This window comes from Foliimonas ilicis, from assembly GCF_039939195.1.
GTDB lineage: Bacteria > Pseudomonadota > Alphaproteobacteria > Rhizobiales > Rhizobiaceae > Foliimonas > Foliimonas ilicis.
In genome coordinates this window covers 1-57,273 of the sequence record NZ_JBDUUH010000016.1, presented here as the reverse complement: position 1 = coordinate 57,273, position 57,273 = coordinate 1, and the positions used below count along the sequence as shown (strand labels likewise).

Here is a 57,273-nt window from a genome sequence, read left to right as displayed (position 1 = left end):
TCGCTGCAATACGAAGGCAGCCTGTAATGCCGCCAGCGCGGGTTACATTCGGTTGCACGAGATCGATCAGGCCCTCTTCAAGGAATGACCTAATTCCGAAACTGTGGAACTCGCCTTCGCCCAGAGCAACGCGCTGCCCCGTTGCTGCACGCAGCCGCCGGTATCCCGGAATATCGTCGAGAGGCAGCGGCTCTTCCAAGAAATATAAGTCGTAGCGTTCAACCTTGCGCGAAAAGGCAATTGCATCTGGAGCGGTAAAGCCCGAATTCGCGTCAGCAAAAAGCATAATGTCTGGGGCTGCCTCCCTGACTGCAGCAACTCGCGCGACATCCTGTGTGACTTTGCCGGAAATCTTGATCTTGATGGCGGAATAACCCTGCTCAACCAGACGGAAGGCTTCTTCGGCCATCATGTCAGGGGAATTGATGAGAATTGAGGATGCGTACGCCGGAAGAACCTTGTGGTTCATGCCGTGCAAAAGTCTGCCAATGGGTTGGGTCGCCCTTTGCCCCGCAATATCCCACAGAGCGATATCGACTCCACTTATGGCCTCAATCAAAAACCCTCGAGTATGTCCGCGGAAACGAAGAGTGCTGAACATGCGCTCCCAATGCGCACCAATGTCTGCCGGGTCCTGCCCCACCAATAGAGGTGCGAGAATCTCGTCAATCACGTTCATTGCGACCGACGGACCGATGCGTGAGCAACACTCGCCATAGCCAACGATACCCTCATCTGTCTCGATTCTCACCAAAACCGCTTCCAATTTTGTGATTAACGAGGTCGCAATCCGCCACGGCTGGCGGAGCTGTCGGACTAACACTTCTGCTGTGACACTGATAATCTTCATCAATCTCTCCAAAACTGATATACCAGTTATGGAGATTTTAATGTTGAGTCAACGGGATTTCACTTTTTTTCTAGACATTTTATGGAGCTTAATTTAAAATCTAGTATATCAATTAATGCAGGAAAGTTATGGTAGACGGCAACAATGGCGGGCGTGAAGAAATTTATGCACAGCTTCGCGAGGAAATCGTCACTTTAAGGCGCGCCCCCGGAAGTCCTATTTCGGATAAGCTTCTCTCACAGGAGCGATCAATCAGCAGAACCCCCGTTCGAGAGGCATTGTTGAAACTTGCCGATGAAGGGTTGGTTCAGGTCATTCCACGATCAGGAACATATGTTTCGCGCATCAATCTTGGAATGCTGCGCGACGCCCAATTCGTTCGCATAGCCTTGGAAATCGAAGCCGTTCAGGATGCGGCGCGATGCGCAAGCAAGTCAGATTTTCGGGCTCTGGAGCGAATCATCGGACAACAGACTGCAATCGCCGGGCAAATGCGAGAAATGGCCGAATTTTATCGGCTCGACGAACAGTTTCACCGGACTATTTTCGAAATAGGCAAACGCGATGGGGTGTGGCCTGTCCTCGAAAGAGCAAAGACACAACTTCAACGAATGAGATATATCAGTCTTGGCGACACAGGGCGTCAGGCAATGGTAATCAAGGAACATCAAGCGATTATCTCTGCAATCGCCCAAGGTGATGCGACACTAGCAAGTGAAACGATGCGAGCGCATATCGATGCTGCTTTCGCCAAGACGTTTCAGAATATGGAGCTTTTGCGAACCGCGATTGATCCAACAGGTTGACACTTATCGGCTTTCTCGTCGCATTGTAACTTCTTCTTGCCCATATTGCCGCAGACATCGGTGCTCGATCAACAACCTTAGGGAATTTCATCGTTCTGCTCGGGACCACTAAAGCTTGGCGAGAGTCTCCGCCGGCCTAATTGTCCGGTCTTGCAGGCCGTCTGCTCGTCATTTGAACGCATTGCCGGACCATAGGCTTGACGCATACCAGCAGCGTCAGCGCAGATCCGGTGATCTATTCAAAACGAAGCACCGAGGAGCCTACCCATCCAGGCAACTGATCCGGTCGAGCGGGGGCGAAGAGTTCATAGTAAACGCAGCCTTCTGGCCCACAACCGACCGCAGCGTGGCGGGACCCTGCGGGAAAGAAGACCAGGTCTCCCGGAAGAGCATCAAAGACCTTGCCGTCGACGGTCAAGGTAACCTGGCCTGATACCATGACCAGGAGCTGCTCGTTGTCATGCCAATGGGTTTTGCCGTCGAACTCTGCGTCAGGCGTCGTTTCCACCCGTACGGCGGACACCTTGTCGCCGCAGATTCCCCGGCGCGCGGAGCCGGCCCGCATGCCAGGAACGGGAGGATAGATGTTCCAGTCGATGATCATGGCTGCGGCCTTTCCGCTTCAGATATTGGGAACCAGGCCGCCATCAACGCGGATGACCGACCCGGTTACGTAGGAGGCCTTCGTGCTGGCGAGGAATGCGACAACGTCCGCATATTCCTTCGGGTCACCGTAACGGCCGATCGGGATAGAGGCCGTGCTTCGTCGGGCGATCTCCAAAACATCGACGCCTTCGCGCTTGGCTTTCTGCTCGTCGAGATAGGTGATCCGTCCGGTCGCGATGCGCCCCGGCAGTACGATGTTGGATGTCACGCCATCGCGTCCGACCTCGCCAGCGAGCGTCTTCGACCACCCTACTAGTGAAAGCCGAAGTGAGTTGGAGATGCCGAGATTAGGGATCGGAGCGACGATACCTGATGAAGTGGAGGTAATGATTCGGCCCCACCTACGCTCGCGCATTCCGGGGAGAATAGCATCGGTGATGGCAATGACAGACAGCACCATCGAACGGAAATAGATACCCCAAACTTCGGGGCTCTGGCCACCCGCCGTCGTCGACGGAGGCCCGCCAGTCAGCGCGACGAGCACGTCTACGTCGCCGACCTCGGCGATCTTGCCCGGAATGGCGTCAATATCGCCGAGGTCCCACCGGACTCCGGTGGCGCGTCCGCCGGCGGCGGTGATCGCCTCGACCGCCTCGCGTACTGCCTCCGCGCTGATGTCGGCTATGGCTACCCTTGCGCCTTCGGCGGCCAGCGTCGCGGAGATCGCGCTGCCTAGTCCGCCTCCGCCACCGAGGACGAGTGCGCGTTTGTCGTTCAGTCCCAGGTTCATTTCACATCCTTTCGAACGTTGTCGGCGTCTGTAGCGTCAGCGGGATGGTCAAGTGTCGACTTCCCTTCCATTTGCACGAGTCTCCTGGGTCTCATCAGGAGCGGAACAACGATGAGCGCGACGGTCATCAAAAGGAGGATGATCGAGATCGGGCTGTGGACGAACTCGGTCATGTCGCCCTGCGCCGAGACGAGGGTGCGACGGATCCCGCGTTCAAGAAGCGGGCCGAGGATCATGCCGAGCACCAAGGGCACCAGCGGATATTCGAGCTTGGCCAGAATATAGCCAACCATCCCGAAAGCGATGGTAAGCGCGACGTCGAACATCGAATAATTGATCGAGTAGACGCCAAACACGACTACGCCGACGACGACTGGATAGAGATAACCAGGTTTGAGAAAGGCGCAGGCGGCTAGGAGAGGGATCATCGCGATCGTAATCGCCACGAGAGCGAGGTTGCCGATGTAGAAGCTGCCGAAGATCGTCCAGACAAACTCCGGCTGCGTGGCGAACAGCATCGGTCCTGGCTGGAGGCCGATCATTAACAAACCACCCATCAGCACGGCGGTCGTCCCCGATCCGGGGATTCCCAGCGCGAACATAGGGATCATGTTGCCGTAGGATGCCGCGTTGTTGGCAGCCTCAGGGGATGCCACACCTTCGAGCGAGCCCTTACCATAAACCTCGGAAGTCTTGGAGGTGCGCTTTGCAAAGGCGTAGGCGATCATCGTTGAGGCTGTGGCGCCGGCTCCCGGCAGGATCCCGACGAAAAAGCCGATGAGCGAGCCGGACGTCAAAGGGGACCAGCATTTCGCCACGTCACGGAAATTAGGCATCAACTCCCGCAAGCGGAAACGGGCGATCTGACCCTTGTCCTCCGCCGCCGCGCTGGGCGAGGCGAACATCTCCGCAAGGCCAAAGAGGCCGACCGCCATGATTGAGAAGTCGATCCCGTCGAACAGCCGCACGTCGCCGAAAGTGAACCGGGGAACGGCCATGATCGGATCGAGCCCGATCGTGCCGACAAAAACTCCCAGGAACAGCGCGGTGAAGCTCTTCACCGGGTCGATGCCACCCAGCACACTCACGAGTGCCAGTGAGAAGATCATTAGGGCGGTCATCTCGGACGGGCCAAACGCGAGGGCGGCACGGGCGATCGTGGTGGCGAAGATAGTGAGCAAGACCAACCCGATCAGCCCGCCGATGAAGGAGGCGGCGACGCTCATGCTAAGCGCCGCGCCAGCTTTACCTTTCTTGGCTAGTTGGTAGCCGTCGATCGCCGTCATGGTGGCAGAAGCATCGCCGGGAATCCCGAGCAGAATGGCGGTCACCGCTCCCCCGTACTGAGCACCGTAGTAAACTGCCCCCAGGGCCGCGATGGCCGCCGTCCCATCGAAGCTGACTGCGACAGGCAGAAGGATGGCGACGCCCGCAGTTGGGCCGAGGCCCGGAAGTGCCCCAATGAACAATCCGATCAGCGAACCGAACAGGACCGCCATCAGGATGGTCGGAGTCGAAGCCGCCATTATGCCGTTTAGAAGGAGATTCCATGTATCGAGCATTCCGTCCTCCTGGATTGGTCAGAGCGCCGGAACGCCGAGCAACACGTTGAAAACTAGATAGATCATGCCGGTCATCATCAAGCAGAGGATGACGAGTATCGAATAGAAGCGACGATCCCGCGGGCCGAATAGGGCACCGATCGCAAGCATCAGGGCTAGGATTGCTGGCAGCATTCCCGTGACATAGGCAGAGGGAACGAAGACTGCGGTGGCGGCCGACGCCATAACCACATACGCAGCTTCGCGCCTGAGAATGTCGGGGAGGCGATGGCGGTTCCTTGCTGCGCGCACTATGTTCCAGAGCGCCAGCGCCACCAGCCCTATGCCGACCAGTGCCGGGAAGAATCCGGGGCCAGGCGTGCCCTGATGGATGTACCCGAGTTGCACGCCGGTGAGCGCAATGTATCCGCCGAGCAGAATAATGAGCGCAGAGAAGATTTTGTCGGTGACGTGAGATGAGAACATGAAACACTCGATCGCGATGTGCGAGATCTCTGCGCGACTAAGATGCGCGGGGCTCGTGGATGGATAATAATCCTGCCGCCCGGCATGGCCGGAACGGCAGACGCCCGAGGCTTACTGAATTATTTTCAGTTCGCGCATCATCCTGTCATAGAGCGTGTTCGTCTTCTCCATTTCGGCTGCGAAGGCCTCGGAGCCGACAAAGTCGGGCACCTCGCTGAAACGGTCGACATATTGCGTCCTCCAGGCATCGCTTTCGGCGACCCGGCGCAGGACATCCTCCCAATATCGAATGACTTCCGGGTCCTGGTCGGGTGGCATTATGACGCCGCGAAGCTGGCTGTGGACGATCTCGACGCCGAGCTCCTGGAAGGTCGGCACGTCCTGAAGTGCGGGGATGCGCTCCTTGGAGGTGACGGCGATCGGGGTGAGAGCCCGCGCCTTTACTTGTTCGATGATTTCGTTCGGATTGCCGAAAACGAGATCTATATGACCTCCCAGCATGGCAGTCAGCACTTCCCCCTCGCCATCGAACGGCACAACCCTCAGCTCGGCACCCGTCTGTTGCGACAGCATGTTGGCAAGAAGCGTCGGATCGGACACCGCAGCGGCGGTGCCGACGCGCAGTCCCGCGTGAGCCTTGATGTAGTCAATCGAATCGATCGGCGAACCGGTTCTGACCGCAAGGATGTAGGGCGAGCGCGCGATCCCTGCGAGCGGGGTGAAGCTCTTGTAGTTGATAGCTGAATTGCCGAGCAGCGGTGTGGTAAAGAAGCTGACGCCGACCCCTCCGAGTATGTAGGGATTACCGCTTTGCTGGGCGATGTAATTGTAGGCGATCGCCCCGGCACCGCCCGGCCGGTTCTCAACCAGGACCCGGGCAGATGTTAAATTCTCCTCCCTCAGGACCTTCGCGAGGGTACGTGCCAAAATATCGCTGCCTCCGCCGACGCCGGACTGCACGATGTACTGGATGTCCCTTTCAGGATAATCCTGCGCCGCCGCCGGCCGCACGAATGCCGCGACCGCTGCCACGGAGGCGATCAAAGTTGCCGCAGTGATGCTTCTCCAAATGCACTTTTTCATTGTTTCCTCCCCAGGAATTAAGGCTATCGAATGAGGTAACCGTGTGCGTCCCGCCCCTCCAACGAGACCTCCGACGGATCGCGCACAAGCGCGTCCCTCAGTTGGTCGTAGTCGGGCTCGTAGCCGAGACCCGGAACGTCGGAGAGCTGCATGCGGCCGTCCTTCGGGTCGGGGGTTCCCTTGAAGAATCGCTTGCCCGTCTGCCACATGCCGTAATGAAACTCGACCGGCCCGCCGTTGGCCACACCGCACAGAAGATGGGCGTTGAAGATCGGCCATCCGCCGCCATTCGACATGGTTAGGTTGAAGGCTTGCGCCATGTGGGCGACCTTCAGGGCTTCCGTGAAGCCGCCGCAGTAAAGGACGTTTGGCTGAATCACGTCCACTGCCTGGTGGGTAATCAGATCGCGGTGACTGAATCGGTGACCGTTGTTCTGACCTGACGAGATCGGCACCCGCACCTGCGAACGGAGGTCGGCGAGGCTGCGAGGGTCGTTGTGCTTCACCGGCTCTTCGAACCAATGAAGATTGCAGTCCTCGACCGCCTGGGCGAGCATTCGAGCCTCGTGCGGACCGTACCAGCAGTTGGCGTCGATCATCAGGGCAATTTCGGGGCCGATCGCTTCGCGTGCGAATTGCACGCGTCGAACATCGTCGCGCCATGTGCGCTTTGGCTCTGCACCGACAACCATCTTCAGCATCCTGTGCCCATCAGCGACGAATTTCTTTCCATAATCGGCTATCTGATGCTCGTCGAAGAACGGATAGCCAAAGGTGGCGTAGGTCGGCGCAGCGTCGGAATATCCCCCCACCAGTTCGGCGACAGTGCGCCCCTCCGCTTTGCCGCGAAGATCCCATAGAGCAATGTCAACAGCCGACAGCGCGTGGGAGATGACGCCAGTGTAGGCGCGGTTGTTGATACGACTCCAGATGAGATCGTGAATCTTCTCCGTGTGAATGGGATCGAGGCCCTTGATGAGGGGGGCGATCTGCTGGGTGATACATGGGATGATGGCCCACGGCAGAAACTGGCCGGTGACGCCCATACCCTTCAGGCCCGTGTCCGTCTCCACCTCGACGAACACGAACATACGCGTCTCGACGGAGTCTGGAATGTCCGGCAGCACAATGTCATGGCGATGAAGCGATGCGGTGATATTGGCGATCCGCAATTTCTTTCCTCCGTATAATAGCTACCCCTTCAACTCAGCGAGGGTTGTTCGAACAGTAAGACGCCTTCTTTGGAAGGACAAACTTGAAAAACCTGCCGATTGGACGTTTAATCGACCAATGAGGGGAGAAGGTGGAATGAGTGTTGAGGCCATCGCAAGCGTGAACTTAAAGTTGTTGCAGGCGTTTCTCACCGTGGCGGATCATGGTAGCTTCCGGGTCGCTGCAACACACCTGAACCGGTCCCACTCAGCTATCAGCTCGCAAGTGGCGACTTTGGAAGCGCAACTCGGCGTGGTGCTATTTCACCGCACTACGCGCACGGTCAAGTTGTCAGATGAAGGCCGAGAGTTGCTTGAGTGCGCAAAATTTGCGCTGAACGAACTGGGTTTGGGTATACGCAGGCTTCGCGAAGCAGCCGATATTCGCAACAGCCGTGTTTCTCTGGCCTGTTCCTCCAGTATTGCGTCTGAGCACCTCCCGAGCATCCTTGAGGGCTATGTTCGTGACTATCCGGAGATCTCGGTCAATGTCAGGGAATTGACATCACGCGACCTTCTGCATGCTCTGGACGGCGGAGAAGTCGATTTCGCACTCGGACCTCTATCGAACGAAAAGCGCTTCGACTATGAAATAATACTGGAGGAATCGCTTTACGCCGTCGTTCCCATCGCGCTCACGGATGGCCGGAGGCGGATTTCCTTTCGGGACCTCGTCGAATTACCTCTGTTGCTCTCGACGTCGGCGACTGCGATGCGCCGCCTGATCGAAACCGCTGCAGCAGAATGCGGCGTCGAGCTCAACAGCCGCTATCAGTTCATTCAAGTGACGACCATCATCGCAATGGCGGAAGCCGGTCTCGGTGCCGCCATCCTGCCGCGAACGTCGCTGCAGGAAATCCGCCAGCGGGAAAAGGTACGCGTTCTCGAGATTGTTGAGCCGAGTATGCGGCGGAAGATGGCTATCATCACAAAACCGGGCTACCGACCAAGTACCGCCAGCAGCCGATTGATCGAACGCGTGCGAGAAGCCATGCTATCCTGGCATTGACAACGAGATAGCGGCGCCTACTCTTTCGAGTCCCATTCTGTCGCAGGCAATGTTCACGGCGGGTCACGACAGTAGCTAGCGAATCCTTGCCGCATGGGTCGAGAAGCGGCGACTTTAATGGCGCGGCGATTTCTCGCCGCAGACGTTTGCCTAACAGTTCATTAATCTTCCCGTCACCGGCCCACAGTTGCAGGCCATCGTCACGCTAGCGATAGAAGTATTTCGCACTATCGAGAACGGCGGCAAAAGCGCCATGCGCCGCCCGAAGAGCCCATATACAAAAGCGCATCAGCACTTCGCGCAGCTCCGTATTGCTCGGATGCCTAAATGCCACTCGGTGACGGCATCAAGGACCCGAACAATGTTAACTCCCATCCATCAGGTCGCTTGCATAGCGCGGGCAGCTCCGTTCATAGTGCAGCCGAGCGGTTTCGGTCCAGGGCATCATCTCCGTCGAATCCCAGTAATCCGAGTGAATCACAATCCGCTGAAATTACTCACTGCTTTTTGAAAAGCACACTCGGCACTCCGCGATTTCCGCCGATCTCATTCAAGGGGTTCTTGCATTCTTGAGTCAAGTACGGCTTTCGAGCGGACGCGAAGTGGATGCCTTTTTGCCAAGAGCGGGTTGTAAGCACCGGCTCACAAGTCGCCGGTGCCTCGATAAGCCTGAAACTCACTGACCGATCTCGCTGAGTTTTGGCAGCTTCGGCAGAGGCTGCTTCAGCCATTTTTCGTAGATCATTGGCAGAGTATTGTTGTCCATATTGGTGGCAACCCAGGCGTTCAGCCAAGCCAGAAGTTCCGGATTACCCAGACGAAGGCCGACACCAAGGTAGTATTGGTCAACTTCGTACTTGATCTCAAAACGCCCAGGAAAACGCTCTTCCAACGTAAGGAAGCGGTTGTCAGCCGTGCCGAGCGCATCGATCTGACCCGAGGCGAGCGCAGCAATCGTCGTTGCATCGTCGTCATAGCGGACGATTTCGGCGCCGCTTGGCAGAAGCTTGCCCAGTTGCTGATCCGGCGTCGTACCACGCGCAACGCCGGTCTTCTTGCCAACCAGATCCTCGAGGCTGGCGATGGGTAAATCTTTCTCGGCGAATATCACCGAGCGGGTGAAGGAATAGGGATCGGAGAAAGCAACAGTCTTCGCTCGTTCGGGGGTGTAGCTGAATGTTGCGATCACGACATCGGCTTTCTTGCTCAAAAGCGCCGGGATCCGACCCTGCCCATTTGTCGGCACGATTTCCAGCTCTACGCCCATGTCCTTCGCCAGCAATTGTGCGGCTTCGATGTCCGAGCCCTGCGGCTGCTGTTCGGCGTTTGTGAACGCATACGGTGGCGAGCCGAGGTCCATGGCGACGAGAATTTTACCCCTCGCCTTGATCTCTTCAACTGACTGAGCGCCGGCAGTTACCGCTAGTCCAATGATCAATGCTGCGGTGACGCAAAGTGTTTTCATTGCTTTCTCGATAGACATTGTATTCCTCCTCCTGAATTTGTCTTAGGCTTGATGCGGTTCGGTTGTTGCTTCACTAGGTTCTGCTGCACATGCCTTCAGATCACTCTGCTCGAGATGAACTGACGCAATTCCGGCGTCCGCGGATTTTTGAAGAGCTCGGCGGCATCTCCTTCCTCATGGATGCGCCCGCCCTGCATGAAGATCAGCTTGTCGGCGACATGCCGGGCGAAGTTCATTTCGTGCGTCACCATCAGCATGGTCATACCCTGCTCCGCGAGACTTTCGACGACTTTGAGAACTTCTTCCTTCAATTCCGGATCGAGCGCCGATGTCACTTCGTCGAACAACATCACCTTTGGCGACATGGCCAGCGAACGGGCAATGGCGACACGCTGCTGTTGTCCGCCGGAAAGCTGTTCCGGGTAGGAACCGATCTTGTCGATAAGGCCGACTTGATGCAGCACCCGCTCGGCGATTTCGCGGCAAGCATCGCCGGGTATGCTCTTCACCACCTTTAGCGCGAGCGTGATGTTCTTCTCGACCGTCAGATGCGGGAAGAGATTGTAATGCTGGAAGACGATGCCAACGTCCTGCCGCAACAGCCGCAGGTTCGTGCCGGTCTCGCTGAGCGTGTGACCGGCGATCTTAATTTCGCCGGCGCTGAAGGTCTCCAGGCCATTCATACAGCGAAGTATCGTACTCTTGCCCGAACCGCTGCGGCCGATGAGCACTACAACACTGCCACGTGACACGTCGAAAGAGACGTCGTGGAGAACCTCGACCGCGCCGTAACTCTTAGAAACTTTTGACACTTGAACGATCGACATGGACTTTCCTCTCGAAATAGCGACTGAGCATGGACAGCGGAAAACAGATGACAAAATAAATCGCCGCCGCCGTTCCGAAGATTGTGATCGGGTCGATGAGAACGTTGTTGATGAACTGGGCGACACGCGTGACTTCTGTCAGCCCGATGATTGCCGCCAGCGACGTATTTTTAACTATCTGCACTGCAAAGCCGACGGTCGGCGGCAGAGCGATCCGGATCGCTTGTGGCGCGATAACGTAGCGGATTTGCTCCAGGCGGTTCAGACCCAGCGATGCGGATCCTTCCCATTGCGGTTTGGGTATGGACTCGACTGCACCACGCCAAATCTCGCCGAAAAAAGCGCTGGCATAAGCGGTTAGCGCAATGCCGGCGGAGATGATCGGCGGCAGATCGATGCCCAGAAGGGCCATGCCGAAATAGGCCAGAAAGATTTGCATAAGCAGCGGCGTTCCCTGCAGCACCAGGATATAGAGCTGGGCGAATCGCCGAACGACAGCGATGCGGGAAATCCGCATCAGCGTGATGAACACCCCGACAAAGCCGCCGCCCACGAACGCAATGACGGTGAGGATCAAAGTCCACTGCGCAGCCTGGACCATCTGCCAAAGATCGATGAGAGCAAATTCACGCATCTTATGCCACCTGCTGTGAGGCTACGCCGACGGCACGCCGGCGGGGGAAGAGCAGCACGGACACGAAGGACAAAAGCATCCGGAAACCGAGCGTCAAAATGAGATACATTCCCGTAGCGATCAGATAGACTTCGAAGCTTCGGAAGTTCAGAGACTGCACCGAATTGGCCGCGGCCGTTAATTCACTGGCACCTATCACCGAGATGATGCTGGTCCCCAGCATAAGCAGCGTGAACTGGCTGCCGAGAGAGGGATAGACACGCTCCAGTGCCGGCAGGATCACTACATAACGATAGATCTCCCACCGCGACAGGCCGAGCGACTGCGCCGCCTCGATTTGGCCGCGCGGTATAGCTTCGATGCCGGCACGAACGATTTCGGTCGCATAGGCCCCGAAGTTGAAGATCAGTGCAATCATCGCGGCCGTATCGGCCGACAGGCGAATACCCAGCGTCGGCAGCCCGAAATAAACGATGAAGAGCTGCACAAGGATTGGCGTATTACGGATGAATTCGACATACACGCCGGCGACCGACCTCAGAACCACATTGCCGCTGACCCGCCAGATCGCACAGAGAATGCCGATTGCGAGCCCGACGATCATGCCACCAACCGAAAAAACGATCGTCCGCCATGCTCCGTTGAGCAAGAGAAACCAGTCTTCTGCGGTCAGGTCGAACTGAAGCGTGTAGTCCATGGTCAGCGCACTCCCGCACGCTTGACGGCATCGTGGATGAAGGCAAGGCTCTCGCTCAGAACCTGGCTGACAGGACGGTCGTCATCGGAAAACCAATGGCTTTCGTGTTCCACCGACACATGGCCGTCGAAGTCTTTTGCCGCGAGCGTTCCAAACATCCCGACGAAATCGATGTCGCCGGTCCCGAGCTTGACGAAGGCCCATTCATCGGGATGTCCAGTCGCATCCTTGATATGTACATGGCAAGCATGCGCGCCGAGCCGGGAGATGGCATTGGGAATATCATGCTCCATCACTTGGAGATGAGAGGGATCGAAATTGATCTTCAGGCCCGGAACACGCTGGATCGCGGCAAGTGCACCGTCAGTCGTGCCGATTCGCTGGCCGACGATCGGTTCCAACGCCAGCGTCACGCGAATCTTCTCAGCGGCTTCCGCCGCGGCAGACAAGGAGGCGTAGAGGCTTTCGAGATCGGCATCGTTGCCGGGAATGACGTGGACAATGTCGACGCCATAGTCAGGTGCCTGCTCGATAAGCTTCAAGGTCCAGTCGACCGCAGCCTCGCGTCGGGACACATCCGTCAGCCCGAAGTCGGAATTGTGGGCGCTGATCGCCGAGAAGGGGCCGAGACGAGCCAGCTCCGCGCGAGTATTTGCCGACGTATCCGGGCCGATATGCCCTCTTGCCCACGGCAATGTCTCGGCATTGAGTTCGGCGGCATCGTATCCGTGATCGCGGATCATGCGGACTGCCTCGGTGGCGGTACAATCCGTCAGGAACCCCGAGTGAAAAGATGTTCGAAACATTGCGACTCCTCCTTCGCAGATAATGCCGGCCGGTGCGGCGGTGTCGTTCGCACCGGCGTTAGGGTTAGATACCGTCTAGGATCGCCAGAGCAGCCGTTCCGATATCCGTATCGCCAGTCCAGTGACCGCCGCTGACGCCGATAGCACCGACGCAAAGGCCATCGTGCAGGATCGGCTGACCACCGCCGAAGACGATCAGGCGCTCAACACCGATGGCAGCACCGGCTCGCAGTGGCGCATCGTTCTCGATGATGTCGAACCATTTATGGGTCGCAATCCGCGTGGTTGCCGCCGTGAAGGCCTTGTCGATTGCGATCTTGACGCTCGACGGATTGGCAGCGTTCATACGGGTGAAGGCGATAAGATATCCGCCGTCATCGACCACTGCGATGGAGACGTTCTTTTCGAGTTCCGCCGCCCGCTCCAGAGCCCGATCGATCATTTTCTGCGCATATTCGCGGGAAATAGCCGCCTTGCGCACCACTACGCCTGTCATTTTCCTAACCTTTCAAAAACAAATTTCAGATGCTCAGCCTTTTCCTCAAACGGGACGGGCGAGACGTTCCTTGGCGAGCGGCGCCAGCACTTGGCTGCCAACTGCGGTGGCCGGCAGAAGCACACCTATCTCTCGGCCGAGCGCCACGGCGTTGAACAGATCCTTGTCGAACAGGCGGAACAGATCCTCGCTGCCATTCAGACGATGCTCACGCAGGAGCCGGTCGTAGTTGCCCCAGGTCTGGGCAACCCAGGAATCGGCAGTCGTCGCTATGGCAAAGTCGGCAAGCTTCTTCTCGTCGAGACCGAGCGCACCGGCGAGCTTCATCGATTCCATCGCGGCGACCCAGTTGCCGAAAGTCATCATCTGAATGGCGATCTTGGTCGCGGCGCCCGCGCCTAGCTCTCCCATGTGCTCCGACCGGCGTGCCATCGGCTCGAGGTAGACCTTGGCTCGCTCGAACTCGTCAGCCGTCCCGCCTACCATAAAGGCGAGATCGCCTTTGCGGGCCCGAAGGTCGCCGCCGCTGAGCTGCGCATCGACGAGCTGAACGTCCTTCTTTGCAGCTTCCGCGCCCATTTCCTTGACCGTCGCAGGTAGGATCGTCGAATGGAGCACCAACATCTGGCCGGGCTTCATAGCAGCAAGCAAGCCGTCCTCGCCAAGCAACAAGGAACGGGTCTGCGCGTCGTTGACGACGGCCACGCCGATCAGATCGCAGGAATCGGCCAATTCTTGGTTGGTCGCAGCAAATGTGGCGCCGGCACCCAGGACCTCCTTGGCAGCCTCGCGACGAAGATCGCGCACAACTACCTCGAAGCCGCCGCGCAGGAGCGACAGAACCATCGGGGTACCGATGTTGCCGATGCCAACGAAACCGGCTTTTCTGGTTTGGGATGTCATTTCATAGTCCTCCTTGAAGCTTAGAAATCAAACGTTCGCCGTTTTGCCCGACACATCGCGTTGTTCATTGTCCTGCGGCAGTTGCTGCATGAAATCGAAGTCGCAGCCGGCATCGGCGCCGGTCACATGCTCGGCGTAGAGCTTGTCGTAACCGCGTCGCCTTGGGCTCACTTTTGCCGGCATTTCGGCGCGGCGGCGGTCAAGTTCCTGATCGCTGACGAGAAGCTCTATGGACCGACCCTCCACCGAAATCCTGATGCGATCGCCGTTTTGCACAAGCGCCAGCGGCCCGCCGGACGCGGCATCGGGTGTCACATGAAGAACGATGGTTCCGAAAGCCGTACCGCTCATGCGCGCGTCCGAGATGCGCACCATATCCTTGACGCCTTGGGCTGCCAGCTTCTTGGGAATGGGCAGGTAACCCGCTTCCGGCATACCGGATTGACTGTGCGGACCAGCATTTTGCAACAACAGGAAATCATCGGCCGTGACGTCGAGGTCCGGATCGTCGATTCTATTGGCGAGATCCTCCAGCGAGGAGAAGACAACCACGCGCCCCTCCTTCTCGAACAATCGGCTATCGGCGGCCGAGCGTTTCAGGATCGCACCGCCAGGTGCGAGATTGCCGAAGAGAGCAACGAGGCCACCTTTCGGTTCGAACGGCTTTTCGAGTGGTGCGATGACGTCCCGGCCGACCCAGTTGTCCTCCCCTTCGAGCCGCTGTCTTAGCGTCTCACCAGTGACAGTAAGGCAGTCGAGGTGCAGAAGGGGCTTCAGTTCGCGAAGGACGGCGCCCATGCCGCCTGCGGCATGGAAATCTTCCATATAGTGTGTGCCACCGGGCTTGAGATTGACGAGAACCGGTGTGGTCTCGGACAGTTCGTTCAAACGGTCGAGCGTTAGCTCGATACCGGCCCGACCGGCGATCGCCGTCAGGTGAATAATGGCATTGGTGGAGCCGCCGAGCGCCAGGAGTATGCGCATGGCGTTCTCCATCGACTCTTTCGTGATGATCTTGCTGGGCGTCCTGCCAGAGCCGATCAAGGCTACGGCGAGACGGCCGGTTTCCTCGGCCGCCCGGAGCCTATCGGCGTGCACGGCGGGAATGGCGGCACTGCCCGGCACCATCATGCCGAGCGCTTCGGCAAGGCAGGCCATCGTCGATGCCGTTCCCATAACCGCACAGGTGCCGGAAGTAATAGCGAGATTGCTTTCGACCGCATCGATGTCCGTCTTACCGATATCGCCCGCGCGGAATCGGCCCCAGAAACGGCGGCAATCGGTGCAAGCGCCGAGGCGCTCGCCTTGATATCGTCCCGTCATCATCGGCCCGCCCACAAGCTGGATCGCGGGAAGATCGGCCGAAAGCGCACCCATTAGCTGGGCAGGTACTGTCTTGTCACAACCGCCCATCAGCACGACGGCGTCCATCGGCTGGGCGCGGATCATCTCTTCGGTATCCATGGCCATCAGGTTGCGAAAACGCAGACTCGTCGGCGTCAGGAAACCTTCGCCGAGCGAAACCGTCGGAAAATCGAGCGGAAGTGCGCCGGCAGCCAGGACACCACGCTTAACGGCCTCCAGAAGCTCGGGAAAATGACGGTGACAGTTGTTGAAGCCGCTAGGCGTATAGGCAATGCCCACGACCGGCTTTTGCAACAGTGAGCGTGACATACCCATGGACAGCGCAAACGACCGCCGCAGATAGAGCGAGAAGTCGCGATCGCCGTAATTTGTGAGGCCGTTTTTCAAGCCGAGCAGTTCATCGGTCATAGCAGGGTTTCCGGCATAGGGGATGCATGGCGGCTCACAGCCGCGTCTTGATGTATTTGGCTTCGAGATAATCGCGGATTCCGAGCATGCCGCCTTCGCGGCCCATACCGCTTTCCTTGATGCCCCCAAACGGCGCCTCGGCAGTTGCAAGCAGAAGATCGTTGACCCCGACCATTCCGGTTTCGAGGTCTTCGGCTGCTTTCGTCGCCAGCCGCAGATCCCGCGAGAACACATACCCCGCCAGACCGAACGGCACGTTATTGGCTCGGGCGATCACCTCATCGTAATCGGTGAAGGTCGCAATCGGCGCGATCGGCGCAAAGGGCTCATCGCGCATGATCCGCGCGCAGTCGGGAACGCGACCGAGCACCGTCGGCTCGAAGAAGAAGCCGTGATTGAACTTCGCTGGAACACGCCCCCCGGAGAGGAGCTCGGCGCCCTGCGTAAGCGCATCGGCCACCAGATCCTTGGCCCCGCCCTGCCCCCGTTGGCTCGCCATCGGCCCCATTGTCACGCCCGTTTCGCGACCGTGCCCCAGTTGCAGCCGGCGCGCGGATTCGACGAAGCTATCGACGAACGGCTGGTAGATGCTTTCATGCACATAGAAGCGGCTTGGCGAAATGCAGACCTGGCCGGCATTGCGGAACTTGGCGGCGGCACAAGCCATCGCTGTTTCCTGCGGATTGCTGTCAGCGAAGACGATGACCGGCGCGTGCCCGCCGAGTTCCATCGACACTTTCTTCATGCCTTCAGCGGCAAGCCGCATCAGTTGCTTGCCGACGGGTACCGAGCCGGTCAATGAAATCTTGGCGACAGCAGACGATGTAATCAGGTACTTCGAGATGGCGGCGGAATCGCCGGTTACAAGATTGACAGTCCCATCCGGTATGCCTGCATCGGCGCAGGCTTTAACGATAGCCATGGCGCTGCCTGGCGCCTCACCCGCCGGCTTCAGGATGATGGAGCAGCCGGCCGCAAGCGCCGCCGCGATCTTGCGGGCGGGCAACAGAGCCGGAAAATTCCAGGCTGAGAATGCAGCGACGACACCGACAGGCTGGAAAATGACAGACAACCGCACATCCGCCTGCCGGCCCTCCAGCGTGTGGCCATAGATCCGTTTGGCCTCTTCGGCGTGCCATTCGAATTGATCGGCCGTTGCGCCCCACTCGCCAAGCGCCTCGGCGCGCGGCTTGCCGGTCTCCTCAACCATGATGGTCGCCAGATCCTCGATCCGGTCACGCAATAGGTCGGCAACAGACCGCAGCGCCTTGGCGCGGTCCCAGGGCTGAACCTTTCTCCATGTCCGGAAACCGGCTTGAGCTGAAGCGACCGCGCGGGCGAGATCAGCCTCGGTGGCATCGGGGATAGTGCCGATGACCTTCTCGTTCGCCGGATCGATGACTGGACGCGTGGCGTTGGACGCCGAAGCAGACCACCGCCCTTCGATGAACAGCCCAAAATCCCCGTAAAGGTTCATCACAATCACTCACCTTCTGGCACGGCTTTCCCGCGGGCGCCCCACGCAAGGAAGCGCGCCCTCAAAATCTCCGGCCATTTCATCGTTTAAAGTTTGGGAGCCCTGGCTCTATAAACTCTGTTTCACCCATCTGGATTGAACATCGTCAACCCAGCTTCCGACATTCCATGAGCCCCAGGCCCCAAGCCCGGTCAGCGCCTCCTCACCGCTGAACACCGGCACATGAAGAACCGACAGCCCGGAATGCTGATAGGCCTTGTCGAGCGCATCCTTCAGTGACTGGGCAGTGCGGCCAGCGTGCAAAGCAAAGACACCCTCAACCGAGGCCGCCATCGCCGCGTAGTCGACCGCAACGCTATCGTTCGTTTTGAAGTCGTGTCCGTATTGAGCATTCTGGAGGCTACTGATCGCGGCCATCCGACGATTGTCGAAGATCACCACCATGCCTTTCACGCCGTGCTCGACCGCATCTATCAGAACCTGAGGGTTCATCATGAAAGAGCCATCACCGGTGAAGGCGATCGAATAGCGCGGCGCATCAGCAATACCCGAAGCAAGCAATGCGCTAACGGCAAAACCCATATAGGACGCACCGGTCTCTGTGAACGTATCACCGCTGCGATCGTCCTCGACAATCTGGAAACCATTTGCCTGAACATCACCGGCATCGAATATTTTGGCCGCATCGATCCGCTTGGCAAAGTCGCACACAAGCTTGATCGCAGAAGGCTGGGTCAGTACCGCATCGACCCATACCGCATCGGCCATCCCACCGGCACCGTATCGCTTGTGGCGAAAGGCGAGCCATTCATCCTTTTTGCTAACACAGGCATCTGCCCAAGCCTGCTTCGACGCCATACCGTTTGCATCACCGGTTTCCAATTGTTCAGCGAGCCTGTTGGCGACGATGCCTATATCGCCAGTCAGCGGCAGGGTGCGATTGTAATGGAGAGCATTCGCGACGTCGCCGTTGATATTGATGACATGTTTGACGTTCGGATAGCCAATGCCGGAACAATCCGCCTGACAGACGGCTCGAGAGCCGATGGAAATCAGGAGATCGGCCTCCGTCATCGCGAAATTGCCGCTGATCGAGCCCTTGGACCCGCCCACATGCATGTTGCGCGGGTCATCATCGCGCAGCACGCCGCTGGATCCCGGTGACAAGACCACGGCGGCGCCAGCCGCCAGCGCCAAACGGCGAATCGCTGCGTCATGCCCGCGCGTCCCGCCGCCAGCCTTGATGACGACGCGCTGTGCCTTGGCAATCAGATCGGCCGCCTGGCGGTAGACGTGCTGGTCGGCGGGTGCAACCCGCGGCAGGTCCGGCTGCTCCGGAAAGGCCGCTATATTGAACGTGGCGACCGCCGGCTGAACATTGATCGGTGCGAGCAGGTAAAACGGACCGGCGCGATATGGATGATTGACGCAGATGGAGCCGCGGCGCAGAGCATCACGCAGAGCCTGGGGCGTATGAAGCACATAGGAGCGTCCCATCAGCGCGGCCATGTTTCCGAAGATGCCCTGCTCGTCCTTCGGCACCTGCTGCATGTTGTAGCCTTCGCCAAAGGTCGTCTCGTCGCCATAGATGTGGTATACGCCGACGCCGTTCGATGCAGCGGCGAGCGATCCTGCCATAGCCTGCAATGCACCGGGTCCTATCGACGTCACCACGGCTGGCATCTCGCCATATTGCCAGCGCAAGGCTGTCGCGGCATGGGCCATCGCCACTTCGTTGCGGAAATTATACGTCCGGGTAACGCCTTCTTCCTCATAGATACGAAGCACTTCGCCGAAGTCGGTCGAACCGTGGCCGAAGATCGCAAAATACTTGCGCACGCCCTGCTTAAGAAGGCCAAGGATCAAGGCTTCGGACAGCGTGATGTCGAGAACTTCCGGCAGGCTACCGGTTTCCAGTGCAGCCACGAGGCCGTCGCTGCCCGCAATGCCGCGCGCTCGGGCGCGCATACCTTTGTAGTGGTCTTGTCTGGTTTTCATATCGATCGTGCTTGGACTGACAGACTCGTCTGCAGATACGGGGATGGGCAGTTGGGAAGTGGTCACGCTTTGCCCCCCGTATCCATCGACAATTCTTTTGCCGCCGCTACGACTTCCTGGCGCATTAGGTCAAGGTGTTCCTCGTCGGCGCGCATTATCGGCGTGGAAGCGCTCAGCGAACCGACGACGATACCGCCTGCCCCGATGATCGCAGCGCCGACGCAGACCACATGCGGCTGGAATTCTTCCCGGTCCATGGAAAATCCGGCCTCGCGAATAGAATCGAGTTCGGTAAAGAGGGTTTCGGCATCGACAATGGTCTTCGGCGTGAAGGCCTTCATGCCTTTGGTTTCGAGGAGTCGCCGAACATCCTGCCGGGGAAGGAAGGCAAGCATTGCCTTGCCGGTCGCGGTCGCATGGGCGGCTGCGGATTTGCCTATCATTCCGGAGTCCACCCGAACCGCGTGACGGGCGTCCCGCTTAACCAGCGTTACGAGATCATCACCTTGGATTGTCGCCAGATGCACGGTCTCACCCGTCATCTTGTTGATCTTGTCGATCCAAGGCTCTGCGCGACGGAGCAGATCCTCATCGCTATTGAAGGCGCTCGCAAGCATCTGGATCTGGGGACCGAGTGCATAAGCGCCTCGCCCTTCAGCACGCACCACATATCTCCGTTTCGACAAGGTCGCAATAAGGTGATGGCAGGTAGATATGTTCAGGCCAGATATAGTGCTGATGTTGTTCAGCGTTTCCACACCACCCGCAGCAGCTATTACTTCCAGAATAGCTAGAGCCCTATCGACGGACTGTACGATTGTGCTGCCAGTGTCGTCCGAACTCTTTCGGGACACCGCGCCTTCCAGCTGCGGTTTGGTATTCACTGTGTTTCCTCGCCTTAATCTGGGGGCGAAACTACATCAATTTTCAAAACCGTCAACTGGAATTTCATAATATCAATTCGTTTTCATATTATGAAATAGTGAGCTCACTCATCTATCGCTCGCGACCGATTTTGGTGTTCGCACTGATCGGGCACAGGATCGCGCTGTCCAACTGGCGCTTCAGCGGGACGCCAGCCTTACTGCGGTTCACGTCATCGACAATGTCATGGTGACGGACGATCTTTCATCGTTGAAGGCACGACGCATTGCCGCGCAGCGCAATGCCATCATGCTTAGGAGAAGTTTACAGCGATCGATAGCTTGCGCTTCAGTCCGAGTGGAAGAAGGCGAGCATCAGGAAATCCTGCGTGATGCCGCAGCCAAAGAGCGGGCCGACCTTGTCTTAATAGGGATCGCTGGAAACGGTGCACTCGGACAAGCGATCGTTGGAAGCACCGTGACCGCGTTTGCACAAAGGTCTCCAATTCCCCTTTTGGTCGTCAAAAAAAAGCTTTTGCATTCCGAAGGACGTATGATCGTGGCGACCGATCTGTCGGAGGCTTCTGAGCCTGCCCTGCAAATACAATTTTGTTGGTTCACCCAGCAAAAGCTGACGCTCCATGCTTTCCGTCCTCCTTTCCGCGACATTATCTATGATAGGGATAACTATGACACTGAAGCAGAGGCGTTGGCTATTCAGCGATGCGAAGGCTTTATTGAGCGCTTGGGCAGGAATGGTGTCGAGGAGGTGACAGTTGTTGCGCGCCGAGGCGACGCAGGACACCTGCTTCGCGTTTTGGTAGATGAAGAAACATCGATCTGGCCGTTGTAGGTACGCACGGCAGAACACGTTTTGCCCACGCCCTTATTGGAAGCATCGCATCTCAGATCATCAACGAGGTGAGTTGCGATGTGTTGGTGATAACGAGCGGACGTCAACAAATAAGTGGTATGTTGACGCTTTGTCGGGGCAGCTTCCTACAACATCGCACTTGTCCCGTTACTGATGTTCGATAAACTGGGAGCTACCTTTGCCATCAACGCTAATCATCTTGCGTCCTGAGCGGCTCACCTCGGACAGCCGCTTCTCCCCCGCTTGAGCGCCAAGCGCGAGCCCCGTTTCATGTGCCAGTGAGGTGGGAACGCAGATCATCTTCGAAGCCGAGTAGTAGAGCCGTCCGACCGGGTTTACATCGTCCTCCAGCGTCTCCCCGGCCATTGGCTCGACCACAATCCACGTGCCACCGTTTCTCAGCGCCTTTCTGATATGCGTCGCAGCGGCTTAGCCATGACCTACGGAAACAACTCCAACCTTTCAGCCGGGAGGACCTTCCCGCAACAGTTCAGCTCCAATCCGTTGGTCTGGTCGCAGCTCTTATACCAAGGTTACAGCGCCGCGTTTCGTAATGGTACGAAATCTTACGTGCGAAGCATCACGACTGTCGGTGCGGCGGTAGGAATGAGTTCCAGCGGAACATTCTCAAATGGCGATCGGAACCTCTGATCTTATGCAGGCACGGGCTTTTGGAAGGGGTGGTAAGATGCTGAAACTTTCATTCTCCCACAGAGACGCGCCGACACGCCCGCCGTCGAAAGAACTAGCATCCGCATCAACGCGATCTTCTGAACTTCAATGGTCTGAGGGATGGCGATATGATCAAGGCGGAAGACGTGCCGCATGAGTTCATCGTGGGTGACGTTCGAATCGAAGAAGGAACCCCGCACCTGACATATGGCCCGCACCAGTCGCAAGCCGTCGCTTTCCCTGAATCGATCGAGGCCACGGAAGACCCTCCGTCAAAGCTCGCGGAAGTGAAACTCAATAGGCGCTTGAATTCCGGCGTGACAATCCGCTTCTCGAAATGCTCGCCTCTGCTTTCAGACTGACCGTCGACCAGATTACATGCGGATGGTGACGAAGGAATTTAGGGGCGGACGGCCTTCCTAAAGGTCACCAGGATAGTAATGCATCCCGGCAACTACCGCTATCAAGCAGAGTACAATAATTACGCCTAATCCAATGTATAGTCTGATATCGCTCATACAATTCATATAATCTGGCGCAAATCGCCGGATGCTAGATTTCACAGTGTTCTTTAAAACACGCAAACCAGTATTTTGTTCCCTGCAGAGCAGTCATGACACGGCAGCCAGAAGGACGTAAGCAGCTGCAATAACCATTGCCGCAAGCACCACTCCAAACGCAGCGCGATAAAACAGGTGTTTCGTTCTTTGGCTGATACTCACCGGTGTGACCTTGGTTCGGAAGATGTTTTACCCTCAACGGTCAGCAACGACTAGAGATCAAGTTGGTTGCAGGCAACAAACCTTTCCACCGCATTTCGAATTCAATTGAAGGGACGTCACCCGGAATGAATGGTCAGAGATAAACCGTGCTCGCGACCAAGAGATTTCCGACATCAGTCGTCGCCTCGATGAAATCCGGCAGGAGGTCGGGGCTGTCTACGGCACTCGAGACGTGATCGTTGACCTGAAGGAGATTGACTTGCTCCAGCAGAGAGTAAATCGGCTTGCCAGTGATAGTTTCTGCATCTTCGAAAACGATGTCCTAACCGTGCAATGTCAGCATTTCATCCAGTCACTAATTGGGTGGAGAATGGAATATCACAAGGTAATCTGCAATGAGCAGACGAATCTGGTCGCAAATTTCCTCATCGGATTGGCAATAGCCTCTGTCGCAAGTGGGGCGGTTGTCCCATTGGTTCAGGAAACTTTGGATTTGCGCTGTCCATTTCGTTCGGAATTTTAGGCGAAGTGGTGTTCGGCATTGCTGCTCTGAGAATGATCACGGAGTTGTACACATCATGAACTCAGAACACATTCAACTAGCCGTGGCATAGGCGTAGTTATATTCTGCGCTCTTTATCTTCGAAGAGAGAAAGCAAAACCTGACACGTATCTCATGAAACAAAATCAGCCTGCGCAGTAAGGTGAGACCCGGCCGGAGGGTCTTCAATCATCAAACCGGGCCTCTTTGCTGCGCAGGTTGTTGCAGCAACGGTCAGCTTTTCAGAAAACGTAGGTCTTATCAATCAGAAAGATGAAAGTGATCCCGGTGACGTTTCATCGGAACACAAGCCTTACGGTCTTGTTTATGGTCACCACAGGAGGTCCTGCTGACCGGAATTTCAGAAATTGATGCTCGCCTTTTAGCGCTGGGCGAGGCTTTGGATGAGGTAAGGCGGCTACTTCGGGAGGTGGCGCGTCCCGAGTTGGACGAGACGGATTTATGCCTCAACCTGACGGTTGATGAAGTCAGGCGTGCGCGGATAAAGATTCGTTTTGCTTTGGTTGAATCGCGCCATAGGTAACAGTCGGGAATGGTGTATACTAACTTATCGGCAATCACTTTTAAGGGCATTGTCGGCTGTGAGCGAAGACCATGCTTTCGCCCCTTCAAGGGAGACAGCAATGCCGCTCAAAGAAATCCGAGTAACGCTCGGCGACGATATTTCAGATGCTGAATTAATCCAAATGCTTTTCAACCAGACGGTTCCAACTCTCATTGAGAGCGTGGAGCATCAACGGTTGCGAGCTCAGGCGCTGGTTGATCTATTAGGTGGATCCGAGACTGAACGAGCGCATCTGACTGAAGTTTTGGAAACAAGCTGTATCCGACATGCCGACGCCTGATGCCCCCGCTCCAAAAAGGGTGGGCGCTTTTTGCGTTCAACGATTAGAACACGAGTGAATTTTATAGGTTGCCTTAAACCCGATCCGCGTAGATTGTTTGCACGCAGGAGGGGCTTTTGAGATTGTGTAGGCAACTTGGGCGGCATGCTGCATTGCCGGTGCAGGCATGCTCGGCTGGCAGGTAGGCCCTGATCCGGTTCAAGCCGAAAACACTGCCTCGCCTTCGATCATAGAAGTCGGAACCATGCGACCGTCGGGATCGCCTATGCCAATCTGCAAGGGCGGCAAGCGGTTCAGCTGCGTCGTTGACGGCGACACAATCTGGTTTAAAGGCGAGAAGATCAGACTGGAGGGTTTCAATGCTCCAGATATGTCTGGCTCCTGCCAGCTTGAAAGTGCCCTGGCTATGCGTTCGCTCGATCGTCTTCGCTCGATGCTTGATGGCGCCGCTTTTACGATCGAGCGCAACGGCAAGGACCGGTACGACCGAACTCTGGCAACAGTCCGGGTACACGTCGATGTCGGAAATCAGCTCGTAGACGAAGGGTTAGCTCATGTCTGGCGCGGCTGGAAAGAAAGTTGGTGCTGATAGCCAAGTCGATCAGATACTGCTTGGCGACCGAGGCGTTGACTCCTGCCGTGCGTTCCTACCTCTGCGGGATAAAGAGAACAGTGCAATTGACACGCTCGGCATGGGCCTCGCGAGATATTCGTCACGCAGTGTGTTCGCTGTTAAGATTGAGTTCCCTTAAAACGAACTCCGCGACCTCCGGACGATTCTTGGCCGTTGTCCAGTAAATCAACTCCTGCATCGGAGAACGCCTTGTGAATCTTCTCCAGTATGTCGGTTCGGCCCCGCACAATCTTCTCATTCCACGCCTCAAAGTTTCTGATAGTGTTAATGTCGAGATTGGCCGCAATCGCTAGTTCCCACTGGTTTAGACCGGCCAACGCGCGGGCTGCCTTTATCTGATTTCCAGTAATGGACATAGTACCTGTCTCTCAAATTGACACATCCGCCAAAGGCGGGCCGTTTTCACTCACGCGCCTTCATCCGAAAGGGGTGGCGGGCGCTTTTTGCTTTTGCGGATCAAAACAGCATAAAAAAAACGAGCGCTGGAAGTGAACGATACCAACCCACTGCCTATCATTATTAATAGTCTGCGAACCGCCAATAACATCGCCGTAGTTTTTGTAGATAACTTCCGATGTGGTCTTGAAGCCAGGAACGAGTTCGAAAACTACGTTAGCTAATAGCGAGCTGCTCGAATTCGTCATAGGTAACCTGTGCATTGATCGCAGCCTTTTCGTTGACCTGATACATTGCTCCACTCAAACAGCCAAATGCCACCCCAAAAGCAATAACTGTTGGTAATCATTGTCACTTCGCAAAGAGGACGCGTCAATCTATTTCATACGCTTTCGTGCGCTTCAATCTGGCCTTGACGCCATTGCCCGGAGGAGCAAGCACGAAGAACTTCACTTCAAGGTAATCGTCGCCCGAAGCCCAGAGATTATAGATTTCGCCGGCGACCGGTATGCCTTTGGAAAGCAGATCGTCATGTACTGCTTTAGCGGTTTTCCTATCTAAATAGCCGATGTGCAGCCGCCTATTACCCACTACACCGTCAACAGCGATCGCGTTCCGATCATGTGCATTATTCGGATACGGCCTAAACTCGATCCCGTAGTGACCGTTCGATCTCTCAGCAGCCTGAACAGCGCAAAAAAGGCGAGGACATTCGTTCGCCGATGATTGAGCCCTGCGACTTGTAATAGATGTGTGGCGTGAACCCATTGTCCAAACGGTTGATGACGATCTGTGCCAAAGCGGCCACTAACCCATTGTTGTGGCCTTGTTCTAAACAGCCAACTTAAAATCCCCATACCCCCCATCCCTCTTAAAAGTTTGCAGAGGACAATCCATGTCGCGTCTACGTCGCGTGGACTGGCCATCCTCTATAGGGGCCCTTGTAAATTAAGGGAACCGTGTTGCGACATGGCGTAACACGAAATTCGACAAATCTGAGTCCTAAGTTATTGATATAGATGTCAATTTCGACTGGTGTCGAACCAGTGACCTACAGATTGCCGGTCCTTCCCCGAAGACGCAACCGCGATGCGCGTGCCGTCACGGAGATGCGGAACCGTATGCTCTGATTAAGTTTCATCGCCCGATGATATCGTAGCGGAAGCTAGATCATCACCGAATCGATCCGATGCTCTCCTAGAGGACAGGATAGTTCGAAGCTGTGCCGGAAGAAGCCGTTCGACGGCTTCTTCCGCTGAGGTGCTAAGTCAGCTTCCAGCAGGATCCTTGCAAACTTCCGCTTTGAGCGCACTGCAGTCGTGCGCGACACGGATCGGACGACGATTGCTCAGGCCGTCATTGCCGCTACCGCGCTTCACAATTGGATTTGCGAGAAGGAACCAGTGCGTAGGGATAAAAAAGTTAGCTTACTCGCTCTCGCTGCCATCACCCAGATGCAGGTAGTTCGGATCGAACCCGCTGAATACCTTCAGGCGTCCGGCGTCCTTGATGATAAGATTCCTGGCGTCGATATCGATGAGCCCACGATCGCGCAAGCTGGTCAGCATCCGATTCGCATGTACCACTGTGATTCCCAGCGTGTCAGCAAGGTCGGATTGCGTAAGCGGAAGCGTATAGGTGTTGTCCTTCACTAGTCCGACCGTTTCTAGCCGCACCAGAGTCTCACAAAGCAGATGGCCGAGCCGCTGCTCGGCCGGACGCCTCCCGATGTTGACTATCCACTCGCGCAAGGTTGCTTCATCCACGAGATTGGCCCACCATAACGCGCGTGCGATGGCCGGTTGCTTCGTCATCTCGAGGATAGCCTCTTTGGATAATTCCAGCACCTGACAGCGCGAGAGCGTGGCGATGCTATGATCCATCCTTTTGAGGATGAACGCGTTAAAATCACAGGTGTCACCCGGAAGCATGAAAGCCATGATCTGGCGTTTGTCGCTTTCCACGAGCTTGTAGCGGCAAGCGAAGCCTGAGATAATGATGAAGACGCAATCGGGTTTCTCGCCCTCGCGAATTATATCCCGCTTCGCCGGAACCTCGCGCAGGGGGCGGCTATAGCGTTCCAGAACGTCCTTTTCCTCTCTGCTGAGGGGATGGAAGCTCTCGAGCTTTCGGATGAAAAGGTTTGATGAAGGCATGACTTCGTAAATTCCCGGAAAATTGGCGAAGATATCGAAATGAAACGCGATATCTCGCGAATGGATGCGATCAGAGTGGATGATAGATCGTGATTTCAGCCGCACATAATGTGGCGCAGCCACGAAGATGCAATGTCTTCGCCGCCCAACGCATGCTGGTCGCTCCGAGTCATTGTCATGCACTGGCGGGCGATAGACGTCTACTTCTTCCGGATCGCCGCTGGCGGTCGGTGACTATCCGCATGGTCCCTCGCCCTCACAGGTGATCTGCTCCATGATTTCGACCGCGAGACGGCCGGATCGAGATTGTCGCAAACGTCGAGGAAGAGACCGGCCGTATCGTGATTGCTCCGAGAAAGGAGCCGTAACAACCCCACGCTTCGCCGGGCGCCGGAAAGACAAACCTATGTTAATAGGAACACCAGAAAATCGGGAATTTCGGGGTCAAGTCCGGAACGAAGTTACTTTTCCTGATGTTTTGGCCCTGGAAGTTTCTAGCGCCCCGCGACACGTTTCGTCGCCTTTCTTAAGGTCCAGAGCATTGAGCAATTTCAAACAATCAAACGTATTCACGCGCGAGCCCGGCACCGATGACATTCCGGTTGAGTATGCGCAGTAGCAAGTCGCATGGATCGGGCAGCAGTGCCGGCAGATCAGTGCACAGCAGACTGCGACGCCGGCCGCCCGTATCGCGCTATCGCTGCATTCGTCGCTCGGTGCTCCATGCCGTCACCAACTGGTTCGGCGGGAGTTCGGGCGTGTGCATCAGGTCTTCGCCAAAGGCCTCATCGTGTCGCGCCGACAGCCGCAGCGCGATGGAATCGATGGTCCGCGCGCATCCGCCGCCACTCCCTTCTCTTCCTGCCGGGCGGGTCGTCGCCTGACGCACCCCTGTCTAACAAACCTCCGAGGGTCCAGCCTTGAACGTCCCAGCCTCATCGTCACTCTTTGAATGGCGGTCCATATCCACCGCCTCGCCGCTCATATGCTTCTCGCACCTGCGCTGGGATTTCGTGGTGCAACGGCCGCAGCATCTAATGCGGCGTTTTGCCCGCAACGGCCGCGTGTTCTTCTGGGAAGAGCATATCCCGACGGATCATCACCTGCCCTATCTCGAATTTCACGCCTTCGATAACACTGACGTCGTCGCGGTGCGTCCGCGTGTTCCAAAAGACTGGCAGGGCGAACGGCTAGAAGCCGCCCTGTCGCGCCTGCTCGACCAGTTGATTGCGCTCCACCCTGCCGATCGACCGATCCTGTGGTTCTACACGCCAATGATGTACCCGATTGCATGGCATGTTGAGGCCGCGGCCGTCGTCTATGACTGTATGGACGAACTGTCCGCCTTCCGTTTCGCGCCACCGGAAGTGCACGAGCGCGAGAACCTCCTGATCCAGCGGGCGGATGTAGTCTTCACCGGAGGGCACAGCATCTACGAGGCGAAGCGTCATCGTCACGACAACATCCATCCTTTTCCTTCCAGCGTCGATGTGGCGCATTTCGCCACCGCACGCGATCTTCAGTCCTCCCCCGCCGATCAAACGCGGACTCTCGGTTATTACGGCGTCATCGACGAGCGCATCGATCTCGGCCTCATCGCGAAGATCGCGGCGGCACGGCCTGACTGGACGATTGTCATGGTCGGTCCTGTGGCCAAGATCGACCCCGCCACACTGCCGCAGGCAGGAAATATCCGCTATCCCGGCCGCAAGGACTACGCGGAGCTTCCCGCCTGTCTGGCCAGTTGGGACGTGGCGTTGATGCCCTTCGCGATCAACGAGACGACGCGCTTCATCAGCCCGACCAAGACGCCGGAATATCTAGCGGCCGGCAGGCCGGTGGTTTCGACTCCCGTTCCCGACGTCGTGCGCCATTACGGGGACGTCGAGGGCGTTTTCGTTGCCAGCGACGCCGCCGCATTCGTCGCGGCCTGCGAGCGCGCGCTGGACCTGTCGCGCGACCGCGTGGCCTGGCTGCCGGCCGTGGATGCATTGCTTGCGCGCACCTCGTGGGACGAGACATTCCTGCAGATGTCCTCGCTTGTCGATGAGGCAGTTTCGCGCAAGAGCAAACGTCCGCCTTCGGAGCCAGCCAGCCCGGCGATCTTCCGTCCCGGAGGAGCCGTACCATACGATTACCTGATTGTCGGTGCGGGCTTTGCCGGCTCGGTGCTCGCCGAGCGGCTGGCCGCGTCCGGCAAGCGCATCTTTCTTTGCGACCGCCGCCCACACATCGCCGGCAACACCTTTGACATGCACAACGAAGCCGGCATCCTCATACACAAATACGGGCCGCATATCTTCCACACCAACAGCGAGGAAATCTTCGCCTATCTCTCCCGCTTCACGCGCTGGCGCCCCTACGAGCATCGCGTGCTCGCGGCCGTGGGCGACAAGCGCCTGCCGATCCCGATCAACCGCACCACACTCGAAGAGCTCTACGGCGTGGACCTCAAGGATGAGGCGGCCGCTGCCGTGTTCCTGGCGGCCCGGGCCGAGCCGGTAGCGGACATCCGCACCTCCCGCGATGTAGTCGTCTCCCAGGTCGGCACCGACCTCTACAGAACCTTCTTCGAGGGCTATACGCGCAAGCAGTGGGGCCTCGATCCGTCGGACCTCCACAAGTCGGTCACCGCCCGCATCCCCACGCGCACCTCCACCGACGACCGCTATTTTCTTGACACCTATCAGGCCATGCCGGCAGAAGGCTTCACGAAGCTGTTCGAGAACATGCTGGATCACCAGAACATCCGCATTGAGACCCGCGTGGACCACCGCGAGCTTGACGGCGAAAGGCTCGCACGCCGCACCATCTTCACCGGGCCGATCGACGCCTATTTCGATCGGCGCTTCGGCCCTCTGCCTTACCGCAGCCTCGAATTCCGCCATGAGACGCTGGATCGCGAGCAGTTCCAGCCGGTCGCCGTCGTCAACTATCCATCGCAGGACGTGCCCTATACGCGCATCACCGAATACAAGCACCTGACTGGCCAGATCCACCCCCGCACAAGCATTTCCTATGAGTTTTCCAGTGCCGAGGGCGAGCCCTACTACCCGGTACCGCGACCTGAGAATCAGGCGCTCTACAAGCAATACGAGGCGCTGGCACGCGCGCAGGACGACGTCATCTTCGTCGGTCGGCTCGGTACATACAAATACTACAACATGGATCAGGTGGTCGGGCAGGCTCTCGCGACCTTCCGTCGGCTGGAGAAGGCGGATACCGCCTCCACGGGCAACTGGACCGCGGCGGCTGAATGACGGACAAGCGCCTCCTGATCCTGCTCGCCACCGACAGCGCGGTGCCTTCCGGCGTCGGAGAGCACATGCTGACACTCGCAGCCGCGCTCCGCGCAACGCATGAGGTGGCGCTCGCCTTCCCTTCGCAAGGCGACGGGACTCGCTTCCTTCTTCGCAGCGATGAGGCAGGCTTCGAGACCGTTGCCGTCGATAGGGGGCTCTCCGGATGGCTCGACACACGGTGCCCCGCCATCTTTCATGTTCACGCCGGCGTCGGGTGGGAAGGCCATGAACTGCTCGAGGCTGGCTGGAACGCCATGATACCCGTCCTGCGCACGGAACATCTCCCCTATCTGATTACCGACCCTGAACAGCAGGCGCGGCACAGATTGGCCACGAGCCTGGCCGAGGCGCTCGTCGCCGTGTCGGAGGCGGTGGCCGTGAGCTATCGGGCGCAGGGGTTTTCCCGCGTGATCACCATCCGCAACGGCATCGAGGCACCGGTTCCACGGCGCGGACGCGCCGGGACACGTGCCGTGCTGGCGATTGCGGATGACGCGCCCGTGTGCCTTACCGTTGCGCGCTTTACCGCCCAGAAGGGACACGCGGCGTTGTTGCACGCCGCAGCCGAAGTCTCACTTCAGGCGCCGGGCCTGCACTTCCTGCTTGTCGGCGATGGTCCAGAAATGGCAGACATGCAGGCGCTTGCCGCGTCTCTGGCACTGCCAAACGTCACCTTTCTCGGCGAACGCGCCGACGTGCCGGACCTTCTCACCGCTGCCGACCTGCTGGTGCTGCCCTCGCTTTTCGAGGGTCTGCCTCTCGTCGTGCTGGAGGCGATGGCGCTTGGCCTTCCGGTCGTCGCAACCCGCATCGGCGGCACGGTCGAAGCACTTAGCGGCGATCATCCTTTTCTGGTGCCTGCCGGCGACCCGTCTTTGCTTGCCGCAATGATCGTCGCGGCACTTGCCGACGAGCCCGGTCGTCGGATCGCCGGAAAGCGGGGCCGGCAGCGCTTCGAGGAACGGTTCACAGCGGCGCGCATGGGCCGGGAAACCGACGCGCTCTACCGTGCGATTGTGGAAGGGATGTGCACAGCATGAACGCCGGTCGGTACCAATTGAGAATCGCCTTCATCGGCGCGGGAGGAATCGCCGAAAGGCATGTTGGCGTGCTCTTGGGCATGGCGGATGTCGCGATTGTCGGCATCGCCGATCCCGATTTCATGCGGGCAACCGCGCTTGCCGAACGACTCGGCGCGCGAGCTTACAACTCCCATGCCGACCTTATCGCCATGGAAAGCCTCGATGCAGTCTTTATCTGTATCCCGCCTTTTGCCCATGGCCCCGTCGAGAAAGTGGTGATCGCCGCCGGCCTGCCGTTCTTCGTGGAAAAACCGCTGTCGCTCGACATTGAGGCAGCGGAGCGCATCGCCCGGCGAGTAGAGGAACGACGCCTCATCACCGCCGTTGGGTACCACTGGCGCTATCTCGATACCGTCGAGGAAGCCCGCGGCCTGCTTGCCGACAACCCGGCTGCGCTGGTCGCCGGTTACTGGCTCGATCAGACGCCGCCGCCGCAATGGTGGTGGCGGCAGGACCGCTCGGGCGGCCAGATCGTGGAACAGACGACCCATGTCATCGACCTCGCCCGCCACCTCGTCGGCGAGGTGACAGAGGTCTACGCACAAAGCGCTTGCACGGCTCCGCGTGGCGACTTTCACGGCCTCGACGTCGCGACCGCCACCGCTGTATCGCTGCGCTTCGCCACGGGCGCGGTCGGCACGCTGTCTTCGACATGCCTTCTGCGCTGGCCTCATCGTACCGGCCTAGATCTTTTCTGCGACGGCATGGCGATCGAACTGTCCGACCGCGACATCATGGTCGATGTCGGGCGCGGGCGTCCGGTGCGGCAGGCGGCAGGCGATCCCGTCGAGAGCGAGGATCGGGATTTTCTCGATGCCGTACGCTGCCTCCCCGATCGCATCCGCTCACCCTATAGCGAGGCGCTGAAAACGCATCGCGTCGCGCTGGCGATCGCCCAATCCGTCGTCTCGCGTCAGCCGGTCGGGATCGACGTTTCCATAACGGAGCCGGCCGATGTCTGAGCATCGAACCATCCGTTCGCTGGGTATCGAAGCGCCAGGCAAGCCATATTTCATCTCCTATGAGGAAGGCCCGCCGCCCGAAGGGGAGGTCCGGCTCGACACGATCTACAGCGGCTTTTCCGCCGGAACGGAGCTGACCTTCCTCAAGAATACCAATCCCTATCTGCACTCCCGCTGGGACGCCGAGCGTGGCGTCTTCATCGAAGGCGAGCCGAGCGTGCGTTTTCCCGTGCCGTTCCTCGGCTACATGGAGGTCGGAAGCGTCGCCGAAAGCCGAGCGGATGGCTTCTCCGGCGGCGATATCGTCGCCGCAACCTACGGCCACAAGTCCGGGCATACCGCCGATCCTTTCACCGAACTTCTGGTCGGAATCCCAGACGGCGTCGATCCCATCCTCGGCATTTTCTTGACGCAAATGGGTCCTATCGCCGCCAACGGCATTCTGCACGCCGATGCCGAGATACTCGGCCCGCAGACGCGGCACCTCGGCGAGAGCCTTGCCGGACGCCCGGTCGTCGTCTTCGGTGGCGGCACCGTCGGCCTACTCACCGCGCTGTTCGCCAGCATGGCCGGCGCTGAGGTGATCCTCGCCGAACCGTCCGCATGGCGGCGCGAGAAGGCAGGCGCGCTGGGACTGACGGCCATGACGGAAGCGCACGCCTGGCAGCATGCCAAGACACGCTGGCATCATGGGGGGCAGGATCGCGGCGCGGACTTCGTCTTTCAGACCCGGGCACGTTCGGAAAGCCTGCACGATGCATTGCGCGCGCTGAGACCGCAGGGAACGGCCATCGACCTCGCCTTCTATCAGGACAGCGCGGGGCAAACGCGTCTCGGCGAGGAGTTTCATCACAACGGCCTGTCGCTACGCTGCGCCCAGATCGGCCGGGTGCCCCGCGGGCTGTCGCATCGTTGGGACCGCCGCCGGCTTTCGGACGAGACGCTCCTGCTGCTCAGACAACATGGCGAGGCCATCCGCCGCGAGATGATCACGCATGTCGTGCCGGTGGTCGAAGCCCCGGCTTTTCTGTCGCACCTCGTTTCCGTGAGGCCCGAATTTCTCCAGATCGTATTCAGCTTCGAATGAGCGACGAGAACCCCCGCCCCATACGCATCCTTTTCGTCTTCGCATGGCTGGTGGTCGGCGGAGAGGAAACCGAAGTGAGGCTTCTCGCCCGCACCCTCGATCCGACAAAGTATCAAATCGACATCATCGCATGCTTCCGCAAGCCGGGCATGCCGGACCAGACTCACCGGCAACTGGAAGCCCTCGGCATCGACGTAGACACCGTGCCTTATGACCTCTCGTTCGAGGACACGGTCGGCTATCTGTCGAGCAAACTACCGGCTTATGACATCATAGTCTCCTGCCAGAACGTTGCCGACATATACCCGGCGCTCGAAAAGCTTGGCTGGCATCCGCCGCTGATCGAGCATGGCGGGCTGGTGGCCGAGGCGCTTGCCGGCCCGAAGCACTTCACCAGCCGCTATGTTGGCGTTTGCGGCTCGATCCGCGACGCGGCAGCCTCGAAAATGGCAGGCCGTGAAAGCCATGCACTCGAAATCCCCTCCATGGTGGACTTCACCGAGTTCAGGCTTGGCGACCGCGCCCGCATGCGCGCAAGGCTCGGCCTGCCCGAGGATATTCTGCTGGTCGGCTGGGTCGGCCGACTGGACGCGAAGAAGCGCGTCGAGGATTTCATCGAGGCCGCCGCACTGGCGCATGCTCGCCTGCCGCATGTCCGCTTTGTCATCATTGGTGGCCCGGATGCCTTCATGCCGGACTATGCCGGCACGCTGCGCCATCTCGCCACTGTCCGCGGCATCTCCCACATGTTAACCTTCCTGGGTGACCGCGATGACGTGCCTGTCCTGCTTTCGGCGATGGACATATTAATCTGGCTTTCACGCGGCGAAGGTATGCCGCATGTCATATCCGAAGCGGGCGCGGCGGGTTTGCCAGTTGTCGCCACGGCCGACAACGGCTCGATGCAACAGATTGATCATGAGGTCTCCGGCCTCTTCGTGCCGCATGAATCGCCAGCGGACGTAGCGGCGGCCATCGAGCGCCTTGCCGGCGACCCAGCTTTGCGTGTGCGGCTCGGGGGGGCTTTGTGTGAAAAAGTTCGCACGACATACGCCGCCGAAATCGTTGTGCCGCAATGGCAGGCGCTTTTCGACGAGGTGCTGGACGAGCGGGAGCCGACCCCTGCTCCATCGACCTTCGCGAGCTTCATTCAGGGCGGTTTCGAATGTTCCACCCACAAGCGCCGCGACGGGCGTCGTCTCGACCTGCTTGCGGCGACCGGCCATGACGAGCATGCCGCGGTCGACTATGCGCAGCTTGCCACGCATGGGATGCGCACGCTCCGCGACGGCCTGCGCTGGCATCGGATAGAGCGGCACGAGGGACGGTACGACTGGTCGAGCTTCCTGCCGATGCTGCGCGCCGCGCGGGACCGGCGCATGCAGATCGTATGGGACCTGATGCACTATGGGTGGCCGGACCATCTGGACATCTGGTCGCCCGGCTTCGCGGATCGTTTCGCACATTTCGCCGCAGCCGCGGCGAAGATCGTTCGCGACGAGACGGACATGATCCCCTTCTACTGTCCGGTCAACGAGATATCTTTCCATGCGTGGGGCGGCGGCGATGCCGCTTGCCTCAACCCCTACGCCCGCGGACGCGGCTTTGAGCTGAAGGTCCAGCTTGCCCGCGCGTCGATCGCAGCGATGCACGAAATCCTGCGTGTCGATCCCCGCGCGCGCTTCGTGCATTGCGAACCGGCCATCCACATCGTCGCCGATCCGATGCGGCCGCACCAGCGCACCGAAGCCGAAGGCGCGCGGCTGGCGCAGTTCCAAGCCTTTGACATGATTGCCGGACGCTTTTGGCCACAGCTTGGCGGCGAAGCGAAGCTGCTCGATATCGTCGGCCTCAACTACTACCATGACAACCAATGGCTGTTCGGCGGCTCGACAATCGGCGCGGACCATGCGCAAGCGAAGCCCTTTCGGTATTTCCTCACAGAAACTTATGCCCGCTACGGACGCCCTTTGCTCGTTGCCGAAACCGGAACCGAGGGGGACGGCCGCGCTGCCTGGTTCTCGACAATCGTCGCGGAGGTCGAGGCGGCACGCGCCGCCGGCGTCCCTGTCGAGGGCATCTGCCTCTATCCGATCATTGACCATATCGGCTGGGACGACGGCCGCGATTGCCCGAGCGGGCTCCTGTCCAGCAGCGTAACAAACGGCCGCCGCGCGGTGCACGCGCCGCTCGCCGCCGCCGTCGAACGTTGGCGGCGAGACTACGAACGCCATCGCGGAAGGGGGGATCGAGGCATCGAAGTTAAATCCGGCATCTCAAGACATGGATCGGAGGGCCGCGCGCGGCCAACATATCCTCGACCATCCGCAAGCTGAGCGGAACTCGGAAATATTGCCCCGCATTGGCGACCACTTCAGCAAGAAATCGGTAGCGGCGATAGAGGGATCACGGGCAAGTCTGATCGACAACCTGCGCAACAGCAAGATCCGGTTCGATGCTTGAAGACCCTCCAGCCGGCTTTTCGATGGAAGTTCCTTGTAAGATGAAGCATGATGGGTTGCTGACTGCGAACCAAGCCGACAGGATTCTACTGTTCACGCTCTGGCCGATCATCAATGTCTGAATTTCGCCCAGAGACAACGGTTCCGAATTATGATGGCCAATTTATTCCAAGAAGATTACTGGCACTCCCTCAGTCAGCATTTTCGCGAGTTCCTGCGCATCCCAATTGGTGATGCGGACACAGCCATGCGATCCGGTCTTGTCGATCCGATTCGGTTCCGGCGTTCCGTGGATGCCATAAGTCGGCTCCGACAGGTCGATCCAAATTGAACCCACAGGCCCATTGGGCCCTGGCGGCAGCGTCAGGACCTTGTCATTGTTGCCCTGCTGGAAATTGAGCTTCGGGTTGTAGGTATAGGTGGGGTTCTCGACCACCGTCTTGACCATATGAGTACCCTTCGGCGATGGATTGGACTCGCTGCCGATGGTGGCTGGATAGGTTGCGATTAAGAAGCCATTCGCGGCGTAGGCCCGCACTTGCCCGCCGGGTTTATCGACTTCCACCTTTGCCACTTGTCCTTCCCTGTCAGAGCCAGGATCGGCAACGAAGATTGTTTCGCCTGATGCAAAGTCCGAACCAGGGTTAAGCAGCCGCAAGAAACCGACATCCATATGGAAGCGCTCGGCGATCCCCTCGGCGACGCTCGTGTAGCCCAGATGGTCCAGCTTCGCCAACTCGCCGTAATCTTCTGGCAGCTCGCCCACGACGGAGGCGTGGTCTTCGGGAGAAATTACGTGGGAACTGATCGCCTGATCAGGTGAAATCAGTGCTGCGATAACGGCAGGGTCCAGTTTGCCGTCGACTGGCAACCCAAGCATCAGCCGGAAGCCCGAAATCGCCTTGCGAAGGTTGCCGCCATCGAGACCATCAATTACGCCGGGCGAGGCCCCCGCACGGTCAAGCAGTATCTGCAAGCGGACAATAGAGGCAGATGGCGCTATGGCTTTCGACGCTGACGTTTCATTGGACAACGATTCCGCTGAACTAGCTGTAACGATCTGATCCAGATCGACCAAAGGCGCGGCGTTGATCGATTCCGGCGTCACGGGGGAATTCGCCGCCAGGACATCCTCAACAGTCTGCGCTATTGCCGGCAGACTAAATATCACCCCTGCTCCTGCAAGTAACATTGCTAGGAATCGTGTTTTCAAATGCATGCTGATAGTCCCCGCTGTGAACGACAGCAACTCGCAATTCAGGAAAACGTTGCGGTAGCATGGGCGCGAAAGGCAACTTATGGTAAAATATAGTTAGAAATTTCATAAATTTAAGCTGTTAGGGATAGGATCTGGGGCCGTTACTGCATTCAGCACGCTTGCTGCTATCAGCCGCCGCCTTCACTGCCCAGACTCCGGGCCGTCGCCATCAGCAGAAGACGTCAGGTCGGCCGCACGAGTAATGCCGGAACTTCGCTTTGCGAAAGAGCTGCAGCAGAAATCCGAGTGGCATTCTCCTAACGTACTTGACTGTCAGTTCTCTGGCCGTTCCAGAGACTATTGAGCAACTAGACTTTCGCTCCCGGTTTCGGGCGATCATCAAGGATTTCAGCTATGAATTAAACCATTCCCGGTCCCGCCGAAACTTCATCTAGCGCTTCTTGAAGAAATCCATTTTCGGAATTAAACTTTCGTCGTTTTGCGCGTTTCCTTTTCTGAAGCAGACGGCAGCAATGGCCAGTCCCAGCGAGACCTCTGCAGCAAGCGAAAAGGGCAAGCCGCAGCAGATACAAACAAATGTAGACGCAGACGATCGCGCCAAACCGCGCTCGAAATCGAAAGCTGCGATGCAGGCTGGCGCACGAAAATACCCGGCACCGCCCTTCCCCAAGCAGCACCATCTAAAGCTCGGCGAAGAACGGAAGATCGATTCTCAGCCGCTCTATGATGCGCCTTTCTATCTCGGTTCCAAAAAACTCGACGGAAAGATAGCGCTGATCACCGGAGGCGATTCCGGAATCGTGACAGTCTCTTGTCTTAGCGAGCAATCGTCTTCTTCTTTACGTATCTTCAAACAGTTTCGAATTCATGGGAATCTCTCCCGCTGACGCTATCGGCGTCACTCTCGCCTGTCGGCGGGCATCAGCTGGCCCACCCGATCGGCAATGGATTTTCTTGAGGTATACTAAGTCAGTCTTACGTTACGCCACCGTCGGCGACAATGGTACGTCCGGTAATCCAGTTCGCGTCATTCGAGGCGAGAAAAGTCACAATACCGGCAATGTCGTCCGGCTGGCCGATCCGAGCCATGGGCGTCATCGCCAATATTTGATCGCCTCTTTCAGCAAGTATATTGGCCGTCATATCGGTTTCAATCACGCCCGGGGCCACCGCGTTGACCGTTATCCCACGTGGGCCAAGCTCCTTGCTGAAGGCATGCGTCAATGTATTCACAGCAGCCTTCGAAGCCGAATAAACCGAACTCGAGTTGATCGGCCTGAATGCCAGCGCCGAGGACAAATTGATGATGCGTCCGCCTGGGGAAGGCATGTGAGGTAGAACTGCCTCTGTCATCAAAACGATGCCCAAAACATTGGTATCAAGGATGCTCCTTACAAAGGCCGCATCCATCTCGCCGAGTGGGCGATACGTGCCGACTCCGGCGCAGTTTACGAGCACATCAATGGTACCGAAACGCGTCACGACGATCGAGATCATTGTTTTTACCGCGTCCGGATCAGCTACATCTAAGCGAACCGCGAGACAGTTCCCGGTGTCACCGGCCAATTTAGCTGCGAGTTTCGATGCAGCCACCTCGTCCGATCTGAATGCCATAACGACGCGGCAACCTTGCGAAATGAAGCGCCGTGAGATCGCCGCACCGATGCCTTTGGATCCTCCTGTGACAAGTACGGTTTTACCTTCCAGCCCTCGGACGTTGCTCATTCGATCCCCTTTCAAATTGACAAGTTGATTATTCACCCATTTTGGACAAGGGTCATTTTCTACACCGCTGGTAAACGTAGAAATTTGAATAGAAACTTTAAAACAGACCCAAAACATTTGAACGGTTTGCCCTGTGCCGAATTAGGCATGATTGTGGCTCACACCAGCACCGCGAGATTGACATCGATTTCAGCGCTTACGCGAATTTGACGGACAAATCGTCTTCTTAGGCGAATCTGACGGACGATTTAGAGTTTAGTCCCGGCATTTGGTGGATTGGATTTAGGGTGAAACGTTCTGGCTCGGTTGTCCAGATTTTGCAGATATACTCATAGGGGGTGAGGCCCTTCAGGGTCTTCAGCCGTCGCCCATAATTGGAGGCATTGATGAAGTCCGCGAGATGGGCCTCGACCTGGCCATTGGTCCACGGATGCTTGATCTTGGTCAGCCGGTGCTCGATGCCGTTCTCACGGCAACGCATGTCGAACATGTGGGTCATGTAGCGAGCAGTCGGCCCGTCGGCATAACGGGGCGGGAAGGTGAACTGGATGCCGTTGTCGGTAAGAACGGTGTGGATCCGGTACGGCATCGCTGCAATCAGAGCCACGAGGAAGGCAGAAGCCGACGTTCGGCCAGTCTTCCTGACGACCTGGACGAAGGCGAATTTGCTCGTGCGATCAATGCCAACGTAGAGATAGAGCTTGCCCTCGGCCGTCTGCACCTCGGCGATGTCGATATGGAAGTAGCCGATCGGGTAGGTTTTGAACTTCTTCTTGTCCGGCTTGTCTCCGGCCACATCGGGCAGTCTGGAAATGCCATGCCGCTGCAGACAGCGATGCAATGACGAGCGCGTCAGGTGCGGGATTGTCGGCTGCAGGGTGTAGAGGCAATCATCGAGTGGCAACAGGGTGTGGCGCCGGAAGGCGATGATGATCGCCTCCTCCTCAATCGAAAGCACCGTGGACTTGGCATCCTTGGGGCCGGTCGGCAGATCGGCGACCGATCCGCGCTTCTTCCACTTTGCCACCGTCTTCTGATTGATGCCGTAGCGCTGCGCCAGAGCCCTCAGGCTCTCTTGACTATTTTGTATTGCTCGACGGATCGCCTCTGTCGTGGTGGCGCTCTCGTGAAGAACTTGTCCCACAGTGCCTCCTTCCATTCCATGGAAAATAGTGCACCATCAAACTCCGGTATCAAACACCCTAGCTGATTGCGTGGTTCTTAGGCGAAGAGATAATGTGATTTTATACTTTACTCAAATGGTCACTATACCAAAGGCAATTCTAGTCAAAGGTGGTGGGAAGCGAGTGGCTGGAAAGGCTTGCAAACGACGGATTCTTCATGCGGGAAGGCAAATCCGAGGAGTTTTGAATCAGGAGCATTCGGTAGCTCCTTGGTTAGGTCTATAGGTCTGAATTACATTTCCACAGGAAAATTCGTCGAAGTATGACGGAAAGGGAAATCACATCGCAAGTTTATCCTTCCACTTGTGCAAATACGAACGTCTCCGACGGGGAATAGTCGAGTATGAATAATTCGAAAGCCAGCGCAGCCATAGCTGCATTAGCAATTTTACTTGTGAACACGAGCAGTTCTCTTGCACAAGTCATTGCGATTTGTGGAGCGTCCCAATGCTTCGGCTACAACGTCAAAGGCAAGATTGTTGATGACGAAAGTGCGGGCTGGATTAAGGACGGCCTCGCGAACGGCGGCATACAACTGTTGAAAGATGGGGACGGGTTCGACGTGGTGTATACTGACGCCGTCGGCAGCCGATCTGCAAAAGCGGTCGGTGGGACAGCTATCAAGATGGTTGAAGATGAAAATCTGGCTATGGTTCTCGTAGCATACCCAACTGCTACGAGACCCATATCTGTTTTCGCATTCAGAAAAGGAAGTAGTCTGGACGGAAGTGAAGCGTTCGTCGCTAGTTGCGAAATCTTGCATGTTCAGAGCTGAATGCGAATACGCAATGTGTCCAGTGGCCACCTTCATTTTAAGTCGCGCGGCTACGTCGTTCGATTGGAGTGCGCGCCCGTGACCAAGCGCAGCACTGCAGGGAACTTATCGAGTTTTTGTGAATCTCCGGATGTAAATTTATGAAAAGCCTTGGTAAATTCGAAGTTTTGAATGCTGAGCGGTACTACGACGATTTCGCTGGAGTGCGCGGTCACGACCCTTGCGTTATATATGCGCCAAGAAATTCCGAGGAGTGCGCAGAGATTCTCCGAACGCTGAGTGCTGCTAGACAGGCGTGTGTCGTTCAAGGTGGACGTACTGGCCTTGCAGGCGGCGCACGGACACAAAAAGGCGAAGTAGTGCTTTCCACAGAGCGGTTGCGCAAGTCTGTAGAAATTGATGAAAAATCCGGAGTGATGCGTGTAGGTGCTGGAAACACACTCGAAGAAGCGCAGGACGCGGCAACAGAAGCAGGCTGGATGCTAGGGGCAGATCTCGGCGCTAGAGGTTCGGCAACGATAGGCGGTATGATTGCCACCAATGCCGGAGGCCCTTTGGCCGTTAGATACGGAACGTTTCGCCAACAGGTGCTCGGTGTCGAAGCTGTTCTTGCCGATGGTACGATTATCGACCGCATGACGGGTTTGTGGAAAGACAATACGGGCTATAACTTCCCGCAAATCCTGATGGGTAGCGAGGGCACCCTTGGGATCATCACCGCTGCGGTTCTCAGGCTCCATGCCCCAATGCATCAACAGGTTGCAGCGTTATGTACTTGTGAACACATTGACGCGGCTCTGGAATTCCTCCCCCGCGTGAAGCGGCGCTTCGGTCCTCTCTTGCAGGCTTGCGAGTTCATGATCGCTCCACTTCTGGAAATGTCGGCTTCCTGCCGAGCGGTAGAGTTTCCCTTTGCGAACTCGGCATCCTGCTACTTGTTGATAGAGATTGGCAGCAGTCTCGAATTCGATCTCCAAGAAGTGCTTTATGATACCCTCAGCGGTGGTCTGGAAGACGGCCTGTTAACCGATGTGATAATATCGCAGTCAGAAAAGGATCGGCTCGATTTCTGGCAATTTCGAGAGGGATGCAATGAAGCGCTAGATCGACAGTGCGCACCTCTCACAAGCCTCGACCTATCACTTCCTGTGTCCGCAATACCGGAGTTTCTTGCTAAGGCTTCGGCGATGGTCGGGCCGGACAAATCCGCTCACGCATTCGGACATTTGGGCGACGGAAACATACATTATATCGTTAGCGGGCCCAGACAGCAGGACTTAGTCGAACCACTCTTTCAACTAACCAGAAAGTTGGGCGGCGCCATAAGTGCCGAACATGGGATTGGCGTCGACAAGGCCCGGTATCTCCATATTTGTCGATCAGCGGAAGAAATTGCAGCCATGCGCCGCATAAAGGACGCGCTCGATCCTTACGGGATTCTGAACCCGGGTAGAATACTGCAACTGCCTAGTTAAGCATCATCTTTCGACAACAGGCCGAACATGAAAGCACCGTGTGCATCACTTAGAGGCGTATTGTGCATTTTCGGCAATATTCCTCGTCAAATTTTATACTTTATCGAAAATTTTCTTGCCTTACGCTTCAGCAAGTTCAAGTTCGATGGAGCCCGACCTGCATGCCTCCGACGTCTATCACCGCTTCGCCAGTACATGCACTTTTAGCCGCCACGTTAGCGGAACATGTGCCCGGTCCGCTTTTCGGACTGGTTGGCGACGGCAATCTCTTCTTCGTGGACAGCTTTGTCGCAAAGCAAGGGGGAAGATATATCGCAGCGCGCCACGAAGCTTCCTCAGTGCAGATGGCTATTGGATATGGCCAGGCGTCCGGCAAGCTTGGTGTCGCGACGGTAACTCACGGGCCTGCCCTCGCCAACACTGCCGTTGCTTTGATAGAGGCTACCAAAGCCGGACAGCCGCTGCTTTTGATCGCTGGCGACACCTCACCCGACGATCTCAACCACCTACAGAAATTCGATCAGAAGAGTTTCGTCGCGGCGACAGGAGCGGGCTACGTTGAGTTGACCTCGCCGGAGACCGCGTCAGCCGACCTTCTACGCGCGATAAAGATGGCGGTGCTCGAACGTCGCCCCGTCGTTTTCAACATGCGTATCGACTGGCAATGGAGCGTGCCAGTGTCCCAACGTTTGACAGCAGGAGTGCCGATTCAGCCGGAGCTCACTCCAGATTATCTCGCAATCGAAGAAGCCGCCGCAATTCTTGCTGCAGCGAAACGACCGATTGTGCTGGTTGGTCGGGGTGCGTGCGATGAGGCCGCAAAAGAAGCTCTTATTAATTTGGCGCGGAGAATTGATGCCCCTCTCGCCACTACACTGAAAGCGTCCGGTTTATTCCTCGGCCAAATTCACAACCTCGGAATTTATGGAGGGCTAAGCAACAGCGCCGCGATGGACATCATTCTAAGCGCAGACACGATAATTGCTTTTGGAGCCGGTCTCAACAAGTTCACGACTGGCAGCGGCGAACTCTTGAAGGAGAAACGGGTCGTTCATGTTATCGCAGACGCCAAAGCCGTTGGCCGTCATTATGAACCTCTTCTCACAATTCTGGGGTCGCCTCTCCTGGTCGCAAACCAGATTGTTGAAATGCTTGATGAAGCAGAGATCCCTGGCTCCGGTTTTGCGGGGGCGGATATGGCTGAATCTCTTGCATCGGCTACAAGTATGAGCGGGCTTGAAAATTTTTTGACGCCCCTGCCTCAAGGGCGGATATCGTTTCTTGAAGCTTTGTGTGCCCTGGACAACGTTCTTCCGGCGGACCGCACGCTTGTCACTGACCTCGGGCGCTTCGTCACCCTCGCGTGGCGCGCACTTCCGGTCGAGCATCCTCATGCTCTTGTTAATACCGCACATTTCGGGGCGATCGGTTGTGGTCTCCACCAAGCGATAGGTGCTGCGGTCGCCCATCCAGAGGGCAAGACAGTATTAGTGGTAGGCGATGGCGGTTTCGCTTTAGGAGGTCCGTCGGAGCTTGCCACAGTTATCGAGCATAATCTCGATTTAATAATCATACTCTGCAACGACGCCTGTTATGGGGCAGAACACGTGCAATTTGTCGCCCGCAACATGGATGCCCATCTTTCGCGGCTCAGCAATCCATCTTTCGCGCGGGTAGCACAAGCATATGGCTTAGATGCAGTATCCGTAACGAACCACGACGAGCTCGTAGATGCTTGCGCGTTGGTCGAGCAGCACAAAGGACCGTTGTTCATCGAACTTCACGCTGATGCTGCAGAGGTGCCACTTATCTAAAATTCGTTTCGACCAATGGATACCGCTCAAAAGAAACGCGGATCCGCAATCCAGAGGAGAATATCATGTTACTCAATCGCCGAAATTTTCTTAAGACAAGCCTCGGAGCTGGCACGATTGCCGCTATCGGACTGCCCGCCCAGGCACAGAACTCGCCGTTTATCGTCAACATGTTTGGCGGAAGATGGGAGAACGACTGGCGCAATCAGGTAATGCCGCGATTCTCGGAGAAAATTGGCCGACCGGTGAACCTCGACATAGGTCTCGGCACCGGTTGGGTTTCCACCTTCAAGGCTGCAGGCCCGGAGAACCCGCCTTTTTCCGCCATCATGCTCAACGAACGCTATACAGCGATGCTGCGCGACGAAGGCTATTTCGAAACTCTCACGCCTGAACTGGTCCCGAATTATAAAGACGTGATTGAACCTGCCAAGCTTGCAGGCAGCACAGCCGTTAACGGCATGCTTGCCCCGCTCGTCATCGCTTACCGTACGGACATGGTGAAGACGCCACCAAGCGGCTGGGCCGACCTCTGGAAAGAGGAATACAAAGGTCTCACGGGCTTCTACGCTATTACCAATTCAGCAGGCATCATGATGGCGATGTGGGCCGGCGAACATTTCGGATCGGGCCGCGACGACATCGATACAGCGGTAAAGAAATTTGCGGAACTCAAGCCGTTCCCGCAGATAGGTTATTCGTCACAATTCACGCCACTTATCACTCAAGGCCAGATCGCCATCGCGCCGCTTGATGTAGGCGAAGTCAAGACGATGCAGGAACAGGGCGTGCCGGTCGATTTCGTGCTTCCTGAGGAAGGTATGATGGTCTTCGACCATTCGTTCAGCATTCTCAAAAACGGGAAAGACAAAAAGGATGCAGCAGCATATATCGACTTCGTACTGAGTCCGGAAACGCAGCTCTGGATGACCACCAACTGGCTCATTGCGCCGACTAACAAGACGGTGAAACTGCCTTCCGAGCTCGATAAGTGGCCGTTGCAGCCCGAGCAACTGGAAAAGGCGATCAGGTTCGACTGGACTGAAGCGAACAAGATCAACAAGTCGCTAACCGATCTTTGGTCGCGGACGATCTGACCTATGGCGCAGATCCAAGTCACCAAGTTGACCAAGCGCTATCAAGACTTTCTCGCACTGGATGGGATCGACTTGAGTGCGGACCACGGCGAGCTCGTCTCGCTGCTGGGACCGTCGGGGTGCGGAAAAAGCACCACGTTGCGTTTGATCGCAGGCTTTCTTGAACCCAGCGGCGGCGACGTTACCGTAGACGGCCGCTCCATCGTTAACCTGCCGACCAATAAGCGTGACTTCGGCGTGGTTTTTCAAAACTACGCTCTATTCCCGCACATGACGGTTTCGCAGAACGTCGGATATGGCCTGATCTTTCGCAACATTCCTTCACAAGAAGCAAAGCGAAAGATTTTAGGTGCCTTGGATCTCGTTCAACTCAGCCCTTATGCTGATCGTTATCCGCGTCAGCTTTCGGGCGGCCAGCAACAACGCGTAGCTCTCGCTCGCGCGCTGGTGTTCAACCCGCGCCTGTTACTGCTTGACGAGCCACTCGCAAACCTCGACGCGCGACTGCGAGACGATGTTCGATGGCTGATACGTGACCTGCAACAAGAAAGTCGTACAACGGCATTTTACGTAACGCACGATCAGGCCGAGGCCATGGCCATCTCAGATCGAGTTGCGGTTATGAAAGCCGGCCGCGTTGCGCAGTTTGCGAGCCCGCGCGAAATTTATCAACGACCTGTTGGTCGTTATGTGGCGAACTTTACTGGCGAGGCAAACTTTCTTTCACTACGAGGCGGGCTGGAACTGAGCCCGGGAATGTACCGTATACCCATCGACATCGGCGAAATCGAAGTGCCGGGCACACCCGACTTGGGCCAGGATTTCGAACTTTTACTACGGCCAGAATCGCTAAGCATTGCGCGCCCCGGAACTCCGGTTCACCTTAATGCCACCTTGCGCAAAACCGCTTTCCTTGGAGCAAACCTTCACTGCGAAGCGGAACTGGCGAATGGAGATTTGCTGCGGTTTTGGGCTCCAGCCAATGAGCGGCTGGATTTGGGCAGCAGCGTCCCGCTGGAGGTTGACCGTGAGCATGCCTGGCTCATGAAGCGAGAAGCACCATGACCCCGCGTGCCGCAGCCCGCTATCTGCTTGCCGCGCCCGCTGTCGCATTGATCGCAATTTTCCTGATTATCCCACTCTTGGGGATGATCGAGATGAGTTTCCGAGCTTCCGGAAACAACACACCTTATGGAGATGGTCATACTCTCGCACAGTACGGTCGCCTCTTCCAGGACGGCTTCTATCTGGGGGTGCTCGCACAGACGTTGATCGGTGCAGCTATCGTGACATTGCTTTGCCTAGCGGTTTCGTACCCACTCGCCTGGCATCTGTCCCGGGCACGAGGCGGTAAGGCGCTTATGCTCTACGCTTTTATCGCTTCACCTTTGATGACGGGCGTACTGGTCCGCAATTTCGGCTGGATGATTCTCGTCGCACTCAATGGGCCGCTTAACCAGGCACTTCTCGGACTGGGCATGATCGAGCTGCCTCTGCGGATAATGTTTACTCAAACCATCGTCATCATTGCACTTGTACATGTCTTCGTGCCCTTCATGGTGCTGCCCATAAACAACGCGCTTCGCAACATCTCGCCCGCGTTGCTTGAAGCCTCAGCTTCGATGGGAGCCTCACGTCGGGCAACATTCTGGCGTGTGATCTTCCCATTGAGCTTTCCAGGCGTGCAGTCTGGAATGATCCTCGTGTTTATCCTAAGTGTCGCGGCTTATGTGACCCCTGCTCTACTCGGTGGACAACTGGTTCAACGGATGCCGACACTCATCATCCAAGAGTTAACCAGCACATTTGCTTGGCCATTCGGCTCAGCGCTCGCCTTGATAATGAGTGCGGCAACCCTTTTGATCGTAATCGCCTTCGGGCTGATGACCGTCCGGTTGATGGAAAGGGTCAAAGCGTAATGGAAACGATACCAAGCCGCACCGTCAGCGATCTCTTTATCAAACATGGCTTCAAAGTACTGATCGTTTTGCTTTATGTTTTCCTGCTCGCGCCAATGGCCATGATCGTGTTTGCATCCTTAACTGCAGGCCAAATTATGAAAGTGCCGCCAGAAGGTCTTTCGCTCAAGTGGTACGAAGCGTTCTTTCAGCGCCAGGACTTGGTCGACGGCTTGATAATATCACTCCGGGTGGCCGCCATAACTGCCGTCGTCACGGGCATTCTCGCTGTGGGCGCAGCATTGTTCGCACATCGGCTTGATGGCCGCCGCGCCGCGCTTTTCCAAACAGGAATGACCTTGCCGCTTCTAATCCCAGAGTTGCTGACTGCGATTGGCCTTCTCTTTTTCCTGTATCAAATTGGCTTGGGAAAGACGTTTTTCGGCCTGCAGATAGGCCACGCGTTGATTGCCTTCCCGTATGCCTATGTGTCGATATCGGCTGCGATGCGGCAAGTCGATCCTGCGATGGAAGAAGCATCTGGCAGCCTTGGCGCAACGCCATGGCAGACCTTCCGGCGCGTGACGCTTCCCCTCATCATGCCCGGGGTCGTTATGGGCGCAGTCTTCGCGTTCATCACATCGTTTGATCTGTACACAATGTCACTGTTGATGAAGCCGATTGGCGGTAACACTCTGCCGCTCGCGCTCTTTGACTTCCTGACCTACGAGTTCCGGCCTACGGCAGCAGCTGCGGCAACCCTGTCGATTATATTATCGGCACTGGCGGTTGCGCTGATCCAACGGCTTGTCGGACTGCAGCGAGCTTTTTGAAATGACAGTTACAATTAACAAACCAAAGCGCGTCCTCTATCAACTTCTAAGCCCTCTCCATCGCCTTGTTGCTTGCGAAGAACTTCAGCGCCGCAAGACCCTTCTCCAAGCCTGGGCTGGGCCCGGGGTAGAGATGTCGATGGCGTCTCCGAAAAATGGACCACACAGTATTTCTTGCGAGGCAGATGTTGCCGAGGCATTTGTCGCTGTGAGAACAGAGGCTTCGAGTTGGCGCTCCGAAGGATATGACGCAGTCGTCCTCGGCTGCTTTAGTGACCCGGCAATCACCGCGTTGCGCGAGATTTCAGGTATACCCGTTATTGGGCCGGGTGCCGCATCAATCTCCTTCGCTTGCCAGTTGGTCGAGCGTTTTTCTGTACTCTCATCAGACCCCAGCCCCGGAGGCTTGCGTGGTCGTATACGCTCAATGGGATTTTCCGATTTCTTTGCGTCTGAGCGTCGTGTCCTAGCGACAGTTGCCGACCTTCGACGAGGAGACCCGGCGATCACCGAGATGATCGTCGATGCTGCGCGTGGTTGCGTGGCTGACGGAGCACAGGCGCTGGTGCTTGGTTGTCTCGCAATGAGCTTCACGCCGGGGTTACCGGAACGGTTGCAGCAAGAAGCGAGCGTCCCAGTGATTAATCCAGTGCTTGCTGCGCTGAAAACAGCTGAGATCGCCGCAGCTATGCGCTCTACCGTACCCATGCCAGCGGAATAAAAGGGATCAAAAATTGACTCAAGTACCTGATCTCATCGATCTTCAGACAGTGACGGATTCCGCACTTCATTATGATCGGCGGCACATAGACATTGCCGGATTTAGTTATCCAGACGGCAAACGTATCGCCGTAAATTTTACACTGGATTTCGACGCAATGCTTTTGCGTCGCCTGTGGAACGAGCCACCCCAACAACTGAGCAAGGGCGAGTTCGGCGGCCGTGTTGGAATATGGCGATTGATCGAAATGTTTACCGCCAACGACGTGCTTACAACGGTTTTCACGCCTGGCCGTATCTGTCAACTTTACCCAGAGGCACTACGTTTTGCGGTAGCTAACGGTCACGAACTGGCCGATCATATGTGGGAGCATGACGTTCCCAGGGAGCGCGAGCGCGAGGCCGATCATATCAGCAAGTCAGTGGCTGCCTTGACGGAAATAGCGGGTAAAAAAATTATAGGCACGCGTTCGTCACACACACCTGAATTGCTGCGCGCGAACGGCATCCGATATAACTCATTCACTTCGGCGCGCCAGTTACCGTTTTGGCAACTCGACAGCGACCTCGCTAATCCGCTCCTACAGCTTCCGTTCCACTACGCGCTCGATGACGCAATGTTTTTCAGCTTTGGGTGGCTTGGAACGCCCAACGAGGCGCAACGGATCGTAGACAGCGATGAGGTCTTCGACATTTGGCTCCAAGCATTTCGACAACAGTACGAGGTGGGCGGCTATGTCAATTTTCTCCTCCACCCGTTCGTTTCTGGACATGCGCAAAGAGTAGACATGTTGGAGCGACTGATCCGTCACATGCAGCAATTGCCCGACGTTTGGTTCCCTACGTGTGCGCAGGTTGCCGAGCATTGTTTCGATGCTCATCCACTCAATGGGCGAACAGGATCCGAACACTGATATGCCTTGGAAAGAAAATTATACAGCCTCTGACGAAATCGCGATACGTGATACGGTAATCGTCTGGCCGACAGGTATTGTTTGCGGCTTCGGCGTCACAGTCGATCTCAACCCGGCCACGGGCCTTGGCGGCATCGACGCCATGTCTTTTTGTACACCGACCGTCCAGTTCGGCATACATGAGGGCATTGACCACCTGCTGGCACTGTTTTCGCGCTTGCAGATTCGAGCCACCTTTGCGACTCCCGGTTACTTCGCCTCCGTTTACCCGCGGCTGATATCTCGCATAGCCACAGCCGGTCATGAAATCGCAGTAAATGGTCTGGCAGGGGAAGACACGAGTAACCTCTCCACTACCGAAGAGCTTCGTCGGATGCGGGTCGCCCGACAGATGGTGGCTGACGCTACGGGTGCGAAACCGCACGGCTGGTTCTCGCTACCTCGGGCGAAAGATGTTTTCGCAACGGGCCTGACGTCGCGCGATACAGTGCGGCTGGCTCAAGAGTGCGGCTTCGCCTACTATGGAAACGGTTTGTCTGACGACGCGCCACACTACTGGGTGACGGACTTTGAAAACAAGTCCGCATTCATAACGCTTCCTTATTACTACCATTTCGACGACCGTTTTTTCCTGATGTTCCCAGACGAAGGAACCGGCTTGGAGCGACCAGCGTCCATATTACGCAACTGGCGAGCCGAATTCTCCGCCCAATATCGTCGTGGCCGTTATTTCAATATGACCGTTTCTCCGTTCCGCAGTGCTTGGGGTCACAGGCTCGAAAATCTCTCAACGTTCCTTAGTGAAACAGCGAGATTGCCAGGCGTCTGGTTCGCCAGCGGAAATGATGTCGCTACACATTGGCTCGCAACCCATCCGTCCGACATCTTTCTAGACCTGCAGCCGAGCATTTGGGTGGACTACGAAGGAAGTCTCAGCTGATGGTTGCTTTTCAAGACGCTAATGCGCTACTTGCGGGTCTGCGGCGGTGGGTCGAAATTGATACACCGACTGGCGACGCCGCTGGCATGGACAGGCTCCAAGACCTGATCGAGTGCGATTTTCAGGAACTCGGCGGCCACTGCAAACGCATCCCTGGAAGAGATGGACTAGGCGGTCACCTGAAGGTTGATTTCGACGGTGGGCCATTGGCTCCCATTTTAATCGTCGCCCATCTCGATACTGTGTGTCAGCCGGGCTATGTCCAGATCCAGCGCGACGGAGATCGTTTCTTCGGACCAGGCGCAGCCGATATGAAAGGTGGCGGCTATCTTGCTTATGCTGCTATTGCCCAAATTATCAAACAAGTAGGAAAGCTGCCGCGACCCGTCACACTCATCTTTAACGGAGACGAAGAGATAGGCTCGCCGACCTCACGAGACCTTATTTGCGAGCAGGCGCGTGAGTTTCGATACTCGCTGGTGCCCGAGCCCGCCCGCGACGATGAAGTCATTACATTCCGCAAGGGACGCGCAAAATATCTGATCTCTGCATATGGACGCGCAGCGCACGCTGGGTCCGCTTTCGCTGATGGCAGAAACGCAATTGTCGAGCTTGCACGTCATCTCTTAGAGCTTAACGGGTTTTCCAACCCAGCTACCGGCACAACAGTGAACGTTGGTACTTTTCAAGGCGGCATCGAAGCCAATGTCGTTGCGGCTTCTGCTCAAGCATGGGTGGATGTCCGCTTTGAAGACAACGCAGAAGGACAGCACATCGATCGAGCAATCCGATGTCTCGTTCCGTCAGACGGTGACTACAAGCTGCAGATCGAAGGCGAAATTGAAAAACCTTGCCTTAATAGCGATAAGGGGCCCGGCTCGCTTTTTGCTAAGGCACGCGAGATCGCGCGTGGAATTGGCATTGACTTACTCGCCACGCGCAGCGGTGGCGGCAGCGATGGCAATTTCACATCAAGTGTCGGTACACCGACCTTGGACGGTCTTGGCGTCATCGGAAATGAATGGCATTCGCCACGCGAGCACATCCTAATCTCCGCACTTCCACGTCGCGAAGCCCTGCTTCGACAACTCCTTCTCCAACTTGATTGAGACCTCCATGCTTTCTCATCTCGGCCAAAGCCGCACCAGCATTCAACCGCGCCATGCTCTTTTGACTCCAGAAAGCTATGAGCGCGTAATGTTGCCCGGTATGGAAGGAGCGGAGCTCATCTATCTTATATCGCCTGTCATGGGCGCTCGGCTGACCATGTATTTAATAGACGCGAGCAAAGACGTCGAACTTCCAGCGGTTCGGCCGAAGCATCGTCGCTTCGCTCTGTTATTGGGTGGAAGCGCTAAGCTCTCGTCAGACCATCAAGACCTGGAGCTTCATCCAGAAGATTTTGCATTTTTTCCCCATTCGGACTCTGGACGTCTGTACGTAGCGGCCGGTGCCAAGATTGTTGTCCTCGAGTGGGTAGCTGAAGAAGGGCTTGATGCAGAACCACTCAATCTTGTGAGCGGCAGTGTCACTGATTCGCCGCGACAGCCACTTAAAGGCGACGAGACCCTAGTGGTTCAGAACCTCCTGCCAAAAAACCCGAAATTCGACGCGGAGGTCAATATTATGAACTTCGCCCCCGGCGCGTCGCTGCCTTACGTCGAGACGCATTTCATGGAACATGGCCTACTTTTTCTTGATGGCGAGGGCATCTATCGCCTCGGTGACCGGTGGTATCCTGTTGTTAAGGGTGATGCGATCTGGATGGGTCCGCACGAACTTCAATGGTTCGGCGCGCTTGGAAAAGTTCCATCGCGCTATCTTATCTGGAAGAACTTTAACCGGCGACCCTGATCAGGCATCAGCTAGCGAGTCCATAGCATTCCGCGCTGTGTCAATAAACAATTGCGAAGCGCTGGATACCGTGCGTCCCATTAGTGTGCAACAGCAGAGCGTACCGAAACGAAACGCCGGATCATCGATTTTCACATACGCCAAACCCTCGTCCAACAGTGGGTTGAGATGGCCCGTCACAATACTAATACCTAGTCCTGTCGCCACAAGCTTTCTCAGCAGCGTGAAGTTATCAGTCTCGATGAATGGTTCGAAAGCCAAGCCAAGGCGTTGAATGGCAACGTCGAGAGTTTGCCGAAGCGCCATAGATGTGTCCGGGAAAATAAAGCGCCTTCCAACGAGATCATGTAAAGTTAATTTGGAGTAAGTCGAAAGCTCGTCGCCTGCGGCTGAAATCACATAACTGTTGTGGTTCGCAACATCATGGAAGCTAATGTCAGGTTGTTGGGTAATATTATATCCAAGACCAATATCGATCTCTCCCTCCCGAAGCTTCTGTACGATAATGGGCGAATTTTGGACCGTGATACGGAACGTTAAGTCTGGATGAAGGGAGTGGATACCTTCAAGAATTTTCGGCAATATCTGCGTAGCTACAACTTCGTTAACTCCTAGTCTTATGTGTCCGCGCCGTAAGCCACGGAGAAGATTGATCTCCTCGTCGGCCACAGTGATCTCGTTCATCACCGATAGCATCCGTGAAAAAAGGACCGTGCCCACCGCCGTTAGTTGGATGCCGCCACGACCGCGGCCCCTATCGAACAGACGTTCTCCAAGCCTCTCCTCAAGAGCGGCCACCTGACGGTTCACCGCCGAGGGTGCTACTGCGAGTGCCTCTGCCGCGGCTGAAAAAGAACCAAACTTGGCGACGCTGTAAAAAGAACGCAACCCACCGAGGTATGGCACTCGTGACTTCGATATGATGGCGAATTCCGTTGGCTTGATGTCCATTGCTCTACCTGCCTGTATCGAACGCTGAGAACAAGCTTGTTCGATACCAACGTCTTCAATCTACAGCAATGAAGGTTCAACCGGCCACGCAACATTTTAGCCTGAAGCCCGTGTCCACGGGCGTATGGGCCTGTGCGCCCGGCTCAATTATCGAAAATTGCGATGCTTCATATTCAGCTCGTCAATGTGCTGATAAGGATCGATGATGTCTCGCACTCGCGGATGTTTCGGTGACCCTCTGACGTCTGGCACCGAGCCATGATGGAATTCGTCACCGCGTCCGTGTGGGAGAGGAAACAGATTATCCCGATTACCAACGCTCGCCAACTCGTGGGAGAGATCGGAAAGTCGGTAAACAAACAGGTGAACGACCTCCCCTTCCCGTTGGATGCGGCCATAAATTCCCAGCATGGTGGCTGAGAGCACAATACGCCTGAACTTTTCGTAGGTCTGTTTCCACACCACGAGATTGGCGATCCCGGTTTCGTCCTCGACCGTAATGAACATGACGCCTTTGGCTGAGCCGGGGCGTTGCCTGACCAGGACTAGCCCTGCAGGGTTTAACCAGGTTCTGTTCCGAGCCTGCATTGCGTCACGGCACGTGTTGATGCCTTGCTGCGCCAAATTTCTTCGGAGGAATGAAATAGGATACTCGCGAAGGGTAAGCCCAGTGGGCCCGTAATCCTCAACCACTTCGCGTCCGGCAGTCATTGGATTGAGGCTTGTTATCGGTTCACTGACCTCCGCGGCTATCTGTCCTTCACGCTCCGACGCTGCGGCGAAAAGCGGCAATGCTTCGTTGCGCAAAGCTTTGAGAGCCCACAGTGCATCCCGACGCGGCAGTGCCAATGAGGGCAGAAAGGCGTCAGCCTCGGCCAACTGCATCAAGCCGAAACTGGAATTGTCGCCCGCTGCCAAATGTCATCGACTGACGTGAAAGGTTCGTCTGCACGCGTGCTTGACAGCGCTGCGCCATGCGCGTTCGCCAGACCCCGCACCATCCGAAGACCCAAGCGAACCGCAAAACCGCCGTCCTCGCCTTTTGGCTCAAGAGTACCGTCCCACCGGCTTTTGTTGATGCAGACGGGGCGGACTCGTGAGTTACGCACCAAAGCGTTTTGCCCTTTGTTCGTCCAGCAATTCCGTCTGCAAACAATGCGCATTCTGCTCCATCGATTGCGCCGTTTCCCACCCGCAATTTCGTGTAGCGCGCCTAACGCGAGTTAGCCACCTGGCAGAACGCCATCGATCGCTTCTACACCGAAAGGCAGCACATTCGGTAAGAATCCGCGCTTTTCGAAACGTTGCATGCGTTTCGTAGCTCTGCAACAGCCGGATTCATGCGGTTCATGATGTGCTCATCGAATTCAAGAAGAGCCTTCCAAAAGTGAAATTTGGCTGGTAAGTTCTCTATTCGCGCGAGTTTGAACTGTTCGGTTTTCTAACAACCGAACCAAACGTTGTCGTGCCGCCAATTGTCAGAAGGCGATGCCCGCGGTCTTGACCACTGCGGAAGGAATAAATCTATGGCTGACTGGGCGGTGGGACGAGGTCGAACATCTTCAACGATCACTTCCAAACGACATGCTCGTCATCGTCGAACCTTCAGCGTCGCTCATTATTGAAGAAGTTCTGGCTCCCAAAGAACCGCCTGCCGAGGATGAGCAAGGTTCGCTGTTTTGAGGTGCCGTCTGTTTCCCATCCGCACGTAGGCATGTCACTTTAGGCCCAGCAAATTGAGTCTTCAAATCCATTGGGTACGCCAACTGCAATAACGATCGGCTGACGGGTGCGTTGCGTTACCAACCGCGAACAGTTCATAGCCGGTTCCAACAAACAGTCTTATGATTTTATGGCTTAAAGCGGCACATATAGGATTGGGCACATGGCGCTTAAATGGATGGACAATATGGGCAGGCGAGCCCCAAACAGAGGAAGAGTTGATCAACGCAAGAATCCATCGCTTTCGAACTCTTCCCAGCCCTGTGGTTTCTGATCAGACATGTCAGATGTCTGACTGCCTTTACCGCTCTTTTTGGCCCGCGTCAGGGCTGCCTTTCCCGCCGCTCGCCGCCTGTTCTCTGCGGCTGTCAATGCGTCTTCCTCACGCCAGACCGTAGCCAGATCGCGGTCGAGGACATCCTCGATGTGACGGGGGTCGAACACGTGGAACGTTATCTTCTTAGCACGCCCACGAAGTTTCACAGTACGTGTTCCGGCGCTTTGCAAGCGCCCGTCATTGAGCCACCTATGCCGCTCGGTCGTGGAAATCGTCAGAATGTCCTCAACCTCGCGGGGAATCACGGGCAGTGTTTCAGCGCCTTTGATTATTTTTGACACGATCGCTGACATGGTCGAAAAATCTTCATCGGCGTCCTCCGGTATGCGCAAGATGAGCACGCCGGCTTCCAAGTTCAGCAGCTTTTTCACCCCCTCGGGCAAGTGGGCACGCGCTTCGAGAAGAATTCCCTTCGCTCGAACTGACGACCCGAATGTGGCGGAAGGCGACAGCTTCCACTCGCAGCACAGATTCTTCTATTTTTCGGCGTGTCGGCATGAGCCATAGATATGTCGCTCTTTCAATCGACTTCAACAAGCTCAAAAACGGTTCTATGGCTCTTCCCCTGCAATCTGCATGCAAATGAACTTTGCGATTTCCTCGCCTAATCGGTTGGTCGACCCATGTTTGAAATCCTTACGGGTTCAGCGGGTTTGCACCGGCTTTCAGTTTAGCTGTTGAGGTGATGTCCTATTACCTGACTTTGGCACCGGCGACGGCTGCAATCATTGTGCGATACAACCTTGCGAGGTGACCTCCATTGGATCAATGCAATATCGGTGCCAGCGAAATAGCCAACTCGTAGCGCCTGAGTGCTTCAATCAGACACGAATTAGCGAATCCATTTCTTGCAGCTGTTTACATGCTCGGCCGGATTCCACTTCACTCACAGGGTTGCAGCTTTTGACTGGCGCGCTAAGTTCTTGCCTGGCGACGAAGCGCGTGAGAGAATTGGATGAAACGAGAAATAATATCGACCTTGGCAATGCGGGTTGCAGCTATAACATTGGCTCTGGCAATTGCTGCACCTGCCGTTGCGCAAGACATGAACACTTTAGGTCGTCACCTCGAAAACCAGCAATGGCAGCGCCTACAGGACCATCAGAACCGTAACAGGTCGATAAAGCCTAACCGCAGCGCCCGCGAAAACAAACCAGGCCAGTCACGTCAACGGGCGCTTCCGCGCTGCTCTATCGATCTCGTTTCCTCTCATGACCGGCGGCGAATGGAGGCCGAATACAATCGTATCGTTCGGACTTCCGGCTCGAGAAAAGCCGATGCTTGGGCTCAGCAGCTAGGTCGAACCCACGCTCGGCAGATGCGCAAGCAAGGCCTCTGCCGGTAGACGGACAGGGATCCATTCTCTTACTGCAAGGCAAGGGATATTTGGCTTGGACGGATATCGCTGGATCGCGACAATGGAAGAGGATGCTTTGATTGGCGACGTCAGCAACAACACAAGTATGAATCGAATCCAGTGAGGTCGCAATAAAGGCTTTACCCCGAAGACTGGAATACGGCGTGCCTTGAGCAGGCATGCTTGAGCTTACCTTAGCTGAGGAACAAGAGCCATTGGCGGCTTTTTTCATTCCTCAACTTTTCAGATAGGGTCGCCGTCCAACTAAACAGAAAGTTGACAGTGAGGACGATCTTCTCTATTAACGGAAAATCGATATTTTCTTGCTGAGCTTTGGTTGCCGCGCACTTGGCACTGCGCATTGAACAAACCCTCCCTTCA

At 56.7% G+C, this 57,273-nt stretch carries 52 protein-coding genes and 4 pseudogenes (1 of these 56 only partly in view); 26 read left to right on the top strand and 30 right to left on the bottom strand.

From position 1 onward, the window contains the following. Positions 1-850: the 5' portion of a mandelate racemase/muconate lactonizing enzyme family protein gene (locus tag ABFT80_RS25630; protein WP_347974788.1), read on the bottom strand. 263 nt of this gene lie to the left of the window's left edge; the window shows 850 of its 1,113 coding nt (coding positions 1-850); its start codon is at positions 848-850; its stop codon lies off the left edge, out of view. A gap of 128 nt (positions 851-978) precedes the next feature. Here ABFT80_RS25630 and ABFT80_RS25625 point away from each other — a divergent pair, with 128 nt between their 5' ends. After that, on the top strand, positions 979-1,656 hold the full coding sequence (locus ABFT80_RS25625) for a GntR family transcriptional regulator (protein WP_347974787.1): 678 nt from the start codon (positions 979-981) through the stop codon (positions 1,654-1,656). Between the two features lie 235 nt (positions 1,657-1,891). Here the strand turns inward: ABFT80_RS25625 and ABFT80_RS25620 are convergent, their stop codons facing one another. From ABFT80_RS25620 to ABFT80_RS25595, 6 genes are all read right to left on the bottom strand, one after another. After that, positions 1,892-2,260, bottom strand: coding sequence for a cupin domain-containing protein (locus tag ABFT80_RS25620; RefSeq protein ID WP_347974786.1), 369 nt, complete (start codon positions 2,258-2,260; stop codon positions 1,892-1,894). Positions 2,261-2,278: 18 nt separating this feature from the next. After that, complete coding sequence (locus tag ABFT80_RS25615; RefSeq protein WP_347974785.1) at positions 2,279-3,052, bottom strand: SDR family oxidoreductase; 774 nt, start codon at positions 3,050-3,052, stop codon at positions 2,279-2,281. Next, positions 3,049-4,614, bottom strand: a complete 1,566-nt coding sequence (locus ABFT80_RS25610; protein ID WP_347974784.1) for a tripartite tricarboxylate transporter permease — start codon at positions 4,612-4,614, stop codon at positions 3,049-3,051. Before ABFT80_RS25610 ends, ABFT80_RS25615 begins: the two co-directional genes overlap by 4 nt. 18 nt (positions 4,615-4,632) lie before the next feature. Further along, positions 4,633-5,079, bottom strand: coding sequence for a tripartite tricarboxylate transporter TctB family protein (locus ABFT80_RS25605; protein WP_347974783.1), 447 nt, complete (start codon positions 5,077-5,079; stop codon positions 4,633-4,635). A gap of 111 nt (positions 5,080-5,190) precedes the next feature. Further along, positions 5,191-6,111 carry a Bug family tripartite tricarboxylate transporter substrate binding protein gene (locus ABFT80_RS25600; protein WP_347974782.1) on the bottom strand — a complete coding sequence of 307 codons (921 nt, stop codon included), beginning with the start codon at positions 6,109-6,111 and terminating at the stop codon, positions 5,191-5,193. Between the two features lie 74 nt (positions 6,112-6,185). After that, on the bottom strand, positions 6,186-7,334 hold the full coding sequence (locus ABFT80_RS25595; protein ID WP_347974781.1) for a mandelate racemase/muconate lactonizing enzyme family protein: 1,149 nt from the start codon (positions 7,332-7,334) through the stop codon (positions 6,186-6,188). A 136-nt stretch (positions 7,335-7,470) separates the two neighbouring features. Here ABFT80_RS25595 and ABFT80_RS25590 point away from each other — a divergent pair, with 136 nt between their 5' ends. Then, positions 7,471-8,382, top strand: a complete 912-nt coding sequence (locus ABFT80_RS25590; RefSeq protein ID WP_347974780.1) for a LysR family transcriptional regulator — start codon at positions 7,471-7,473, stop codon at positions 8,380-8,382. A gap of 676 nt (positions 8,383-9,058) precedes the next feature. On the opposite strand, the gene ABFT80_RS25585 is transcribed toward ABFT80_RS25590, so the two are convergent. From ABFT80_RS25585 to ABFT80_RS25535, 11 genes are all read right to left on the bottom strand, one after another. Next, on the bottom strand, positions 9,059-9,865 hold the full coding sequence (locus ABFT80_RS25585; RefSeq protein WP_347974779.1) for a transporter substrate-binding domain-containing protein: 807 nt from the start codon (positions 9,863-9,865) through the stop codon (positions 9,059-9,061). Positions 9,866-9,942: 77 nt separating this feature from the next. Further along, complete coding sequence (locus tag ABFT80_RS25580; protein ID WP_347974778.1) at positions 9,943-10,674, bottom strand: amino acid ABC transporter ATP-binding protein; 732 nt, start codon at positions 10,672-10,674, stop codon at positions 9,943-9,945. Further along, entirely contained in the window at positions 10,643-11,308 is a 666-nt protein-coding gene (locus tag ABFT80_RS25575) for an amino acid ABC transporter permease (protein WP_347974777.1), read from the bottom strand. The genes ABFT80_RS25580 and ABFT80_RS25575 overlap by 32 nt, the downstream gene beginning before the upstream one ends. A gap of 1 nt (position 11,309) precedes the next feature. Next, positions 11,310-12,005, bottom strand: coding sequence for an amino acid ABC transporter permease (locus ABFT80_RS25570; RefSeq protein WP_347974776.1), 696 nt, complete (start codon positions 12,003-12,005; stop codon positions 11,310-11,312). 2 nt (positions 12,006-12,007) lie between these two features. Beyond that, positions 12,008-12,811, bottom strand: coding sequence for a sugar phosphate isomerase/epimerase family protein (locus tag ABFT80_RS25565; RefSeq protein WP_347974775.1), 804 nt, complete (start codon positions 12,809-12,811; stop codon positions 12,008-12,010). A gap of 64 nt (positions 12,812-12,875) precedes the next feature. Further along, the gene (locus ABFT80_RS25560) at positions 12,876-13,307 is read right to left on the bottom strand and encodes a GlcG/HbpS family heme-binding protein (protein ID WP_347974774.1); all 432 of its coding nucleotides are present in this window, start codon (positions 13,305-13,307) and stop codon (positions 12,876-12,878) included. 45 nt (positions 13,308-13,352) lie between these two features. Then, entirely contained in the window at positions 13,353-14,210 is an 858-nt protein-coding gene (locus ABFT80_RS25555; protein WP_347974773.1) for an NAD(P)-dependent oxidoreductase, read from the bottom strand. A 27-nt stretch (positions 14,211-14,237) separates the two neighbouring features. Continuing rightward, complete coding sequence (locus ABFT80_RS25550) at positions 14,238-15,983, bottom strand: IlvD/Edd family dehydratase (protein WP_347974772.1); 1,746 nt, start codon at positions 15,981-15,983, stop codon at positions 14,238-14,240. Positions 15,984-16,017: 34 nt separating this feature from the next. Then, the gene (locus ABFT80_RS25545; RefSeq protein WP_347974771.1) at positions 16,018-17,460 is read right to left on the bottom strand and encodes an NAD-dependent succinate-semialdehyde dehydrogenase; all 1,443 of its coding nucleotides are present in this window, start codon (positions 17,458-17,460) and stop codon (positions 16,018-16,020) included. Positions 17,461-17,568: 108 nt separating this feature from the next. Next, complete coding sequence (locus ABFT80_RS25540; protein ID WP_347974770.1) at positions 17,569-19,458, bottom strand: thiamine pyrophosphate-dependent enzyme; 1,890 nt, start codon at positions 19,456-19,458, stop codon at positions 17,569-17,571. Between the two features lie 62 nt (positions 19,459-19,520). After that, positions 19,521-20,342, bottom strand: a complete 822-nt coding sequence (locus ABFT80_RS25535; protein WP_347974769.1) for an IclR family transcriptional regulator — start codon at positions 20,340-20,342, stop codon at positions 19,521-19,523. A gap of 130 nt (positions 20,343-20,472) precedes the next feature. Between ABFT80_RS25535 and ABFT80_RS25530 the strand changes: the two are divergent. Both ABFT80_RS25530 and ABFT80_RS28170 read left to right on the top strand, forming a co-directional pair. Further along, positions 20,473-21,174: pseudogene (locus ABFT80_RS25530) on the top strand (universal stress protein); the annotation flags it as partial. Continuing rightward, complete coding sequence (locus ABFT80_RS28170; protein WP_455190011.1) at positions 21,156-21,359, top strand: universal stress protein; 204 nt, start codon at positions 21,156-21,158, stop codon at positions 21,357-21,359. The pseudogene ABFT80_RS25530 and the gene ABFT80_RS28170, both read left to right, overlap by 19 nt. Here the strand turns inward: ABFT80_RS28170 and ABFT80_RS25525 are convergent. Then, positions 21,343-21,624, bottom strand: a pseudogene (locus ABFT80_RS25525) (hypothetical protein); the annotation flags it as partial. The gene ABFT80_RS28170 and the pseudogene ABFT80_RS25525 overlap by 17 nt on opposite strands. A gap of 371 nt (positions 21,625-21,995) precedes the next feature. Here ABFT80_RS25525 and ABFT80_RS25520 point away from each other — a divergent pair. The 3 genes from ABFT80_RS25520 (at position 21,996) to ABFT80_RS25510 (ending at position 24,585) form a co-directional block, all read left to right on the top strand. Further along, positions 21,996-22,229 (top strand): hypothetical protein, encoded by a 234-nt coding sequence (locus tag ABFT80_RS25520; RefSeq protein WP_347974768.1) that lies wholly within the window; start codon positions 21,996-21,998, stop codon positions 22,227-22,229. 1,545 nt (positions 22,230-23,774) lie between these two features. Beyond that, positions 23,775-23,996 carry a hypothetical protein gene (locus ABFT80_RS25515; protein WP_347974767.1) on the top strand — a complete coding sequence of 74 codons (222 nt, stop codon included), beginning with the start codon at positions 23,775-23,777 and terminating at the stop codon, positions 23,994-23,996. A gap of 166 nt (positions 23,997-24,162) precedes the next feature. Next, a complete protein-coding gene (locus ABFT80_RS25510) occupies positions 24,163-24,585 on the top strand; it encodes a thermonuclease family protein (RefSeq protein ID WP_347974766.1) in 423 nt (140 codons plus the stop codon). A 143-nt stretch (positions 24,586-24,728) separates the two neighbouring features. Here ABFT80_RS25510 and ABFT80_RS25505 read toward each other — a convergent pair whose 3' ends face one another. The 3 genes from ABFT80_RS25505 to ABFT80_RS25495 form a co-directional block, all read right to left on the bottom strand. Next, positions 24,729-24,986 (bottom strand): helix-turn-helix domain-containing protein, encoded by a 258-nt coding sequence (locus ABFT80_RS25505; RefSeq protein ID WP_347974765.1) that lies wholly within the window; start codon positions 24,984-24,986, stop codon positions 24,729-24,731. Between the two features lie 412 nt (positions 24,987-25,398). Further along, positions 25,399-25,794: an HIRAN domain-containing protein gene (locus ABFT80_RS25500; RefSeq protein ID WP_347974764.1), complete on the bottom strand. Its 396-nt coding sequence runs from the start codon at positions 25,792-25,794 to the stop codon at positions 25,399-25,401. 659 nt (positions 25,795-26,453) lie between these two features. Then, on the bottom strand, positions 26,454-27,305 hold the full coding sequence (locus tag ABFT80_RS25495; RefSeq protein ID WP_347974763.1) for a Crp/Fnr family transcriptional regulator: 852 nt from the start codon (positions 27,303-27,305) through the stop codon (positions 26,454-26,456). A 914-nt stretch (positions 27,306-28,219) separates the two neighbouring features. Between ABFT80_RS25495 and glf the strand changes: the two genes are divergently transcribed. From glf to ABFT80_RS25470, 5 genes are read left to right on the top strand one after another with little or no spacing between them, the layout of a single operon-like run. Then, positions 28,220-30,442: a UDP-galactopyranose mutase gene (glf, locus tag ABFT80_RS25490; RefSeq protein WP_347974762.1), complete on the top strand. Its 2,223-nt coding sequence runs from the start codon at positions 28,220-28,222 to the stop codon at positions 30,440-30,442. Next, positions 30,439-31,524 (top strand): glycosyltransferase family 4 protein, encoded by a 1,086-nt coding sequence (locus tag ABFT80_RS25485; RefSeq protein WP_347974761.1) that lies wholly within the window; start codon positions 30,439-30,441, stop codon positions 31,522-31,524. Before glf ends, ABFT80_RS25485 begins: the two co-directional genes overlap by 4 nt. Beyond that, entirely contained in the window at positions 31,521-32,528 is a 1,008-nt protein-coding gene (locus ABFT80_RS25480; RefSeq protein WP_347974760.1) for a Gfo/Idh/MocA family protein, read from the top strand. Before ABFT80_RS25485 ends, ABFT80_RS25480 begins: the two co-directional genes overlap by 4 nt. Continuing rightward, the gene (locus ABFT80_RS25475; RefSeq protein ID WP_347974759.1) at positions 32,521-33,615 is read left to right on the top strand and encodes a zinc-dependent alcohol dehydrogenase; all 1,095 of its coding nucleotides are present in this window, start codon (positions 32,521-32,523) and stop codon (positions 33,613-33,615) included. The genes ABFT80_RS25480 and ABFT80_RS25475 overlap by 8 nt, the downstream gene beginning before the upstream one ends. After that, on the top strand, positions 33,612-35,951 hold the full coding sequence (locus tag ABFT80_RS25470; protein WP_347974758.1) for a glycosyltransferase family 4 protein: 2,340 nt from the start codon (positions 33,612-33,614) through the stop codon (positions 35,949-35,951). Before ABFT80_RS25475 ends, ABFT80_RS25470 begins: the two co-directional genes overlap by 4 nt. Here ABFT80_RS25470 and ABFT80_RS25465 read toward each other — a convergent pair. Together ABFT80_RS25465 and ABFT80_RS25460 are read right to left on the bottom strand one after the other, a co-directional pair. After that, positions 35,911-36,018: pseudogene (locus tag ABFT80_RS25465) on the bottom strand (IS6 family transposase); the annotation flags it as partial. The gene ABFT80_RS25470 and the pseudogene ABFT80_RS25465 sit on opposite strands and share 41 nt — an antisense overlap. Positions 36,019-36,240: 222 nt before the next feature. Further along, positions 36,241-37,296, bottom strand: a complete 1,056-nt coding sequence (locus ABFT80_RS25460) for a L,D-transpeptidase family protein (RefSeq protein ID WP_347974757.1) — start codon at positions 37,294-37,296, stop codon at positions 36,241-36,243. 512 nt (positions 37,297-37,808) lie between these two features. On the opposite strand from ABFT80_RS25460, the gene ABFT80_RS25455 reads away from it, so the two are divergent. Beyond that, entirely contained in the window at positions 37,809-38,183 is a 375-nt protein-coding gene (locus tag ABFT80_RS25455; protein WP_455190010.1) for a hypothetical protein, read from the top strand. Between the two features lie 88 nt (positions 38,184-38,271). On the opposite strand, the gene ABFT80_RS25450 is transcribed toward ABFT80_RS25455, so the two are convergent. Both ABFT80_RS25450 and ABFT80_RS25445 read right to left on the bottom strand, forming a co-directional pair. Further along, the gene (locus ABFT80_RS25450) at positions 38,272-39,138 is read right to left on the bottom strand and encodes an SDR family NAD(P)-dependent oxidoreductase (protein WP_347974756.1); all 867 of its coding nucleotides are present in this window, start codon (positions 39,136-39,138) and stop codon (positions 38,272-38,274) included. Between the two features lie 109 nt (positions 39,139-39,247). Then, positions 39,248-40,165, bottom strand: coding sequence for an IS481 family transposase (locus ABFT80_RS25445; RefSeq protein ID WP_347974755.1), 918 nt, complete (start codon positions 40,163-40,165; stop codon positions 39,248-39,250). Positions 40,166-40,548: 383 nt separating this feature from the next. On the opposite strand from ABFT80_RS25445, the gene ABFT80_RS25440 reads away from it, so the two are divergent. The 12 genes from ABFT80_RS25440 (at position 40,549) to allE (ending at position 52,525) form a co-directional block, all read left to right on the top strand. Beyond that, positions 40,549-40,980, top strand: a complete 432-nt coding sequence (locus ABFT80_RS25440) for a hypothetical protein (protein WP_347974754.1) — start codon at positions 40,549-40,551, stop codon at positions 40,978-40,980. 140 nt (positions 40,981-41,120) lie between these two features. Continuing rightward, the gene (locus ABFT80_RS25435) at positions 41,121-42,455 is read left to right on the top strand and encodes an FAD-binding oxidoreductase (RefSeq protein WP_347974753.1); all 1,335 of its coding nucleotides are present in this window, start codon (positions 41,121-41,123) and stop codon (positions 42,453-42,455) included. Between the two features lie 161 nt (positions 42,456-42,616). Beyond that, on the top strand, positions 42,617-44,269 hold the full coding sequence (locus tag ABFT80_RS25430; RefSeq protein WP_347974752.1) for a thiamine pyrophosphate-binding protein: 1,653 nt from the start codon (positions 42,617-42,619) through the stop codon (positions 44,267-44,269). A 65-nt stretch (positions 44,270-44,334) separates the two neighbouring features. Then, complete coding sequence (locus ABFT80_RS25425) at positions 44,335-45,366, top strand: extracellular solute-binding protein (protein WP_347974751.1); 1,032 nt, start codon at positions 44,335-44,337, stop codon at positions 45,364-45,366. 3 nt (positions 45,367-45,369) lie between these two features. After that, entirely contained in the window at positions 45,370-46,431 is a 1,062-nt protein-coding gene (locus tag ABFT80_RS25420; RefSeq protein ID WP_347974750.1) for an ABC transporter ATP-binding protein, read from the top strand. Beyond that, positions 46,428-47,285 carry an ABC transporter permease gene (locus ABFT80_RS25415; RefSeq protein ID WP_347974749.1) on the top strand — a complete coding sequence of 286 codons (858 nt, stop codon included), beginning with the start codon at positions 46,428-46,430 and terminating at the stop codon, positions 47,283-47,285. Before ABFT80_RS25420 ends, ABFT80_RS25415 begins: the two co-directional genes overlap by 4 nt. Next, the gene (locus ABFT80_RS25410; protein ID WP_347974748.1) at positions 47,285-48,097 is read left to right on the top strand and encodes an ABC transporter permease; all 813 of its coding nucleotides are present in this window, start codon (positions 47,285-47,287) and stop codon (positions 48,095-48,097) included. The genes ABFT80_RS25415 and ABFT80_RS25410 overlap by 1 nt, the downstream gene beginning before the upstream one ends. A gap of 1 nt (position 48,098) precedes the next feature. Next, positions 48,099-48,818, top strand: a complete 720-nt coding sequence (locus ABFT80_RS25405) for an aspartate/glutamate racemase family protein (RefSeq protein WP_347974747.1) — start codon at positions 48,099-48,101, stop codon at positions 48,816-48,818. 13 nt (positions 48,819-48,831) lie between these two features. Continuing rightward, on the top strand, positions 48,832-49,731 hold the full coding sequence (locus tag ABFT80_RS25400; protein WP_347974746.1) for a polysaccharide deacetylase family protein: 900 nt from the start codon (positions 48,832-48,834) through the stop codon (positions 49,729-49,731). Next, entirely contained in the window at positions 49,691-50,671 is a 981-nt protein-coding gene (locus ABFT80_RS25395) for a polysaccharide deacetylase family protein (protein ID WP_347974745.1), read from the top strand. Before ABFT80_RS25400 ends, ABFT80_RS25395 begins: the two co-directional genes overlap by 41 nt. Further along, positions 50,671-51,780 (top strand): M20 family metallopeptidase, encoded by a 1,110-nt coding sequence (locus ABFT80_RS25390; protein ID WP_347974744.1) that lies wholly within the window; start codon positions 50,671-50,673, stop codon positions 51,778-51,780. The genes ABFT80_RS25395 and ABFT80_RS25390 overlap by 1 nt, the downstream gene beginning before the upstream one ends. A gap of 7 nt (positions 51,781-51,787) precedes the next feature. After that, positions 51,788-52,525, top strand: a complete 738-nt coding sequence (gene allE, locus ABFT80_RS25385; protein ID WP_347974743.1) for a (S)-ureidoglycine aminohydrolase — start codon at positions 51,788-51,790, stop codon at positions 52,523-52,525. Here the strand turns inward: allE and ABFT80_RS25380 are convergent, their stop codons facing one another. Continuing rightward, positions 52,526-53,476: a LysR family transcriptional regulator gene (locus ABFT80_RS25380; RefSeq protein ID WP_347974742.1), complete on the bottom strand. Its 951-nt coding sequence runs from the start codon at positions 53,474-53,476 to the stop codon at positions 52,526-52,528. It lies immediately after the preceding gene. 147 nt (positions 53,477-53,623) lie between these two features. Beyond that, a pseudogene (locus ABFT80_RS25375) lies at positions 53,624-54,588 on the bottom strand (helix-hairpin-helix domain-containing protein); the annotation flags it as partial. Positions 54,589-54,976: 388 nt separating this feature from the next. On the opposite strand from ABFT80_RS25375, the gene ABFT80_RS25365 reads away from it, so the two are divergent. Then, a complete protein-coding gene (locus tag ABFT80_RS25365; RefSeq protein ID WP_347974741.1) occupies positions 54,977-55,159 on the top strand; it encodes a hypothetical protein in 183 nt (60 codons plus the stop codon). A 261-nt stretch (positions 55,160-55,420) separates the two neighbouring features. Here the strand turns inward: ABFT80_RS25365 and ABFT80_RS25360 are convergent, their stop codons facing one another. Both ABFT80_RS25360 and ABFT80_RS25355 read right to left on the bottom strand, forming a co-directional pair. Next, positions 55,421-56,005 carry a hypothetical protein gene (locus ABFT80_RS25360; RefSeq protein ID WP_347974851.1) on the bottom strand — a complete coding sequence of 195 codons (585 nt, stop codon included), beginning with the start codon at positions 56,003-56,005 and terminating at the stop codon, positions 55,421-55,423. Between the two features lie 1,081 nt (positions 56,006-57,086). Next, positions 57,087-57,273, bottom strand: a 187-nt coding sequence (locus tag ABFT80_RS25355) for a hypothetical protein (protein ID WP_347974740.1), incomplete at its 5' end; no start/stop codon positions are given.

Coding starts and splice junctions, on each gene's coding strand:
- ABFT80_RS25625 (WP_347974787.1), top strand. CDS start 979: ATGGTAGACGGCAACAATGGCGGGCGTGAAGAAATTTATGCACAGCTT.
- ABFT80_RS25620 (WP_347974786.1), bottom strand. CDS start 2,260: ATGATCATCGACTGGAACATCTATCCTCCCGTTCCTGGCATGCGGGCC.
- ABFT80_RS25615 (WP_347974785.1), bottom strand. CDS start 3,052: ATGAACCTGGGACTGAACGACAAACGCGCACTCGTCCTCGGTGGCGGA.
- ABFT80_RS25610 (WP_347974784.1), bottom strand. CDS start 4,614: ATGCTCGATACATGGAATCTCCTTCTAAACGGCATAATGGCGGCTTCG.
- ABFT80_RS25605 (WP_347974783.1), bottom strand. CDS start 5,079: ATGTTCTCATCTCACGTCACCGACAAAATCTTCTCTGCGCTCATTATT.
- ABFT80_RS25590 (WP_347974780.1), top strand. CDS start 7,471: ATGAGTGTTGAGGCCATCGCAAGCGTGAACTTAAAGTTGTTGCAGGCG.
- ABFT80_RS25585 (WP_347974779.1), bottom strand. CDS start 9,865: ATGTCTATCGAGAAAGCAATGAAAACACTTTGCGTCACCGCAGCATTG.
- ABFT80_RS25580 (WP_347974778.1), bottom strand. CDS start 10,674: ATGTCGATCGTTCAAGTGTCAAAAGTTTCTAAGAGTTACGGCGCGGTC.
- ABFT80_RS25575 (WP_347974777.1), bottom strand. CDS start 11,308: ATGCGTGAATTTGCTCTCATCGATCTTTGGCAGATGGTCCAGGCTGCG.
- ABFT80_RS25570 (WP_347974776.1), bottom strand. CDS start 12,005: ATGGACTACACGCTTCAGTTCGACCTGACCGCAGAAGACTGGTTTCTC.
- ABFT80_RS25565 (WP_347974775.1), bottom strand. CDS start 12,811: ATGTTTCGAACATCTTTTCACTCGGGGTTCCTGACGGATTGTACCGCC.
- ABFT80_RS25560 (WP_347974774.1), bottom strand. CDS start 13,307: ATGACAGGCGTAGTGGTGCGCAAGGCGGCTATTTCCCGCGAATATGCG.
- ABFT80_RS25555 (WP_347974773.1), bottom strand. CDS start 14,210: ATGACATCCCAAACCAGAAAAGCCGGTTTCGTTGGCATCGGCAACATC.
- ABFT80_RS25550 (WP_347974772.1), bottom strand. CDS start 15,983: ATGACCGATGAACTGCTCGGCTTGAAAAACGGCCTCACAAATTACGGC.
- ABFT80_RS25545 (WP_347974771.1), bottom strand. CDS start 17,460: ATGAACCTTTACGGGGATTTTGGGCTGTTCATCGAAGGGCGGTGGTCT.
- ABFT80_RS25540 (WP_347974770.1), bottom strand. CDS start 19,458: ATGAAAACCAGACAAGACCACTACAAAGGTATGCGCGCCCGAGCGCGC.
- ABFT80_RS25520 (WP_347974768.1), top strand. CDS start 21,996: ATGATCAAGGCGGAAGACGTGCCGCATGAGTTCATCGTGGGTGACGTT.
- ABFT80_RS25515 (WP_347974767.1), top strand. CDS start 23,775: ATGCCGCTCAAAGAAATCCGAGTAACGCTCGGCGACGATATTTCAGAT.
- ABFT80_RS25510 (WP_347974766.1), top strand. CDS start 24,163: ATGCTCGGCTGGCAGGTAGGCCCTGATCCGGTTCAAGCCGAAAACACT.
- ABFT80_RS25505 (WP_347974765.1), bottom strand. CDS start 24,986: ATGTCCATTACTGGAAATCAGATAAAGGCAGCCCGCGCGTTGGCCGGT.
- ABFT80_RS25500 (WP_347974764.1), bottom strand. CDS start 25,794: ATGGGTTCACGCCACACATCTATTACAAGTCGCAGGGCTCAATCATCG.
- glf (WP_347974762.1), top strand. CDS start 28,220: ATGCGGCGTTTTGCCCGCAACGGCCGCGTGTTCTTCTGGGAAGAGCAT.
- ABFT80_RS25485 (WP_347974761.1), top strand. CDS start 30,439: ATGACGGACAAGCGCCTCCTGATCCTGCTCGCCACCGACAGCGCGGTG.
- ABFT80_RS25480 (WP_347974760.1), top strand. CDS start 31,521: ATGAACGCCGGTCGGTACCAATTGAGAATCGCCTTCATCGGCGCGGGA.
- ABFT80_RS25475 (WP_347974759.1), top strand. CDS start 32,521: ATGTCTGAGCATCGAACCATCCGTTCGCTGGGTATCGAAGCGCCAGGC.
- ABFT80_RS25470 (WP_347974758.1), top strand. CDS start 33,612: ATGAGCGACGAGAACCCCCGCCCCATACGCATCCTTTTCGTCTTCGCA.
- ABFT80_RS25460 (WP_347974757.1), bottom strand. CDS start 37,296: ATGCATTTGAAAACACGATTCCTAGCAATGTTACTTGCAGGAGCAGGG.
- ABFT80_RS25455 (WP_455190010.1), top strand. CDS start 37,809: ATGGCCAGTCCCAGCGAGACCTCTGCAGCAAGCGAAAAGGGCAAGCCG.
- ABFT80_RS25450 (WP_347974756.1), bottom strand. CDS start 39,138: ATGTTTTGGGTCTGTTTTAAAGTTTCTATTCAAATTTCTACGTTTACC.
- ABFT80_RS25440 (WP_347974754.1), top strand. CDS start 40,549: ATGAATAATTCGAAAGCCAGCGCAGCCATAGCTGCATTAGCAATTTTA.
- ABFT80_RS25435 (WP_347974753.1), top strand. CDS start 41,121: ATGAAAAGCCTTGGTAAATTCGAAGTTTTGAATGCTGAGCGGTACTAC.
- ABFT80_RS25430 (WP_347974752.1), top strand. CDS start 42,617: ATGCCTCCGACGTCTATCACCGCTTCGCCAGTACATGCACTTTTAGCC.
- ABFT80_RS25425 (WP_347974751.1), top strand. CDS start 44,335: ATGTTACTCAATCGCCGAAATTTTCTTAAGACAAGCCTCGGAGCTGGC.
- ABFT80_RS25420 (WP_347974750.1), top strand. CDS start 45,370: ATGGCGCAGATCCAAGTCACCAAGTTGACCAAGCGCTATCAAGACTTT.
- ABFT80_RS25415 (WP_347974749.1), top strand. CDS start 46,428: ATGACCCCGCGTGCCGCAGCCCGCTATCTGCTTGCCGCGCCCGCTGTC.
- ABFT80_RS25410 (WP_347974748.1), top strand. CDS start 47,285: ATGGAAACGATACCAAGCCGCACCGTCAGCGATCTCTTTATCAAACAT.
- ABFT80_RS25405 (WP_347974747.1), top strand. CDS start 48,099: ATGACAGTTACAATTAACAAACCAAAGCGCGTCCTCTATCAACTTCTA.
- ABFT80_RS25395 (WP_347974745.1), top strand. CDS start 49,691: ATGCTCATCCACTCAATGGGCGAACAGGATCCGAACACTGATATGCCT.
- ABFT80_RS25390 (WP_347974744.1), top strand. CDS start 50,671: ATGGTTGCTTTTCAAGACGCTAATGCGCTACTTGCGGGTCTGCGGCGG.
- allE (WP_347974743.1), top strand. CDS start 51,788: ATGCTTTCTCATCTCGGCCAAAGCCGCACCAGCATTCAACCGCGCCAT.
- ABFT80_RS25380 (WP_347974742.1), bottom strand. CDS start 53,476: ATGGACATCAAGCCAACGGAATTCGCCATCATATCGAAGTCACGAGTG.